Below are 57,449 nucleotides of genomic sequence, written 5' to 3'. Positions count from 1 at the left end.
GGGTGGGCAGCACCCCATCGCCCGGATCAGCCGGCCTGCCGCCAGCGGCGGGCACCCTCCGCCGCCTCCAGCGCGCGGGCGCGGCCGTTCATCGCGCCGGTGATGCCGGCGATCGCGCTGTTGAGCGCGCGGGCGGCATAGCGGCGCGCATGTTGCGCCAGCGCCTGTTCGCGGGTGGCGGCGGCGTCCATCGCGCGGGGATAGATCTCGCCCAGCAGGCAATCGAACGTCGCTTTCCAGCTGAACCGGTCGACCACGTGTGCCCGCGCCGCGGCGCGCATCGCGGCGTAATCGCCCTGCCAGACCTCCATCACCAGCCGCGCCATCGCGTCCACGTCATCCACCGGCGCCAGCCGCCCCAGTGCGGGCGTGACTCTTTCCAGCATCGCGCCCGAGGCGACGCCGACCACCGGCAGGCCGCTCGCCTGCGCTTCCAGCACCGAGATGCCGAAGGTCTCGTCCGCCATGGCGGAGACATAGATGTCGGCCGATGCCAGCAGCCGCGCCAGTTCGGCGCGATCGCCGACGAAGCCCTGGAACGCCACGGGAAGCCCGCGCGCTTCCTCCACCATCCGGTCGCGCAGCTTGCCATCGCCGATCAGCAGCAGCGCGGCCCCGCAATCGGCCGGCAGCGCGCGGAACATCGCCAGCAGCCGGTCGGCGCGCTTTTCGTTGTCCAGCCGCCCGGCATAGACCAGCAGCGGCCCCTGCCCTTCCAGACCCAGCCGCGCGCGCAATCCGGGATCGCGGCGATCGGGGTGGAACACCGCCGGATCGACTCCAAGCGCCAGTTCGTCCACATGCTCGACGCCATAGGACGTCAGCATCGCGCGCATGTCCTGCCCCAGCGTATAGACCCGGTCGAATTCGCGATAGGTCGCTTCGGCATAGCCGGCGCTGACCTTGCGCAGTCCGCGCGCGACGAAATCGCCGAACAGTTCCGAACCGACGCGATAGACGTGGGCATTGGGAAAATCGGTGTGATAGCCGGCGACCAGTGTGGTGCGCGGGAACGCGCGGCGGTGATCGATCGCGGTCCAGGGCAGCACCCAGGGGCACAGCGATTCGATCACATCGGGCTGGTAGCGCGCCAGCACCGCGCGCACCGCCGCCGTGCGCAGGATGAAGCGGTAATTGGGGCTGCCCCGCACCGGATCGGCGCCGATCTCCACCCAGATATGGCGGCCGTTCTCCACCACCCGGTCCTCGGCGCCCGGCACGATCTGCAACAGCCGGTGCCCGGTATGCTCCAGCACATGCGCACGCTTTTCGCGCAGATACGTGCCGATGCCGCCGCCGCCCTGGGGGGCATAGCTTTGCGTGAGGTCACAGATCAGGAGTTCGTTGCCGGCGATGGTCACGGATCCCTTCAATCGATCCGTTATGACTCTTTCGCGACCGCAGGCAAAATTCCTTGAACGGCGTCAATAATCCTTGCTGACGCGCAAGTTCAGACTCTCGTCCCCGATCGTTGCCACGGAGGCGAGCAGCGCCAGCCAGCGGGTGATGCGGAATTCAACGGACGTGGCGTTGTAGCCACGCCCGTCGGTGACCAGTTCGACGAAGAACTTGCGGCCGAGGTACTTGCCGGCGGCGACGCTGGTGCCGCGCGGAATCGAGGCATCGGCGTTGAGGATGCGCAAGCGGTCGAGCCCGATGGCGCTGCGCAGCTTGTTGATCGGATCCAGCCCGCCGCCGCCGCGCAGCGATGCCAGCGCGGCGGCAAGCTGCACCGCTTCCGGCGCCGAAATCTGCGTGATCGAGCTGCCGAACAGCAGGCGGCTGAGCAGTTCCTCTTCGGGCAGCGAAGGCGTGGAGGAGAAGGCGATCACCGGCTTCATCCCCGATCCGGTGATCGTGATCGTAGCGCTGACGCCGTTGGCATCGCCGCTGGCCGCGATATCCAGCCGGGGATCGATCGGCACTTCGCCGGCGAAGCGGATGCGGCCGCGCGTGAGGTCGAAGCGCTTGCCGGCGAATTCGTAGCCGCCGCGCACCAGATCGGCGCTGCCGAATATCTGCGGGTTGGCGGTGGTCCCGCGCAGGCGGATGTCCGCGCCCCATTCGCTGTCCAGCCCCAGCCCGCGCACGTCGATGCGGTTGGCGCCGGAGGCGTCGATCAGGAACGTCCATGGCGTGGACGGCGTGCGCGCCGGCGCGACGTCGGCACGCGGGTTGATCTCGCGTGTGGGGATCGAGGGCAGCTCCGCCACCGCGCTGGCGCTGCCGAGCGCCCAGCGCGCCTGTTCGATGCGCACACGCCCGGCGATGGTGCCGCCGATGCCATCGCTGACGATGCGCAGCGGGCCGGTCACCGTGGCCGCCATGTCATCCCGGTTGACGATGCGCGCGTTCTGCGCGGCCATGCGCAGATCGAGCGCGACGCCGCGCGAGACGATGTTGGACAGATCGATGGTGCCGCTGCCGGTAACCTTGCCGCCATTGGCGGTGGTGCCGGCGAAACGGTTCAGCGACAGGCGCGAATCGTTGAACGTGCCGCTCGCCTGGATGTTCTGGATGTCGGTGCCGATCACGCTGCTCTGCACGCGCAGGTCCTTGCTCGCGATGGCGCCGACGAACGTGGGATCGTCGAGCGTGCCGGTGATGTCGGCGCGCGCGCCGATGGTGCCGGTCAGGTCCATGAAGTCCACCGCCGCGAGGCGCCAGAGCGTTTCGGCCGGTCCGCCATAGCGGACCTGCGCCTGCAGGCGGCCGCCGCGCAGGCGCTCCAGCACGGTGCCGCCACGCGGCAGGCCGGAGAGAAGCGCCTGCACCCCGCCGCGCACGGTGCCGCCGTCCCGCCCGCCATCCTTGAACACCGCGCGCGCCTGCAGCGCCGACGGATCGAGATCGGCAACCAGCGAAAGGTTCATCGGCCGCGAGGTGAGCACGAGGCCCGAGCGCGTCAGCCCGCGCACCTGCACCGCCGCATGGCCGGACGGCGCCCCGGTATGATCGTTGCGATAGTCGATCACGCCTGAAAGCGCCCCGCCCAGGCCCAGGTCCGCCACCACGATATCCGCCAGCGACAGCGGCATCCGCGCGATCTGGAGCTTCAGTTCGGTCGGCCCGCCCAGCACGTGCCCTTCGGCGATGACAGCGCCGCGCCCGAAATTGACCTGCGTCGGTTGCAGTCGCCAGCCTTCGCCCTCGCGCTCCAGCACCGCGCGGCGCGGCATCTGGATCGCGCGGCCGGAGTAATCTCCCGAAGCGAGCGCGACGATCTTGTCCGGCGCAATCGAGGCCGTGCCCTGCATGGCGAAGCGCGTGCCGCGCCGCCCGGCGATGGAGGCCGTGACGCTGCCCGCGCCGTTGACGAGCTTCGCGTTCACGGCCAGCCGCCCGATGAACAGCTGCCCCGCGCCGATGCCCTCGATATGCGCGGTGGCGTCGATCGTGCTCTTGCCCTCGGCCAGGAAGCCGTTCACCTCGACCTTGCCGTTGCCAATGGAAATCGGCCGCGCGCCGCCGAAGCGGGCGTTGCGCGCCGTGACCAGTGCGGTGATCGCCTGCCCGCCTTCCTTTGGATCGAGCCGGACGGTGCCATCGATCCCGCCGCCCGTGATCGCCAGATCGCCGCTGACGCCGGCCGTGGCAAGATCGAGCCCGCCGGTGATTTCCGTCTGCCAGACCTTGAAGTGCTCGATCGCGATCCGCGTCAGCCCCTTGGGCGGCGATTGCAGGCCCAGCACGCCATCGAACGGCCCCAGCGTGGAATCGCCCTTCGTTTCGATCCGGAACCCGTCGGCCACGGGGGACAGCGCCACGCGCACGTCCTTGAGGCCGGCGGCGGGCAAGGGATTGGCAAAGACCAGCACGGCGGACGGACCATCCTTGGCCACGGCCGCGTCGATGGTGAAATCGCCATAGTCGAGATGGCGCCCCTTGCCGACCACGGTGGTCCGGCCATCGGGGTGGACCTGCCCGTTCAGGGCAATGGCCAGCTTGCGCGAGGACAGGCGCGCATCACTGAACCGCAGCGGGATCAGCGCGCCGGTGACGACGCCACCGGAAAAGCGGATGTTGCCGCCGGTCAGGTTGGCCAGCGTGCCGTTGTCGATCCGCGCCATGCGCCCCGCCGCGTTGGCGCGCAGCGACCAGGGCACGCCGTTGCCCATGCCGAACACGATCTTGGCATCGGCATCGACCAGCCCCAGATTGGGCAGCGCGAAGCCGCGCGCGGTGACCGGCCCGGCCAGCGCGTACATGCCCTTGGCCATGTCGCTGCGCAGCACCAGCCGCGCCGCCAGCCCCTTGAGATCGATCGCGAGCTGTTCCGAGGAAAGCTGGCTGCCCTGCACGACCAGATCGCCCTTTACGCTGGCGCCGACGAAGCGCGGGTCGATCATGCCGTTGCCGGTCACCACCTTCTTCGCGGTGACGGCCAGCGGCAGCAGCAGGCGCTTGCCGTTCCAGTTGGCGATACCGGCGGTGTGCAGCCCTTCGGCCTGCGTGGTGCCGCTCTTCAGCCGGTCGATGGTGAAATCGTGGCGGATGGCGAGATCGCGGAGCGGCCCATCGAGCGTGGCGGCAAGGCGCACGCCGGCGAGTTCGGGCGAGGCCATCACCAGATCGGGCCGGCGCAGATCGGCCTTGAGCGCCAGCTGATCGACCCGGTTGTCGGTAAGATCAACCGCGCCCTGCCCCGTGGCGCGGAACGCCGCGCCGCCCACGTAATAGCGCCCGTCCAGCGTCGAATCCGCGAAGGTGCCCTGGTAGAACAGCGAAAGCTTGTTCCCCACGATGCGGCGTGCGGCGCCGGCCAACAGCGCTTCGGGGAAGACCTGCCCGGCCACAGTGTACGTGCCGGCGCGGTTGTCGATCAGGAAGCCGGCCAGCCGTTCGCCGTCCCGCCGGGCCACGGCCCAGCCGTGCCACGCGCGGAACCGGCCCTTGCCCGCCACTTTCGCCACGATATCGCTTTTTACGCCGGTCAGTGCCGACAGCAGACCGCCGCGCGGCGCGGCATAATCGAGCGCGAGATCGAACTTGTCGCGATCCGGCTCGCTATCAAGGTGCAGCGCCAACCGGTCCTTGCCGCCCAGCCGGCCGTTGGCGTCGATCAGGGTGCGGCCCGAGCGGACATCGGCGCGCGCGGTCAGATCGACGCGGCGTCTTTCCCCCATCACGCCCGGCGCGATGGTAAGGGCATCGATCTCCAGCCGATCGACGCGGATATTGAACGACGGCAGGATCGGCGCGTTGGGATCACCCGGCTTCAGCTGCGGCCGGCGCAGCAGGGTACCCCGGTGCAGCGCGAGCGTGCGGATGTCGAGCGTGTTGACCGTCCAGGCGTAGGGCCGCCAGTCCAGATCGACATCGGGAACGGTCAGGAACGGGCCGTTGGGATCGCTGAGCACCAGATCCTTGAGTCCGGCCTTGCCGAACAGCGAACCGTCGATCCGGCCCACGGTGATGCGCAGGCCCGAGGCGGGGGCCAGCGTGGCGATCCGATCGGCGACGAAGCGGTGGCCGATCGGCGAATCGAGTACGAGCAAGGCGCCCAGCAGCGCCATTGCCAGCACGGCCAGAACCGCACCGATCCGCCGCGTCCAGCGCCAAAAGAAGCCGGATGCCGGCAGGGGCGGCGGCGGAGGCGGTGGCGGCGGGGGACCGGCATCGGGGCCTTCCGGCGGCAACGCGGCGGGCACGGTGTCGTCCGCCATCAGAACGCCTGCCCCAGCGCGACATAGACGCCGATGCGGCTATCGCCCTTCGACGGATTGAGCGGCGTGCCGAGATCGATGCGGATCGGGCCGAAGTTGGTCTGGTAGCGGATGCCCACCCCGACGCCGACCTTGATATCGCGGAAGCGCGGTGTCGTGGTTTCGTCCACCGCGCCGGCATCGACGAACGGCACGACGCTGACCGCACCGCCCATCAGCCCGGTCTTGACGCGCGCTTCGAGCGAGAATTCGGTCAGCGAACGACCGCCGCTGGGCGCGCCGGTCGTGTCACGCGGGCCGATCTGCTGATAGCCATAGCCGCGCACCGACGATCCGCCGCCGGCATAGAACCGGCGCGACGGCGCGATGCTGGCGATGTCCGCACCCTGGATCGCGCCGAACCGCACGCGGCCGGCCATGACCACGCTGTCGCTGACCGGGCGATAGAGGCTCGCGTCGAGCTGGACCTTCACATACGTCGAGTTCGCACCGGCCTGGCGCGAGATTTCGGGCGAGACACGCAGCGCCACGCGGAAACCGCGCGTGGGATCGAGCAGGCTGTCGCTGCCGTCATAAGCCCCGCGCAAGGGCAGCGCGCCGATGAAATAGGTCTTGCGCGGCTGGGTGCTGTCCTCGCGCTCGCTGGTGGCCACCACTTCGAGGCCCGCCGAATAGACCCACGGCTTCTGGAACAGCAGCGTCGTCTGCCGCTCGATGCTGCTGACCAGCGACAGGGTGCGCGCCTGATAGGCATCGCTCACCTTGGTCTGGGCATAGAGATCGGCGGTCAGCACCTGATCGCGCGTCAGGAAGTTGTTGCGGCGATAGATCACGCCCAGCAGCTGTTCGCGGGTGCCGGCCACGCCGCGCACGCGCACCATGCCTTCGGGCGGAATCAGGTTGCGGTGCTCCCAGCTCGCCTCGACCCGGAAGCCTTCGCCGCTGGAATAGCCGATCAGCGCCGCCACGGTGCGCTGCGGGGCCTTGGCCATATCGACATCGACATCGACCACGCCGGGCTTGCCGGCGGCGGGCGGCGTCACTTCGCGCGTCTTGACCGTGACCGAGGAGACGAGGCTGGTCGCCAGGATCGCCTGCCGCAGATCGTCGAGCATGGCGGTCTGATAGACATCGCCCGGCCGGAACCGCGCGATATGCTGGATATGGCGCGACCCCATGAAGCGCGGCATGCCGCTGACGACCTGCCCGAACACGTAGCGGCCGCCGCTCGTTACCGGCACCGTCAGATCGCCGGTGCGCGGCTCGTGATCGATCACCAGCGCCGGTTCGCCCACCTTGGCGAAGGCATAGCCGGTGTCGCCCAGCGTGGCGGCAAGATCGGCGCGCCCCTTGAGGATCTTCTCGGTGTTGACCGGATCGCCGACGCGGACACCAAAGGCCGCGCGCAGGGTCTCGTAGTCCGCACCCGTTCCGGCAATATCGCCGAGATCGATCTTCGCCAGGCGATACTGCGGCCCCGGCACCACATCGAACCGCACGACCACCTTGGACAGATCGATGGCATTGCGGCGCGGACCGCGCCGTGCCCCGTTGCCACCCTCCGCGCTGGCAGACGCCGCCGAAGCCGCCGCCTCGCTCTGCGGCGTGACGATCGACTGGTAAACCTCGGCGTCGTAATAGCCATAAGTGCGCAGGATTTCGACGATCAGGTCGCGATCGCTGCGCGCGCGGCGGGTCAGCTGGGCAAGGTTGTCCTCGTCATCGTCCAGCGAATGCAGGCTGGAGAGGCCGGAGAACCGCGAAACCAGTTCATCGCGTTCGGGGAAGGCATCGGTGGGCGAGAACGCCAGATCGACCTGCCCGCCGACGTGCGAGAGCGAGGCATCGGGGATCAGCGCGTTGCGCGCGCTTTCGACCTGCTGCTGTTCGCCATCCAGCGCATCGACCGCGCCATCCACCTGCTGCTGCGCCAGCGCGATGTCCGGATCGGGATCGAGCGGCTTGAACGGCGGAAGATCGGCGGTCTGCGGCCAATCGATGGTGATGCCGGGAATGTCGGTCAGCGCCTGCAACGGTTCGGTCGCGCCCAGCAGGGCGGCGACATCGGGCGCGGGCTGGCGCGCGGCATCGGTATCGAGCGCCCAGCTTTCGGGATTGTCGATCGCGGAATCGGGAATCAGGTCCTTGAGCGCCTGGTCGGTATCGCGCGATTGCGCCAGCGCCATCGGCGCGGGCACCAGCGCGAAAACGAGCGCCGCCGCGATGATCCGCGTCAGCGATCCAGACATCCGCAACGAAGCATGATCAGGCCGGACGGTAGATTTCCTGTCCGGCGTGCAGACCATCCTTGCCCCCGCGCTCGAAAGCGTCCTGCCGCGGGGTGGCCGCGCGATCAATGGCACTGGCCTGCTCATCAGTCGAGAAACGCTCCCAGCCATCGCGGCCAAGGCGTTCGAGCGGACGGAAGCGCACCTTGTACTGCATGCGCGAAGATCCTTCGACCCAATACCCCAGGTAGACGTAGGGCAGGCCGATTCTCGCCGCGTGCAGAATGTGATCGAGGATGATGTAGGTTCCAAGCCCGGTGCGCGTCTCGTGATGTGGATCGTAGAAACTGTAGATCATCGAAAGACCATCGCCCTGATGGTCGGTAAGGCAGGCTCCCACCAGTTTGCCCGGCGCGCCACCCACGCCCGGTTCCCTGTATTCAATCACATAGCTTCTGACTGGCGTATGTTCCACCATGTCAGCAAAATCCATCTCGTCCATCGCCGCCATGCCCCCATCGGGGTGGCGCGCCGACAGGTAACGCCGCAGGAGGTCAAACTGTTCCTGCGTCGACCACGGCTTGCATGCAGTAACAATCAGGTCCGAATTGGCCTTGATCGCCCGGCGCTGCGCCGAAGAGGGCTGAAATTCGTCCGACACGACGCGCACAGACACGCAGGCGGTGCAATCGATGCAGCTGGGGCGGTAGGCGACGGTCTGGCTGCGGCGGAAACCGATACGGCCCAGCGCGTCGTTCAGGTCGTCGGCATGCGGCCCCTTCAGCTCGGTGAACACCTTCCGTTCGCTCTTGCCCTCAAGATAGGGGCACGGCGCGGGGCTCGTCACGAAAAAGCGGGGAAAACGGACGGGCGCGGTCACGGCCTGCTGGGCTTCCTCTGGGCGTCCGGACCATCCGGCGCCGTTCAAAAACGACAATGCCTCAGCATCGAACTTGGTGAAAGACCCTTAACCACGAAATTATGCGCCTCAGTCCGTCTCGAGGCCGGCGCAGGCCCGGTTTGCGCCGCCCTGTCCCGCTTCCGGACGACAGGGCGGCGCATCCTTTACGAGACGGACACTTCCAGAACGGTCAGGCGAAGCGCGATTTCAGCCCAATTCGATCTGAACCACGTCATATCCCTTGGCGCGCAGCGCCGCGACCAGCAGGTCGATCTGCTCGCGATCGCGCGCCTCGCATTCGATCTCGGCCGTCAGTCCCTTTGCCGGGAGCGAGGTGAAGATGCGCTGGTGCCAGACTTCGAGAATGTTCACCTGGTAGCGGTTGAACTCCTCGACCACGTGGAACAGCGCGCCCGGGCGATCCTGCAGCACGATGCGCAGGCGGCCAAGACGGCCCGACCGCGCCAGATCGCGCAGCAGTACGTTGGCGAGCAGGCGGGTATCGATGTTGCCGCCGGTCAGCACGATGCCCACGTTGCGCCCTTCGAACAGGGCGCGGTTGCGCATCACCGCGGCGAGCCCGGCCGCGCCCGCGCCTTCGACCACAATCTTCTCGATCTGGAGCAGCAACGCCACCGCGGTTTCGAGCGCGGCTTCATCGACCAGCACGATATCGTCGACAAGCTGGGCCAGCACGGCCGAGGTGAAGGCGCCCGGCTCCTTGACCGCGATGCCTTCGGCCAGGGTATCGCCGCCGCATGGCAGATCGGCGTGCTTCAGCTTGTCGTACATCGACGGATAAAGCTGCGCCTGCACCCCGATCAGGCCGATATCGGGCTTCAGTGCCCGCGCCGCCGTGCCCATGCCCGTCAGCAACCCGCCCCCGCCGATCGGCACCGCCAGCATGTCGATCTCGGGCGCGTCCTCCAGCATTTCCAGCGCCACCGTGCCCTGCCCGGCGGCAACCTGCGGATCGTCGAACGGGTGCACGAAGGTCAGCCCGAGCTGCTTTTCCATCGACCGGGCATAGGCATAGGCCTCGTCGAACGTCTCGCCCTCGAGCACGACCTTGCCGCCGTTGCTCTCGGTCTGCATGATCTTCACCGTCGGCGTCGTCTTGGGCATGACGATGGTGACGGGCACGCCCAGCCGCGTGCCGTGGTACGACAGGCCTTGCGCATGGTTGCCGGCCGAAGCCGCGATCACGCCGCGCGAACGGCGTTCCTCATCGAGTTGCAGAAGGGCATTGAGCGCGCCGCGTTCCTTGTAGGCGGCCGTGAACTGGAGGTTTTCGAACTTGAGCCAGATGTTGGCGCCGGTGATGGCGCTCAGCGTCCTGCTGTAAAGCGTGGGGGTGCGCACCACCTGTCCGCTAATTCGCTCCGCCGCCGCGCGTACCTCGGCGATGTCGAGCAGGGCACCGGGATTGTCGGTGGGCTGCTGAGCGGATGAACGAACCAGATTTTCCATGCAGGCGCCCTAATGCAAAGGGCGCGCCAAGGAAACCGTTAACCGGTGGCCCGCGCGCGGCGGACAGCCGCCACGATCCCCAGCACCACAAGGATCGCCAGCGTATCGGCGATCCAGTCGCGGATGTCGCAATCGCGGTGCAGCTCCGGGATCGACTGCGCCAGTTCGATCAGCGCGCCCAGGAACGACAGCCGTTCGGCAATGCGCCGCTTCGGGAACGCCGGCCAGCCCAGCGCGGCCAGCAGGGTCAGCACCGAAAAGGCCAGCATGTGTTCGAACTTGTCGCCCAGCCGGTCTACCGGCAGCTGCGGCGGATGCGGCAGCACAGCCATGACCACCGCGAAGGCACAGCAGAACCAAAAAGATGCGCGCAGGACGGGTGGCGGAAACAGACCGGATCGGCGACGATGCATCATGCAGCCGCGTTAGCCTGACGGCAGCCGGCGAGGCAAGCAAGCGCGCGGCCATGATTGAGCGAAAGGCGGCAGGACGAAAGCGAACGCGGTGGGTTGCGGCCCGCGCGCGGCTGGCTACAGAAGGGGCATGCTGAAGGTCCGAACCCGATGAACGGCGGCGCGCCGCATTCCATGATGCACGACGGCTTCCTGTTGCTCGGCTTCGCGCTGGGCTTCGTGCTGCTGTTCCGGCGCCTGCGGCTGGGCGCCACGCTGGGCTACCTCGTCGCCGGCGCGGTGGTGGGGCCGCAAGTGCTGGGGCTGGTCGGCGATGCCGAACAGAAGCTGGGCATCGCCGAACTGGGTATCACGCTGCTGCTGTTCCTGGTCGGGCTGGAACTGAACCCTTCGCGCCTGTGGAAGATGAAGCGTGACATCCTGGGGCTGGGCCTGCTGCAGGTGACCGCCTGCGGCATGGCCATCGCGGCGATGATCGCGCTGGGCACGGAATTCTCGTCCGCCGCCGCGCTGGCGCTGGGTCTGCCGCTGGCGCTCTCCTCCACCGCGCAGGTGCTGCCGATGCTGCAATCGTCGGGCCGGTTGCGCACGCCGTTTGGCGAACGGGCTTTCGCCATCCTGCTGTTCCAGGACCTGTCGATCATTCCGATGATCACGATCATCGCCGCGATGAGCCGCAACCCGGCCGACGTGGGTGGCCCGCCGGGATGGCTGCTGTCGCTGTACACCATCGGCGCGATCGTCGGCCTTGTCGCCGCAGGGCGCTTCCTGATCCGCCCGCTGTTCCGCCTGATCGGCAAGCTGGGCGAGCGCGAGATGTTCGTGGTGGCGGCGCTGTTCACGGTGATCGCGGCGGCCGCGATCATGGAAGCGCTGGGCCTGTCCACCGCACTGGGCGCCTTCATCGCCGGGGTGATGCTGGCGGATTCGCCCTATCGCCACGAACTGGAAGCCGATGTCGAACCATTTCGTTCGATCCTGCTGGGCCTGTTCTTCCTGGCAGTGGGCATGATGCTCGATCTCAATGCCATCGCGCAGCGGCCGCTGTTCGTGCTGGGCATGGCGACGGCGCTGGTGGTGGCGAAGGCGGCGGTGATCTTCCTGATCGGCCTGGCCTTCCGCATGACCTGGCGCGGTGCGATGGCGCTGGGTCTGCTGCTGAGCCAGGGCGGCGAATTCGGCTTCGTGCTGTTCACGCAGGCACAGAACGCGCTGCTCGTGGCGCCGGAAGCCGCCAGCCTGTTCGGCGCGATCGTCACCGTATCGATGGCGAGCACGCCGTTCCTGATGATGGCCACCCGCCGCTTTCGCGACGAACCAGCGGCCGACCAGGGCGAGCGCGAAGGCCCGAGCGCCGACGGCGCGAGCGCGATCGTCGTGGGCTATGGCCGCTTCGGTCAGACGGTGGCGCAGATGCTGAACGCCAGCGACATCGAAGTGACGCTGATCGACACCGACATCGAGATGATCGACGTGGCGGCGAGCTTCGGCGCAAAGGTCTATTTCGGCGACGGCTGCCGGCTGGACGTGTTGCGCCAGGCCGGCGCGGCCGAGGCCGAACTGATCCTGTTCTGCACCGATGGCGACCAGCTGGACGCCGAGATGATCGAGGCGGTGCACGAGGCGTTTCCACAGGCCTTGATCTATGTGCGGGCCTATGACCGCCGCGCGGTGATCCGCCTGAAGCGCACGCCCGTCAGCGGGATCGTGCGCGAGGTGATGGAATCGGCCGTCAAGATGGCGCGGCTGGCGCTGGAGGATGCGGGCGTCAACCTGGAAGCGATCAACCGGGCCGAAGACATCTATCGCAACAACGATCGCGAACGGCTGAAAATCCAGATCGAGGCTGGCGACATCCGCGCCGCACGGGACCGCATCATCACCGCGCCAACGCCACAGGCGACGTGAGGGGCGCGTAAGGTATCGATTACCCGCCCCTGCCCCTCCCGCAAGCGGGAGCGGAGAAGTGTCGAAAGCCCCTCCTTTGACTCCCCTCCCGCCTGCGGGAGGGGTTGGGGGTGGGCCAGTGCCGGCGCCCCTCTCCTACGCCTTCAGAACGCGGCGATGCCCGTGATCGCGCGGCCCAGGATCAGCGCGTGGACATCGTGCGTACCTTCGTAGGTGTTCACGGTTTCAAGGTTCACCATGTGGCGGATCACCTGGTATTCGCCGGAGATGCCGTTGCCGCCGTGCATGTCGCGCGCGGTCCGCGCGATGTCGAGCGCCTTGCCCACGTTGTTGCGCTTGACGATCGAAATCATCTCGGGCGCGAAGGCGCCCTCGTCCATCAGGCGGCCGACGCGCAGCGAGGCCTGAAAGCCCAGGCTGATCTCGGTCAGCATGTCGGCCAGCTTCTTCTGGTACAGCTGCGTCGCGGCGAGCGGGCGGCCGAACTGCTTGCGATCGAGGCCGTACTGGCGCGCGGCGTGGTAGCAGAACTCGGCGGCGCCCAGCGCGCCCCACGAAATGCCGTAGCGCGCGCGGTTGAGGCAGCCGAACGGCCCCTTCAGCCCTTCGACGTTGGGCAGAAGCGCGTCTTCGGGCACGAACACATCGTCCATCATCACCATGCCGGTGATCGAGGCGCGCAGCGAGATCTTGTTGTCGATCTTGGGCGCGGACAGGCCCTTCATGCCCTTTTCGAGGACGAAGCCACGGATCGCGCCACCATGCGCTTCGGACTTGGCCCAGATCACGAAGACATCGGCGATCGGCGCGTTGGAAATCCAGGTTTTTGAACCGGAGAGGCGATAACCACCATCAACCTTCACCGCATGGGTACGCATCCCGCCGGGATCGGAGCCGGCATCGGGTTCGGTCAGGCCGAAGCAGCCGATAAATTCGCCGGTGGCGAGCTTGGGCAGGTACTTCATCCGCTGCTCTTCCGATCCGTATTCGTAGATCGGGAACATCACCAGGCTGGACTGCACGCTCATCATCGAGCGGTAGCCTGAATCGACGCGCTCCACCTCGCGCGCGACGAGGCCGTAGGAGACGTAGGACGCGCCGGCGCAGCCATACTTTTCCGGCAGCGTGATGCCGAGCAGGCCCTGTTCGCCCATTTCGCGGAAGATCGCGGGGTCGGTATGTTCCTGCGCAAAGGCATCGATCACGCGCGGCTGCAGGCGATCCTGCGCGAAGCTGCGCGCGGACCCGGCGATAAGCCGCTCATCCTCGGTCAGTTGCCCATCGAGCGCGAAGGCGTCTTCCCAATCGAACCGAACCATTCCTGCCATGTGGCGTCCTCCTTGCGCGTGATCCTGCAACCTGCCATCGATCGCATCAAGAACCGAATTTGCCATGTTCAATCGCGATATGGAATGAATGATGCTCGACGGCGACCAGTTGGAGGTGTTCCTGGCCATTGCCGAAACGCGCCACTTCGTGCGCGCGGCCGACCGGCTGGGCATCGCGCAATCGGTGGTCAGCAAGCGCCTGCAGCGGCTGGAAGACCGGCTGGGCGCGCGGCTGGTCACGCGGGGCAGCCGCAAGGACGTGGCGCTGACGCGCGCCGGCCAGCTCTTTCTGGACGAGGCGCGCGCGGCGCTGGCCTCGCTGCGGCAGGCCGAACGGATCGGGCGCAACATCGCGCGCGGCGCCGCCGGGCCGCTGCGCATCGGCTATGTGTTCTCCGCGGCGATGAGCGGAACGCTGGCGCGCGCGCTGCGCGCGCTGCGCGATGCCCTGCCCGATCTGGACGTGCGCCTTTCACTGATGGAAACGCCGGTGCAGTTCGACCGCATCGTTTCGGGCGAGATCGACATCGGGCTGACCCGCCCCAGGCCGTCCTACCCCCCGGCGATCACCGCGCGCACCGTCCACCGCGAACCGCTGGTGCTGGCGCTGGCCGACGACCATCCGCTGACCCGCCACGCCGCCGTCCGGCTGGCGGACCTGGCCGGCGAGCCGTTCATCATGCCGCAGTTCCATGAGGAAGTGGGCCTTGCCGAAGCGGTGCGCGACCTCGCGCGCGCCGGCGGCTTCGCCATGCCCGCGCTGCACCGCACCGACGATTTCATCTCCGCCGCCGTGCTCGCCGCCGCCGGGCGCGGCGTGGTCCTCGCCCCCGCCTCGCTCCAGCACCTCGCGCTCGACGGCCTCACCTTCCGCCCGCTGGCCGATCATGCGGCCACCGTCGAACTGGCGCTGCTCTGCCGCGACGACACCCCCGCGGCCGCGCGCGGCGTGATCGAGAAGGCGCTGGCGTTGTAGGGGTGGGCCAGTTCGACAACCCATTGTAATGGCGGTGGCCAGAGAGATTTGAGAGAAAGAGCCCCAGTCTGTATCAACACCATAACAGACAGGGCGCGATGATAGCGAGGCTGAAGCATGTTAACACTTCTGGCTATGCTGCTGGCATCGTCACCGGCAAGTATAGGTGCCCCGGATGAGTGTCAGTATGATTTGCCCAGCTACGTTGGAATGAACCCGATCGAATTTGATCAAGGGGAAGACGGCTGGAGACATCTTGCAAGCAACGAAGGATGCGAGCGCGAAGCCGCCGAACTTATTCAAAAATATGTTCAGTATAATGAAAATCAGCTGGATGAAGATATACGCCCTCTTCTCCGGTGGCATCGAGGGCAGCTTCTGGCCCTTTCGGGAAATTATGCCCAAGCCATTCCGGAGATGACTGCAAGCAAGAAACGCGCTTCAGCTGACATCGATGGGTGGAACTTATACGTTGAAGGAACGATTGCTTTTCTGGAAAATGATCGGGCGGCTTTGGATAGAGCCGCTTTTGATCTGAAAGCATTGAAACGACCTCCTGGTTATCCCGGAGGTGATGTAGATTGGCCTCCAAACCTTTCTATTCTTGGAATGTTGGGAAAATGCTTTGGCTCCCCCTACAAGAAAGCCTATGGAGGTGGATGTTGATTTTTTGATCAGGCATTGCACGTGATAAGCTCGGAACGAACGGGTGTGGGCGACTTGAGGACGGTCCACCAACCCCATCTTCTCCGCCATTGAACCCGTTCCGAGAGCCGCGCGCTACCAAAATCACGCCCCAGCGCGCGCCACACCCCCATCGTCCAGCGCCATAGCCAGCGCCTCTTCCGCCGTTACCGTTTTCAGCAGCGCGATGAACGATTTGAGCGCGATGCTTTCCAGCTTGGCCATGTGCGGCTCGAACGGCTTGTCGTAGCCGGCGAAGACAGTCATCCCCTCCATCGAGGCGGAGATGAACAGCGCGAGCATCTCGCAGGCCTCGCACGGCAGGTCGGGGCGCATTTCGCGGATGATCTCAATCGCCGGCGCGCGGGCGCGGACATAGAGTTCGTGGACGCGGTCGAACACGAATTCGTCGTGGTTGGACAGCGCCCACAGTTCCGGGAACAAGCGTGTGGTCTTCTTGCTGCGGATGTCTTCCAGCACCAGCAAGCACAGGCGGCGCAACCGCTCCTCCGGCGGCGCGCCGGGCATCCGCACGATGGTGTCGAATTCCTGCTCGTAGCTGCGGATCACGGCGTCGAGCAGTTCGCGCACCAGATCCTCACGGCTGCGGAAATGATAGGTCAGGTTGCCGAACTTCATGTCGCAGGCGGCGGCGACTCGCCGCATCGACATCGCGCGATAGCCTTCCTCGATCAGGATGTGCAGCGCGGTGCGCAGGATCAGTTCGCGCGTCTCGTGGCCCTTGGCATAGCCGCCCTCGCGTTCCGGAAATACCAGGTCCGTGACGAACGATGGCGCGCCATCATACTGATTCATAATAAATTTCAGCTCCGCTTTCGCCCTTGATAACTTCTCTCAAAAAATATGTCACGCGACAAAATTAGGTCACTTGACAGAATTATGCCTGTTTCGCCATTCTCCCGGCAACAAAGGCGCAACAATTCGCCGAGACTCTGGGAGTACCGCATGAGGTTTCTTGCTCTGGCGCTTGCCCTCTCCGTTTCGGCGAGCGCGGTTTCCGCCGCACCCGCCGCCTATCCCACGCCGCTGCCCGAAGAGCCGATCCCCACGGTCAAGGCGCTGCCGAAGGCGTGGCCGAAAAGCTGGGTCGTCATCCACGATTTCTACTTCGCCTCGATCCTCGACGGACGGCTTGCGGTGGTGGACACGACATCGGCCAACCAGCCGCTGAAAGGGCTCGTCCGCGCGGCGCAGTTCGCCAATTCGCTGGTTTCGCGCCAGCGCGGCGAAATCTACACGGCCGAAACCTTCTTCTCGCGCCTGACGCGGGGCGAGCGCACCGACGCGATCACCATCTGGGACATGGAAACGCTCCAGCCCAAGGGCGAGATCGTGCTCCCCGGCGGCAAGCGCCAGCAATCGGTGACCTATCCGCACCTGTTCCAGTTCACCAACGGCGAACACTGGGCGCTGGTGGCGAACTTCACGCCCGCGCAATCGGTAACGGTGGTCGACCTCGACGCGCGCAAGATCCTGGGCGAGATCGACCTGCCCGGCTGCGCGCAGATCTATCCCACCGGCGAACGCGGTTTCAGCAGCTTCTGCGCCGATGGTTCGATGTTCAGCGTGACGCTGGACGACAAGGGCCAGGTCGCCTCGTCGAAGACCATCGCCAAGGTGCAGGACATCGACAAGCAGCCGCTGTTCAGCACGCCCGCGATGATGGGCAGGACGGGCTGGTTCGTCAGCTACTACGGGCAGGTTCAGGGCTTCGATTTCTCCGGCCCGGTTCCCCGCCCGCTGCCCGGTGCGTTCAACGTGGGCACAGCCGAAGGCGGCGCGCCCGAATGGCGCCCCGGCGGCTGGCAAGTGATCGCGGCGGACGCGAAGGGTCTTCTTTACGTGCTGATGAGCCCCAACGGTCGCGAGGGCAGCCACAAGGATGGCGGCACCGAAGTATGGGTGATCGACCCGGCGAAGAAGGCGCGAGTCGCCCGCTTCCCGCTGCGGTCAGTGGGCGTGGCCGTGGGCGTGACGCCCGAGGACACCCCGCACCTGATCGTGGCGCGCGCCGATGGCGTGATCGACGTGCACGACGCCGCGACCGGGGGCTTCGTCCGTTCGCTGGGCGCGACGGTTGCCGCCAACCCGATCCTCATCACGCCGGTGCCCTGAGATGGCGCCCGCAACCGGCTCGATCACCCTGTTCCTTGCGCTGCTGCTGGCCGGATCGGCGCTGCACAAGGGGCTGGCCCATGAACGGCTCGCCATCGCCGCCGCGCGGCTGGCAGGCACGCGCCCGAGTTCCGGCCCGCTGCTCCTGCTGACGGCGGGCAGCGTGGAAGCGGTGGCGGCGGCCTGCCTGCTGATCGCTCCCCTGCAAAGGACCGGCGCGCTGATCGCCGCCGCGCTGTGGCTGGGCTATGCTATCGCCCTGTTCCGCCGCCGGGGCGAAGTGCTCGATTGCGGCTGCGATCTGGTCGCCCGCGAAAAGCCGGTGACCCTGGCGCAAACCGCCCGCCCGGCGCTGCTCGCACTGGCAGCCGGCCTCGTTTCCACCCTCCCGGCGGCGGCGTTCGGCGTCGAAACGCCCTTCGCCGCCGCCGGGCTTTGTGCGCTCTACCTCGGAGTTTCCGAGCTGCTCGCCATTCCCCAACCCGCGTGGAGGAAGCCGTGATGCTGACATCCCAGATCCTGCTGTGGACCGCCGTGATCGTTCAGGCGCTGCTGATCGCAGCGCTTGCCCGCCAGGTCGGCATTCTCCACGAACGCATCGCGCCGGCCGGCGCGCTGACCCTGCACCAGAAGGTGGAGGTCGGTGAAACCGCCTCGCCCATGACGGTGACCACCATCGACGGCGCGCCGCTCGAGATCGGCGGCAAGCGCGAAGGCCGCAGCCAGTTGCTGTTCTTCGCCTCGCCCGATTGCCCGGTGTGCAAATCGCTGCTGCCGGTGGTGCGCTCCGCCGCGCGCGCCGAGGCCGACTGGATCGACATCGTGATCGCGGGCGACGGCACCAAGGGGCAATACCGCCAGCTCGCCAAGGACCACGGCCTCGACGGCATTCCGCTGGTCCTGTCCGAAGCGCTCGGCCGTGCCTTCGGCGTATCGAAGCTGCCCTATGCGGTGCTGCTCGACGAAGCCGGCAAGGTCGCCTCGCTCGGCCTCGTCAACAGCCGTGAACACCTCGAAAGTCTGTTCGAAGCCAAGGAACGCGGCGTGGCGTCGATCCAGGACTATCTCGCCCGCCGCAACAGGGAGGCCTGAGCCATGGCCGGCTTTGACAAGCTTACCGAGAAATTCGCCCGGCGCATCGCCCGCGGCACGTCGCGCCGGTCGATGCTGGCGTGGCTAGGCGCCGGCATGACCGGCGCGGCCACCTTCCCCGTCCTGCCGGTGGCGCGCGCCGCCACGCACGGCGGCGGGCCGACCCATAGCCCGGTAACCGCCGGCATCGATCAGGACCCCGGCGACCGCACGAACTGCGATTACTGGCGCTACTGCGCGATCGACGGTTTCCTCTGCACCTGCTGCGGCGGGTCGGTCAGCAGCTGCCCGCCGGGCACGGAAATGTCGCCGATCACCTGGATCGGCACCTGCACCAACCCGGCCGACAACCGCGCCTATATCATCAGCTACAACGATTGCTGCGGCACGTCCTCGTGCGGGCAGTGCCTGTGCAACCGCAACGAGGGCGATCGCCCGCAGGTGCGCCCGCAATCGAACAACGATTACAACTGGTGCCTGGGTTCGCAGAGCAGCGTGTACAACTGTTCCACGGCGGTGATCGTGGGCGTGGCGCTGGACCAGCCGAAATGAAGGGCGCGTTGAAAGTCGCTGCGCTGGGTGCGGTGGCGCTGACCGCGGCGCTGGTCGCGCGCAGCCCGGCGCAGGCCGGCGGCGCGGAACCGAATGGCGCGGCGCTCTATGGCCGCTGCGCCGCGTGCCACACCGCGACCGGTGCGGGCGTGCCCGGCGCCTATCCCCCGCTGGGCGTGGATTTCCGCACGTTGGCAGCGCGCAACGAGGGCCGGCGCTATATCGCGCTGGCCGTGATCAAGGGGCTGTCCGGCCCGATCACGGTCGAAGGCAAGGCCTTTCGTGGCGTGATGCCGGCGCAAGCGGGCCTCGACGATGCCGCCATCGCCGCCGTGCTCAACCATGTCGGCACCACGATCACCAAGGCCGGGCCGGCGTTCCGCCGCTTCACCCCGGCCGAGATCGGCACGATCCGCGCCGGTGGCGCATCGCTTTCCTCGGCCGACGTCGCCCGCCTCCATGCCGGGGCCGGCGGTAAATGAAACCGGCCCTGCTCGCCTTTCCGCTCCTTGCCGCCCTGCTGGCCGGCGCTGGCGTGAAGGCGGGCGACGCCGCGCCGCCGGGCGTGACGGACGTGCGGCAGGCCAGGGTCGACTACATGCTGAAATGCCAGGGCTGCCACCGGCCCGACGGCAGCGGGGATGACCATTCCAATCCGCCGATGAAGCACATCGTCGCCCGGTTCCTGTCAGTGCCGGGCGGGCGCGAATTCATCGGCCGCGTGCCCGGCGTTTCGACCGTCAATCTCGACGACGCGCGGCTCGCCAATCTGGTCAACTGGACCCTCTACACGTTCGACGCGGCGCACATGCCGGCCGACTTCCGCCCCTACACGGCGGAGGAAATCGGGCGTCTGCGCCAACACCCCCTTCGGCTCGAGCGCGCCGCGATGAGAGCGCGCCTGGTCGAGGGGTTTTCACAACCAGGGCAGGAACAAGCGCGCCCCTAAACGGGGCACCATCACAATGGGAGGTAGCAATACCATGAGGGAACGTCTTCTCCGCAACACCGCACTGAGCGCGATCGCGATCTTCACCGCCACGGCCACCCCGGCCTTCGCGCAGGCGCAAAGCAACAGCACCAGCAGCGAAAGCGCACCGGGCGAAATCGTGGTCACCGCCGCGAAGCGATCGGAAAACCTCCAGTCGGTGCCGATCTCGGTTTCGGCGATCGGCGGCGACGCGCTGGAAAAATCGCGCGTCACCAGCGTGGACAGCCTGGTGACCAAGGTCGCCAACCTGCAGCTGACCTCGATCGTGGGCGACAACACGCCGATCTTCGCGCTGCGCGGCGTGTCGATGTCGGACTACAGCCTCAACCAGTCCAGCCCGGTCGCGACTTATTACGACGAAGTGTACAAGGGCAACTTCGCCTTCCTGGGCGTCGCCATGTATGACCCGGAGCGCGTGGAAGTGCTGCGCGGGCCGCAGGGCACGCTTTATGGCAAGAACACCACCGGCGGCGCGGTCAACATCATCAGCCGCGACGCCAAGCTGGGCGAGACCAGCGGCTATCTCAACGCGGGATACGGCAACTACAACCGCGTGGACGTGAACGGCGCGGTCAACGTGCCGCTGGGCGACAAGGCCGCGCTGCGCGTGGCCGGCACGTTCTCGCGCGCGGACGGCTGGTTCAAGAACGTGGTGCCCGGCCTGCCGGACCTTGCCAGCACACGCGAATACGCGCTGCGCGGCACGCTGAAGTTCGAACCGACCGACAGCGTGCGCTTCACCCTGCGTGCCTCCACCAGCTTTCAGAACCCGCAGAACTACGGCATCTATGCCCAGCCCGAAGCGGTCCAGCGGCCCGGCCTGTCGAAGTGGGAAATCGCCTCCGACGTCAGCCAGCGCCGCCGCGCGCGCACCACGTCGGTCGCGCTGACCACCAACATCGACGTCTCCGACACACTGGCGATCACCAGCATCACCTCCTACGACAAGGGCACGCTGTTCTTCCGCGAGGATACCGACGGCACCGCCACGAAGTTGCTGGAAATCCCCTATTACGACCGCGCCAGCCAGTTCGCGCAGGACCTGCGCCTGACCAGCGACACCGGCGGTCCGTTCGATTTCATCCTGGGCGCCTATTTCAACCGTGAGAAGGTCTATAACGAGACCACGTTCGAGATCGCGACCGACGTGGACGTCAACGGCGATGGCTTCATCAACGCGCAGGATTGCGCCGACGGGCTGCCGCTGGCCTGCAAGGTCAAGAACCAGTTCACCCAGATCAAGAAGAGTTTCGCGCTCTACAGCGACCTGAAATACAAGCTGACCGATGCGCTGACCGTGCGCGGCGGGTTGCGCTATACTCACGATACGGGCGTCCAGAGCGGCTTCCGGTCCGACGCGCTGGGCGTGGACAACAGCCTTGTCGCCACGCTGATCCCGCCGTCGGCGCTGCGCTACAAGAACAACAACGTCTCGGGCAAGATCGGCTTCGATTACAAGCTGGCGAGCGGCGATCTGCTCTACGCCAGCTTCAGCAAGGGCTATCGCGCGCCGAGCTTCAACGCGCAGGCGTTCTTCGATCCGTCGGAACTCAGCGTCGCCAAGGCCGAAAAGGTCACCTCGTACGAAGTCGGCGCCAAGACGCAGTTCTGGGACCGCCGCGTCACGCTGAACATGGCGGCGTTCTATTACGACTACCGCAACCAGCAGTTCATCAACGTCGATCCCACCACCGCCGCGCAGACGCTGCTCAACATTCCCAAGTCGCGCATCTATGGCGCGGAAGCGGAACTGACGGTGCGCCCGACCGACACCTTCACCTTCCACGGTGGCCTGGGCCTGCTGTCCACCAAGATCATCCGGGGCGACGTGAGCGGCACCGACGTTTCGGGCCGCCGCCTGTCGAACGCGCCTTCGCTGACCTTCAACGCCGGGGTGGATTTCACCGTGTTCAAGAACGACGCCCTGACGTTCTCGATCCATCCGGACCTCTCGTACCAGTCGAACCAGTTCTTCGAGGTGATCAACGTCCCCCGCCTGCGCCAGTCGTCCTATGCGCTGGTGGGCGGGCATGTGGATCTGGAGACGGCGGACGGGCGTTATTCGCTGTCGGTCTGGGCGAAGAATCTGGGCAACAAGTTCTACTTCACGTCGCGGGTGGACCCGCTGGCGGGCTTCGGCTTCGACTACAACCACATCGGCAACCCGCGCACGTTCGGCGTGACGCTGGGCGCCAAGTTCTAGGGACAACAATCCGCGCCACGAGCGCGGGGGAGAGGAAAATGACCGATACCAAGCTGCTGATCGGCGGCGAACTCGTCCCTGGCGACATGACCATGGACGTCGTCAATCCGGCGACCGGGGAGCCCTTCACCACGGTTCCCCGCGCCTCGGCGGCGCAGGCGGACCAGGCCATCGCCGCCGCCAAGGCCGCCGTGCCGGGCTGGGCAGCGGTGCCGTTCGCAGAACGCAGCAAGAAGCTGATCCAACTGGCGGACGCCATCGCCGCGCGGAAGGATGCATTCGCCCGCACGCTGACGCTGGAACAGGGCAAGCCGCTGGCCGAGGCGCAGGGCGAACTCGCCTGGACCGAAGGATACCTGCGGCACTACGCCACGCTGGAACTGCCCGACCGCGTGATCCAGGACGATGCCGAGGGCTATATCGCGGTGAAGCACAAGCCGCTGGGTGTGGTGGTAGGGATCATCGCGTGGAACTTCCCACTGCTGGTCGCCTGCTGGAAGATCGGCCCCGCCGTGCTGGCCGGCAACGCGATCGTGCTGAAGCCCGCGCCGACAACGCCGGTCGCGGCGCTGATGCTGGGCGAGCTGTGCCGCGACATCTTCCCGGCGGGCGTGGTCAACGTGATCACCGACGCCAACGACCTGGGGCCGCACCTGACCTCGCACCCCGATGTCGCCAAGATCGGCTTCACCGGATCGACCGCCACCGGCAAGCGCATCGCCGCGACGGGCGCGGACACGCTCAAGCGCGTGACGCTGGAACTGGGCGGCAACGACCCGGCGATCGTGCTGGAGGACGTGGACGTGCGCGAAACCGCGCAGGCGATCTTCGGCAACGCCTTCCTCAACTGCGGGCAGGTGTGCCTGGCGGTGAAGCGCGCTTATGTCCACGCCGATATCTATGACGCGATGTGCGAGGAACTGGCCAACCTGGCGCAGGCCGCCGTGGTGGACGACGGCTTGCAGCAGGGCACGCAGATCGGCCCGATCCAGAACGCGATGCAGTTCGACAAGGTCAAGGGTTTCCTCGACGCGGCCAAGGCGGAAGGCAAGGTGATCGCCGGCGGCGAGGTGATGGAACGCGCCGGTTATTTCATCCGCCCGACGATCGTGCGCGACGTGACCGACGGCGATCGCATCGTGGACGAGGAACAGTTCGGCCCGATCCTGCCGGTGATCCGCTTCGATGACGTGGAGGACGTGATCGCCCGCGCCAACGCTTCGGGATACGGGCTGGGCGGATCGGTGTGGTCGAAGGACGTGGCCCGCGCGGCGGACATTGCCTCGCGCATCGAAAGCGGGCAGGTCTGGGTGAACCAGCATGTCGGCATCGGGCCGCACATTCCGATGGCGGGCTTCAAGAATTCGGGGCTGGGCGTGGAACAGTCGGTGGAAGGGCTGGCCGAATACACCCAGCTTCAGGTCATCAATATCAAGAAGTAAACAAGAGCGGAGGATGATGCAGGGCTTGTCGATCACGCGGGGGGCGACCGATGTCCCCCTTCTGGAAACGACGATCGGCGGCGCGCTGCGCGAAGCGGGCCGGCGGTGGGGCGACCGGCTGGCGCTGGCTTCGCGCCACCAGGGCATCCGCTGGACCTGGGCGGAGCTGGACGCCGAGGCCGACCGCATCGCCACCGGCCTGCTCGATCTGGGCGTGCGCAAGGGCGATCGTGTGGGTATCTGGGCGCCCAACTGCGCGGAATGGACGGTCATCCAGTTCGCCTCCGCCCGCATCGGCGCGGTGCTGGTCACGATCAATCCGGCCTATCGCGTGTCCGAAGTGGAATACGCGCTGAACAAGGTGGGCTGCACGGTGCTGGTCACCGCGGCGCGGTTCAAGACCAGCGACTACGTGGGTATGCTGCGCGAACTGGGCGCGGAAAAGCTGCCGCTGCTGCAGCAGATCGTGGTGCTGGGCGAGGAACGGCACGAGGGCTTCATGCCCTGGGCCGACCTGCGCGCCGAACCCGATCCCGCGCGGCTGGCGGGCGTGGATGCCACGCTCGACCCGAACGACGCGATCAACATCCAGTTCACCAGCGGCACCACCGGCTTTCCCAAGGGCGCGACGCTCACCCACCGCAACATACTGAACAACGGCTACTTCACCGGGCGCACGATCCGGCTGACGCCGGACGATCGCATCTGCATCCCGGTGCCGCTGTACCACTGCTTCGGCATGGTGCTGGGCAATCTGACGGCACTGACCAGCGGCGCGGCGATGGTCTATCCGGGCGAGGCCTATGACCCGCGCCTGGCGCTGGAAGCGGTACAGGCCGAAGGCTGCACCGCACTCTACGGCGTGCCGACCATGTTCATCACGATCCTGAACCAGCCCGATCTCGACGCCTACGACGTATCGACGCTGCGCACCGGGATCATGGCCGGCTCCCCCTGCCCCGTCACCACCATGCGGCAGGTGATGGAACGGCTGAACATGCGCGAAGTGACCATCGGCTATGGCATGACCGAAACCAGCCCGCTGACCACGCAGACCGCCACCGACGATCCGATCGAGGAACGCGTGGCCACGGTGGGCCGCGTCCATCCGCATGCCGAGGCGAAGATCGTGGGGCTTGAGGGCGAGACGCTGCCCATCGGCCAGCAGGGCGAATACTGTTCGCGCGGCTATGCCGTGATGCTGGGCTACTGGGACGATCCGGAAAAGACCGCCGAGGCGATCGATGCGGACGGCTGGATGCATTCGGGCGATCTCGCCACGATGGACGCGCAGGGCTATGTCCGCATCACCGGCCGGATCAAGGACATGATCATCCGGGGTGGCGAAAACATCTACCCGCGCGAGATCGAGGAGTTCCTGCTTTCGCACCCGGCCATCGCCGATGCGCAAGTATTCGGCGTGGCCGACGCCAAGTTCGGCGAGGAAGTCTGCGCGTGGATCATCGCCAAGCCGGGCGAAACGCTGGGCGAAAAGGACGTGATCGCACACTGCAAGGGCCGCATCGCGCACTACAAGGTGCCGCGCTACGTCCGCGTCGTCAGCGCCTTCGCGATGACCGTTACCGGCAAGGCGCAGAAGTTCGAGATGCGCAAGGTGATGGAAGCGGAATTGTCGCTTCCCGCCTGAACGCGCATCGTCGCAACGCCAACCGCCTGAACGCTTGCCCTTCGCCCGCCAATCGTAATACCCGATAACTTCGGGGACCGGGTGTTACGACTGGACCGGTGGAGGGGGAAACGGATGACAAGACGCATTTCGGGCGCAGTGCTGGGCCTGACGGGCATGACCGCGGTGTTGTGTGCCGGCGTGCACGCGCTGGCGGCACGTCCTGCCGCCGCTCCGTCCGCTGCCCCTGTCGCGGTGGCGCCGCCGCCCGTCACCGATCGCTGCACCGCGCTGGCCGGCCAGACCCTGCCCGGCGACGTCAAGATTCTGACCGCGCGGACGGTGGGCGTCACGCCGGCCGGCACCCGTCTGGAACCCGATGCCGCGCCGCTCGCCAGTTCCATTCCGCCGCATTGCCGCATCGAAGGCGTGATCGGCGAACGCACCGGCGCGGGAGGCAAGCCGTTCGGCATCGGCTTCGCGCTGGCCCTGCCCGACGACTGGAACGGCCGCTTCCTGCTGCAAGGCGGCGGCGGGTTGAACGGCACGGTCCACCCGCCGATCGGCGCGGCGGCGGCCGGCGACATCCCGGCGCTGGCGCGCGGCTTCGCTGTGGCCAGCCACGACAGCGGCCACAAGGGCGCGGTGTTCGACGACAGTTTCATGGCCGACCAGCGCGCCGCGCTGGACTTCGCGGAAAACGCCGTCCCCACCGTGGCGCGCACCGCCAAGGCGATCATCGCCAGCTATTATGGCCGCGCGATCGGGCACAGCTACATGGCGGGATGTTCCACCGGCGGGCGCGAATCGATGCTGGCGGCGCAGCGTTTTCCCGAACTGTTCGACGGCATCGTGGTGGGCGCGCCGGCGATGCGCACCGGCAATTCCAACCTGGCACTGAGCTGGGCCGCCGTGCAGTTCAACCAGGCCGCCCCGCGCGATAGCGGGGGCAAGCCGCTGGTCGAACGCATCTTCTCCGACGCGGACCGCGCGGTGCTGAAGAAGGGGCTGCTCGCCCAGTGCGACGGGCTGGATGGCCTGGACGACGGCATGATCATGAACGTGGCGCAATGCCGCTTCGACGCAAGCCGGCTGGCCTGCCACAAGGGACAGAAGGCGGATTGCCTCAAGCCCGCGCAAGTCACCGCGATCCAGCGCGCGTTCACCGCCCCGCGCGACAAGGCGGGCGCCTCGCTCTACGCGCCCTATCCCTATGACACCGGGATTACCAATACCGAGGGCCGCCTTCCCGGCTTCCTGCCCACCGGCAAGCCGGGCGTGTTCGGCCCGGCCAATCGCGATCTGGCCATCGACGTAGACGCGCGCATCCAGGCGATCCGGGCCAATGCCAGCCAGCGCCTGACCGATACCGATAGCTGGACCAACCTCAACACCTTCCTCGGGCGCGGCGGCAAGATCCTGTTCTACCACGGTGTCAGCGATCCGTGGTTTTCCGCGTTCGATACGCTGAACTACTGGCAGCGCGCCTCCGCCGCGAACGGCGCGGCCTGGCGCGATGCCAGCCGGTTCTACATGGTGCCGGGCATGGGGCATTGCCGGGGTGGCGATTCCTTCGACGATTTCGACCTGCTCGGCGCGGTGGTCGCCTGGGTGGAACAGGGCCGGACGCCCGAAGCGGTGCTAAGCTGGCGCTCCAGCCAGCCTTCGCGCCAGCGTCCGATGTGCCCGTGGCCGTCCTATGCCCACTATACCGGCGGCGATGCGGAACTGGCCGGCAGCTACGAATGCCGGATGCCCTATGGTGCGCCCAAGGGCTGATTGGACGGGCTGAGCCGGCGCGCCCGACGCGGACCCTGCCGTAATGGAGCAGGTTCGCGCCGATGCTCGGCACTTCGGTCCAGTCCCCAAATTGACGCCGGCAGGGATCGGGACTTTGTGCGCAGTCCCGATCCGTCATGCAGCCGAGGCTCTATGCGCACAGCGTCGTTTCTTCTCGCCGGCACGGCCCTGCTGGCCGCCGGCACCGCCCATGCCGAACTCGCGCCCCAGCTGCGCTCCATGCTGGACGCCGCGATCGCCAGCGGCAACGACGCCGATATCGACACGATCGCGAAATACCTGAAGCAGGCGAGTCCGGCCGACGCGGCGGAGATCGACCGGACGATCGGCGACCACCGCGCGCAGATCGCCGCCGCCAAGGAAGAGAAGCTGCGCCATCTGGGCCTGCTGGAGGGCTGGAAGGGCGAAGGCCAGATCGGCGCGACGCAATCATCGGGCAATGCCACCACCGTCGGCCTCACCGCCGGGCTGGGGCTGACCCGGGAAAGCCTGCGCTGGCGCTTCAGCCTGCGCGCGCTGGCCGATTACCAGCGCAACAATGGGCAGACCAGCCGCAACCAGATGCTGTTCGCGTTCGAACCGAACTACCGCTTCAACGAACGCCTGTTCGCCTATGGCCTGGCGCAGTACGAGCGCGACCGCTTCGCCGGCTTCACCTCGCGCACCACGCTTTCCGGCGGCCTCGGCTATCGCGTGATCGCGCAGCCGAATTTCACCGTGGACGTGAAGGCCGGCCCGGCCTGGCGCAAGACCAGCTACATCGGCGAACCGGCCGCCAGCGACCTGACGGGCCTCGCCGCGCTCAACGCGCGCTGGGCGATTTCGCGCACGCTGACGCTGACCGAAGACGCCAACGCGCTTTACAGCCGCGACAACACCAATCTCAACTCGCTGACCTCGCTGTCCGCCAAACTCAGCAACGCCCTGTCGGCGCGGGTATCCTACCAGATCACCAACAACAGCAATCCGCCGGCCGGCTTCAAGAAAACCGATACTGTGACCCGCTTCACCATGGTGTACGGGTTCTGAGCGAGGGACGTCAGGAACCCTCCGCCGCGTGCAGCAGCCATGCGCGGAACTGGTCGAGCATCCGGCTGACCGGCCGGTCGATTGGCCAGACGAGGTAGTAGGCTTCCTCGGCCGTCAGCACGAGGTCGAACGGCGCCACCAGCGCGCCGCTTTCCAGCTCGGGCACGATCAGAAAGCGCGGCACCAGCGCCACGCCCAGCCCGGCGGCGGCGGCGTGCGACAGCATCAGGAAGTGTTCGTAAAATGGCCCCGCCGGCGGCCCCTTGGCCGGGACACCGGCCGCCGCGAACCAGCGCGACCAGGAATCGCGCCGGGAATCGAGGCTGAGCAACGTCTTGCCGACCAGATCGGCGGGCTGCTCCAGCGGATGCGCCGCCAGCCATGCGGGGGAGCAGACGGCCACCACGTCTTCCCGGAACAGCAGCGCGTGTTCCGCGCCGGGCCAGTCCGGCAGGCCGAAGTGGATCGCGGCATCAAAGCCTTCGTCGGCGAAATCGAACGGGCTGGACCGCGCGGCAAGGTTGACCAGCATGTCCGGATAGTGCGCGCTGAGATCGGGCAGGCGCGGCGCCAGCCAGCGCATCCCGAAGCTGGGCAGCGTCGCGATCGACAGTGCCGCGTCCTGCGGCGGCTGCAGCGCGCGGCGCGTGGCGGAGCGGATACGGTCGACCGCCGGGCCGATCGCTTCGGCATAGGCCAGCGCGGCGGCGGTCGGCACCACGCGCCGGCCTTTCCGTTCGAACAGCTTCACCTGCAGCCAGTCTTCCAGCAAGGCGATCTGGCGGCTGACCGCGCTTTGGGTGAGCGCAAGGCGCTGCCCCGTCTGCGAAAAATTGCTGGTTTCGATCGCGGCGAGGAAACTGGCCAGCGCGGGCAGTGGCGGCAGTTCCTTGCGCCGGGCCTCCTGATGATGATCCGTCATGAGAAGATGATGAAATGTCTTTTCCGATCCTTTTGTGAAGCTGGCATTTAAGGGCATTCGGCGCAAGGAAAGATGATCGATATGCATGATACGGCGATTGCCCGGCTGGTCGAAGGCCTGGTCGGGCCAGCGGCGGCGCAGGAAACGCTGGCGCGCATCGCCCATCTTCCCGAATCCACCGGCGCGCCCGCCGGAATGGCATCGCGGCTGGACTTCACCTGGGCCATGAACGCCGCGCTGTTCGCCGATCTGCTGGAGCGCGTGCCTTCCGGCCGGGCCTACGTGGCCGACCGCATCGCGGCGGGCGACCGCATCCGCTTCGATCACGGCGCGCTGCGCACCGTCCGCTTCCCGTCGAGCGCGACCGGCGCGCTGCCGGGCGGGATCGACGCCTTCCGCCGCATTCTGGAACCACTGGGCTATCGCGTGGCGGCGGTCTATCCCCTTCCCCGCCTGCGCATGACCGGCTTCGCCTTCCGCCATCTGGGCGATCCCGAGAACGTGCCGCAGTTCTTCGTCAGCGAGCTGGACGTGGGCCAGTTCGACGGCGCGTTCGGCGCCGCCGCGCACCGCGTGTTCGACAGCAGCCACGATCCGCTGGACGATCAGGCGAAGGCGGTACTCGCCCGTTTCGCCAGCGAAGGCGTGGTGCCGCTGACCGATGCCCTGCCCGCCTTGCGCACGATCCTGGCGGCGTTCGATCGTCAGCACGCCATGCCGGCGCTGGCCGACTACGAAGCCCTGCTGAGCCAATCCGCCGAGGCGGCATGGATCGCGACCGAGGGTAACGCCTTCAACCACGTGACCGACCGGGTCGACGATGTCGAGCAAGTGGCGGGGCAGCAGCGTGCCCTTGGCCGCCCGATCAAGGACCGCGTGGAGGTTTCCGCCAACGGCCGCGTGCGCCAGACCGCGTTCCGCGCCGATCCGGTGCTGCGCTTCTTCCGCGATGCCCAAGGGCGCGGCGTGGAACGCGAAGTGCCCGGATCGTTCTACGAATTCATCACGCGCGATCGCGAACCGCTGTCGCGCAAACTCGATCTCAGCTTCGACAGCGCCAACGCGACCGGCATCTTCACGATGACGCGCGCGGCCTGAGCATACGTGACCCAGCAACCGGAGGAACAGGCATGAGCGACCACCTGATGACGGTTTACAACCGCGCCCCGATCGAAGTCGAACGCGGCGAAGGCGTGCGCCTGCACGCGCGCGACGGCCGCGTGTTCCTCGATTGCGTGGCCGGCATCGCCACCAATGGCCTGGGCCACTGCCATCCGGCGCTGGTCGCCGCGCTGAAGGCGCAGGCCGACAAGCTGTGGCACGTCTCCAACATCTTTCGCATTCCGGGGCAGGAAGAACTGGCCGACCGCCTGACCGGCGCGACCTTTGCCGATGTGGTGTTCTTCGGCAATTCCGGCTCCGAAGCGATCGAGTGCGCGATCAAGACGGCGCGGCGCTATCACCACGTCAACGGCCAAAGCGAACGCATCGACGTGATCGGGTTCGCCGGTTCGTTCCACGGCCGCACCTATGCCGCCGTCAACGCTTCGGGCAACGCCGCCTATCTCGACGGCTTCGGCCCGCGCCTGCCCGGCTTCATCCAGTTGCATGTCGACGACATGGCCGCGATCGAGAAGGCCATCGCCTCTCCCACCACGGCCGCGCTGATCGTGGAGCCGGTGCAGGGTGAAGGCGGTGCGCGCGCGCTCAGCGGCGAATGGCTGACCAACGTGCGCAAGCGCTGCACCGAAGCCGGCGTGCTGCTGATCTACGACGAAGTGCAGAGCGGCATGGGCCGTACCGGCAAGCTGTTCGCGCACCAGTGGTTCGACGGCTGCGAGCCGGACATCATGGCCGTGGCCAAGGCGCTGGGCGGCGGCTTCCCGGTGGGCGCGTGCCTGGCCAGCGCGGAAGCCGCCAAGGGCATGGTCTTCGGCACGCACGGTTCCACCTTCGGCGGCAATCCGCTGGCCATGGCGGTGGCGGCCAAGGCGTTCGACCTGATCGCCGATGAAGCGCTGCTCGCCCATGTGCGCGCGGTGGGCGATCGGCTGTCCAGCGGCCTGCGCGCGATGATCGAACGCTATCCGGACATCGTCGAGGAAGTGCGCGGCAAGGGCTTGCTGGTGGGCGTGAAGCTGAAGCCCAACAACCGCGAGATGATGGCCGCCGCGCGCGAACAGGGCCTGCTGGTGGCCGGCGGCGGCGAAAACTGCATCCGCCTGCTGCCGCCGCTGATCATCAGCGAGGACGAAGCCGACGAGGCGCTCGCCAAGCTCGACGCCACCTTCGCGGCCTGGAACGCGCGCGTTCCGGAAGTGGCCTGACCGCCATGGGCCGCATCGTTCGCCCCGGCACCGAAGCCGATCTCGACGCCCTGCTCGAACTGGCCCGTCTGAGCGGTCCGGGGCTGACCAGTCTGCCCCAATGCGCTGACACGCTCGGCAACCGGCTGGCGCTGTCGGCCGCCAGCTTCGCCGGCGCCGTGCCGGCGGCGGAAGCGTGGTACACGCTGATGCTGGAGGAAAGCGACACCGGGCAGGTGATCGGCGTCGCCTCGGTGCGCGGGGCGATCGGCGTGGCGCGCCCGCACTTCTCGTTCCGCGTGGTCAAGCTGGCGCAGCATTCGAACGCCGCCGGCGTGAACTTCGAGCACGAGGCGCTGGTGCTGGTCAACGAATGCGCCGGAGCCAGCGAGGTCGGCTCGCTGTTCGTCCACCCCGAGCATCGCGGCGGCGGCAACGGCACACTGCTGGCGGCATCGCGCTACATGCTGATCGCGGCGGCGCGCGACCGCTTTGCCGACAAGATCGTTTCCGAGCTGCGCGGCTGGTTCGACTGGGAAGGCGAAAGCCCGTTCTGGGAAGGCGTTTCCGCCAAGTTCTTCCGCCTGCCCTTCGAGGAAGCGGACCGCATGATCACCGCCAGCAACGGGCAGTTTCTGGTCGATCTGGCCCCGCGTCACCCGATCTACCTGGAACTGATCGAACCGTTCGCGCGCGACGTGATCGGAGAAGTCCATCCCGACGGCCGCGCCGCGCGCAAGATGCTGGAAAGCGAAGGCTTCAGCTGGACCGGCCTGGTCGACGTGTTCGACGGCGGACCAACGGTGACCTGCGCGCGCGACAAGATCGACACGATCCGCCGAACCACGCCCTGCACCGTAGCCGTCAACGACAACGTCGCCGCCGCACCGTCACGGCTTGTCGCCAACGACGCCATCGAGCGCTTCCGCGTGACTCACGCCCCCGTCGACATTTGCGACGGGAATGCCCACATTCCGGCTTCCACCGCCCGGATGCTCGGCCTCGATGCCGGCAGCCAGATCCTGGTCCGGGCCTGAAGGACGCGAACATGGCCGAAATGCTCCAGTCGATCGATCCCGCAACCGGCGAAACCGTGTGGGAAGGCGCCGTCACCGCGCCGGCGGAAGCCGCCGCAATGGTCGAGCGCGCCCGCGCCGCGCTGCCCGGCTGGTCGCGCACGCCGCTGGACGAACGCATCGCCGTGGCCCGGCGCTATGCCGATTACCTGAAGGCGAACGCTGGCACGATCGCCGAGACGATCTCGCGCGAGACCGGCAAGCTGCTGTGGGAAAGCAAGACCGAAGCCGCATCGATGGCCGGCAAGGTCGAGGTATCGATCGCGGCGCAGGCCGAACGCGCCGGCACGCGCGAAAGCGCCACCGCGTTCGGCCGTGCGGTGCTGCGCCACCGCCCGCACGGCGTGATGGCGGTGCTCGGCCCCTACAACTTCCCCGGCCATCTGCCCAACGGACACATCGTGCCGGCGCTGCTGGCGGGCAACACGGTGGTGTTCAAGCCGTCCGAAATCGCGCCGTGGACCGGCGAGGTCATGGCCCGCGCCTGGGCCGAGGCGGGCCTGCCCGATGGCGTGCTGCAACTGGCGCAAGGCGCGCGCGAAACCGGCGCGGCGCTGATCGGGGGCGATATCGACGGGCTGCTGTTCACCGGCTCCTCCGCCGCCGGCCGCGCCTTCCGCCGCGCCTTCATCGACCGGCCGCACGTGATGCTGGCGCTGGAACTGGGCGGCAACAACCCGCTGATCGCGTGGGATGGCGATCCCGAAGCCGTGGCGCGCGTGATCGCGATGTCCACCTTCATCACCACCGGCCAGCGCTGTTCCTGCGCGCGCCGGCTGATCGTGCCCGAAGGCGCGACGGGCGATGCCTTCATCGAGGCGCTGGCCGCGCTGATCGACCGCTTGCCGGTGGCTGCGTGGTCCGACGCGGGCGATGCTTTCATGGGGCCGCTGGTTTCGGTTCAGGCCGCCGAACGCGCGCTCGACATGGTCGGCGCGATCGAGCGGATGGGGGCGCGGCCGCTGCGGCGCTTCACCGGGATCGCCGGCCGGCCGGGCAGCTTCGTCAAGCCCGCGCTCTATGACGTGACCGGCGTGGACGTGCCCGACGAGGAAATCTTCGCGCCCGTGCTGTTCGTGCGCCGCGTGGGCGATTTCGAGCAGGCGATCACCGCCGCCAACGCCACCGCCTATGGCCTCTCCGCCGGGCTGATCACCGGCGATGACGCGAAGTGGGAACACTATCTCGACTTCGCGCGCGCCGGCGTGATCAACCGCAACCGCCCGACCACCGGCGCGGCGGCGAACATGCCGTTCGGCGGGCTGGGCGAATCGGGCAACCACCGCCCCGGCGCGTGGTACGCGGCGGACTACTGCGCCTATCCGGTCGCCAGCTTCGAAAGCGATGCCGCCGTGCCGGAGGCTGTGCCCGGGATAGGCTGACCCGCCGGCTGCGGCATCGATCACACCAGCGGCCGCGACAATTGTCTAAGGGCGTTGCCTGAGTATACATCTCGGCAGCCTTTGGCCCTGTGTCTGCAAGCCTGTCCGCTGGAGTGATCGATGACTGCCCCGCCGGAGGCCAGTTCCGCAAACGAGCAGCCGCGCTATCGCGCCTTCCTGAGCTATAGCCATGCCGATACGCTGGCGGCCGCGCGGCTGCACCGCTGGCTGGAAACGTACCGCATCCCCCCCCGGCTGGTGGGGCTGGAAACGCCGCGTGGCAAGGTGCCGCGCCGGCTGACGCCGATCTTCCGCGATCGCAACGAACTGCCCGCGTCCAGCGATCTGAACGAGGAAGTCCGCAACGCGCTGGCGGCTTCGGCCTGCCTGATCGTGCTCTGTTCGCCGGAAGCGCGGCGTTCACGCTGGGTCGATCAGGAAATCCGCTATTTCCGCGAAAAGCATCCGGATCGCCCGATTCTGGCAGGGCTGCTTCACGGTGATCCGGACGACGCGTTTCCGCCCAGTCTGACCGACCCGGCTGCCGACCGGGAAAGTGGAGAAGCGGTCCGCGAACCGGCGGCCGCCGACTTCCGTCGGATCGGCGATGGCAAGCTGGCCCGGCTGCGCCTTGTTGCCGGATTGACCGGCATCGGCCTGGACGAACTGGTGCAGCGCGACGCGCAGCGGCAGCTGCGCCGCGTGACGGCCATCACGCTTGTTTCCGCCCTGACCGTTGTAGTGCTGTCCACGCTCCTGTTCGTGGCGATCAACGCGCGCAACGAGGCAGACCGGCAAAGGCAACAGGCCGAAGGGCTGATCGAGTTCATGCTGACAGACCTGCGGACAAGGCTGGAAGGAGTGGGGCGGCTCGACGTGCTGGAATCCGTCAACACGCGCGCGCTGGATTACTATGCCGCACAGGGCGATCTTGATGGATTGCCCGCCGGATCGCTCGACCGGCGCGCCCGCGTCCTGCAGGCGATGGGCGAGGATGACCAGAAACGCGGACGGATGGACGCCGCGCTGATGGAGTTCAGCGAGGCGCACCGCGCCACTGGCGCACTGCTGGCGGAAATGCCGAACGATCCCCAGCGCGTGTTCGCGCACGCGCAAAGCGAGTTCTGGATCGGCTATACCGACTACCAGCGCAACCGCTATGCCGCCGCGCGCCCGCATTTCACCGCCTATCGCGCGCTGGCCGAAAAGCTGGTGAAGCTGCAGCCTGGGGATGCCGGTGCGCTGCGCGAGCTGGGTTACGCGCAGGGCAATATCTGTTCGCTGGAACTGGCGGAGCAGGCGCGCCCGCAGGCCGGGCTCGACGCCTGCCGCAGCGCGCTCGCCGCGATGGAGCAGGCCGCGCGCTCCCACCCGCGCGATGCTGGCATCAAGGCCGATCTCGCCAACCGCCATGCCTGGCTGGCCGATGCGCTCAACGCCGCCGGAAACAAGCGCGACGCGCTGGCGGAACGCCAGCAGCAGGCCGTGATCATGGACGATCTGCTGCGCATCGATCCGGCCAATGCCGCCTATCGGCAGGACTGGATGCTTTCGCGCTATTCGATGGCGACGCTGCTTCGGGATCTTGGCGACAAGGCCGGCGCGCGTAGCCCCGCAGAACAGGCCATGCAGGCCGCGAACCGGCTGATCGCGACCGATCCCGACAACCGCGACTGGCTGACCTGGCGGCTGCGCATCCTGCAAAGTTTTCCCGATCTGAAAACGGAGAAGTAACATGTCGCAATGTTCCCCCGCGCAATACGCGCTTCCCCACGATCCCGCGCTGCGCACGGCGGCGGGCAAGGCGCTGACCTTCACGATCAGCCTCTATGCCCGCAACGGCGCAATCGTGCTCAAGATGGACCAGGATGGCCAGGAAGCGCAGGACTACATCGCGATCACCGAGGACACGATGGTCGAGATCGTGCTGAAGGGCGACCAGCTGTTCTTCTCGAAGGCATTCGACGCCATCACCATGAAGGATGCCAATCTCGGCGCATTCTATGGCAATCTCGAATACGACGGCTACGACGAGAAGCTGGATCGCTACAAGATCGTCCGCTTCGTGGCGCGCTTCAACAAGGGCGGCAAGTTCGGCACCACGCACGCCTTCAACGTGAACATCGATCTGCTGCAGAAAAGCCGCAGGGGACCGCGCTGGATCGGGATGAGCATCGATCCCGACATCAAGAACCCGCCGCCGAAGCTGAACTGAAACCCCGCAAGGAAAGCTGGGCAAGCCGTGCACAATTCAAAAATCCCGATCATCAGACGGCTTGCCCGCAGCGGCGATACGATGCGGGCGTGGCAGATGTTCACCGATGCCGCGCTGGAAGGCGATCGGCATCCCGATACGCTGACGCTGAAAGGCCGCCTGCTGAAGGACCGGGGCCTTTCCGCGCCGTCGACGGCGGAACGCGCGCGGCTGCTGGGTGCGGCGCGGCAGGCCTATCTCTCGGCCGCGGCGATGATGCCGGCGACGTATCCGCTGATCAATGCCGCGACGATCGCGTTGCTCGAAGGCAACCGCAAGGACGCGGCGATCCTGGCAACCCGCGTCCTGACCATGCTCGATGCGGGCGATCACGAACCCGAAACCGCCTATTGGCTGCACGCCACGCGCGCGGAAGCCTTCTTGCTGCTGGGCGAGATCGACAAGGGCCAGGCGGTGCTGGCGCAGGCCGTCCGGCAGGCCCCGCGCGCGTGGGAGGATCACGCCTCCACCCTGCGGCATTTCCGGCTGATCATGACCGTGCTGGAACAGCCGGCGGACTGGCTGGACGCCTATCGCCCGCCCGCCAGCCTGCATTTCAGCGGGATCATCCACGTCGCGCCCGACCAGACGCAATCGCCCGAACGGATCGCAGAGGCGGTGGACCGCATCCGGCCCGGCTTCGCCTTCGGTGCGCTGGCCGCGGGAGCGGACATCATGGTGGCCGAAGCGCTGCTCGAACGCGACGTGGAACTCCACGTGATGCTGCCCGCCACGATCGAGGGCTTCCGGCACGATTCGGTCTCCAGCTTCGGCACGCATTGGGAAGCGCGTTTCGACGCCATTCTCGATGCTGCCGCCTCGGTGGAAACCATCGAGACGCTGGACGCGGTTTCGCAATCGGGCATCTATGTCGGCGACGAGATGGCGATGGGCTGCGCGATCCGCCATGCTCGCCAGCTCGAAAGCCATGCCGTGGCCCTGCGGCTGGGCGATGGCACCCGCGCGCAAGGTTCGCTGCTGGACGCCGCCTGGCGCGATCGGGGTCTGCCCATCGAACGAGTCTCGCTCGAGCGCAGCGGCACCACGGCCAGCCCCCCGCCCACTTTCGCCCGTGAGGCGCTTGTCGCCGTGCCCGACGGCGAACAGGCGGACCATTTTGCCCACGCCGGCGCGGCGCTGGTCCGACACGGCGCGTTCACCATCGCGCGGTTCGACGATCCGGTCGCGGCGGCGCGCATCGCGCTGGCGGACGTGACGCTGCACGGCCGCACGCTGGGCGCGACCTATGGCGCCTACGATCCGGCCGGGAACGCCACGCAGCGGTTGGAAACGGCGGTGCGCGTGGCTGGCGCGGGGCTGCCGGGACAGGTTCCGGTGTCCCGTTCGCTGGCGCTGGCGCTCACCCTGCACGCGCCGGACCTGCACTGCGAAAACTTCGGCCAGATCGCTTCGGCGCAGGGGGATCTGGCGTTGGGGCTGCTGGCGGTCCGCTAAGGCCGCGCGACCGGCCCCCGGTCAGTAGATCATATCGCGCAACATGCGCGGGGCCAGAATGGTCAGGCCTCGCTCGGACCTTTCCACGATTCCCCGCCGTTCCAGCGCGCTGACCGCGCGCGATGCGGTTTCGCGCGCGGTATTGGCGTTGAGCGCCAGCGCGGTGATCTGGGGCGCCGGCACGATGCGATAGTCCGCATCCGCCAGCCGCAGCAATTCCGCATGGATGCGCCCTGGCGCCGAAAGCGTGGTCTGCGCGGCCATCCGGTCCAGCGACAGATCGAGCTGGCGCGCCAACCGTCTGGCCAGGCCCGCCGCCAGCGCTGGCTGGCTGTGAGCCAGCGCCGCCAGTTCGGTGCAGCGAATGCGCAGCAAATCGACCGCGCCATGCGCCACCATGTCCGCGCGGTGGGTGGCCGGTTCGGGATAGGCCCCGAAGAATTCGCCTGGCCCGTGGTAGGCCAGTTGCACGCGCTGTCCGTCGATGCCGTTGACCTGGATATGCACGGTGCCGCCGATCACCAGCCAGCAATGTTCGGAGCTATCGCCCTGATGGGCAAGCACCGCCTTGTGAGCGAACGATACCGCCTGCATCGATGGCTCTACTTGCGCAGCCAGCGCGGGCGCGCAATCGAACATCGCGGCGATCGCCGTTATGCGTTCGTCCCTGTGCATTCCCTTCGACCTGCCAGACATGCCCGGTACTTCGCGTTTCCAGCTTCAGGGAAGCGTTGCAAGGGCCAAATGGTAGAACCATGGCATCGCCAGCGTCCGTGAGTTTCATCACACTTCGTCCTGCCCGCGCCAAGCCGGTCTAAGATCCGGACCCGATTCGCGCGAAGTGCTTTTGCGGCTCTTCCCCGCACATCCGAGCTGCCGCCGCAGACCGCCCTAATCGGCTGCTTCGGCACCTTGCCGCGTTTCTTTCCGTTACGTCATCCGGCCTCGTCCGGCGCTGCCGCGCTCTTGCGCCGCAGCCTGCATCACCCGCTTAAAACCGGGGAATTTTCCTGCTATTCAATCGCGCGATTGAACTGTTCCGGCAGCCTTCGCATTCGCCGGTCAGCGCTTGACGGTCTATAAAAGGGAGAGACGTCGTGAACCTTGATTTCAGCCCGGAAGAGCTTGCCTTCCGCGACGAAGTGCGCGCGTTCATCGCCGAAAACTACCCCGCCCAGCTGCGCGGCAAGCAGGACGAGGGCGGCGACCTGAGCAAGGAGGATTTCCTCTCCTGGCACAAGGTGCTGGCGAAGAAGGGCTGGATCGCGCCCGCGTGGCCGGTCGAATACGGCGGCCCCGGCTGGACCGCCACGCAGCGCTACATCTGGTCCGAGGAAACCGCGCGGGCCGATTGCATCCGCATCATGCCGTTCGGCATCACCATGGTCGGCCCGGTGATCTACACCTTCGGCACGCCCGAACAGAAGGCCCGCTTCCTGCCGCGCATCCTTTCGGGCGAGGACTGGTGGTGCCAGGGCTATTCCGAGCCCGGTTCCGGCTCCGACCTTGCCTCGCTGCGTACCCGCGCGGTGCTGAGCGAGGACGGCTCGCACTATGTCGTCAACGGCCAGAAGACCTGGACGACGATGGCGCAGCATGCCGACTGGGGCTTCTTCCTGGTGCGCACCAATCCCGATGCCAAGCAGCAGGAAGGCATCAGCTTCCTGCTGATCGACATGAAGACGCCGGGCATCACCGTGCGCCCGATCATCACGCTGGGCGGCGAACACGAAGTCAACGAGGTGTTCCTCGAAGACGTGAAGGTGCCGGTCGAAAACCGCGTGTACGAGGAGAACAAGGGCTGGACCTGCGCCAAGTTCCTGCTGGCGCACGAACGCACCGGCATTGCCGGCGTCGCGGCCTCGAAGCGCGGGATCGAGCGGGTGCGCTCGATCGCCTCGTCGGAAATGGACGGCGACCGTCCGCTGCTGGCCAATCCGTTCTTCCGGCGCAAGGTGGCCGAACTGGAAATGGACCTGACCGCGCTGGAATTCACCGAACTGCGCACGCTGGCCGGCGAAGCCGCCGGGCGCGGGCCGGGGCCGGAATCGAGCGTGCTCAAGATCAAGGGTTCGGAAATCCAGCAGCGCATCACCGAACTCGCGCTGGAAGCGGCGGGGCATTATGGCGCGCCCTATTTCCGCGGCTTCGGCGAAGGCGACAACGAGCACCCGATCGGGCCGGACTGGGCGCACCACACCGCGCCGAGCTATTTCAACATGCGCAAGACCACCATCTATGGCGGGTCCAACGAAATCCAGCGCAACATCATCGCCAAGATGGTTCTCGGCCTCTGAGCCAGCCAACAGGCTGGCCATCCGGCGGGCCGACCGAGAGGATAGATACGAATGGACCTGAGCTTCACCGAAACGCAGGACATGCTGCGCGACACGCTTTCGCGCTTCCTGGCGGACACCTACGACTTTGAAACGCGCAAGAAGATGCTGGAGCGCCCGGAAGGCCGCGATCCGGGCATCTGGCGCGCGCTGGCGACCGAACTGGGCATCCTGTCCGCCCCCTTCACCGAGGAACAGGGCGGACTTGGCGGCGGGCCGCTGGAAAACCTGATCGTGATGGAGGAACTGGGCAAGGTCATCGCGATCGAGCCCTATCTCCAGACCGCCGTGATCGGCGGCGGCGCGCTGAAGGCGGCGGGCGGCGCGATGGCCGATGCGCTGATCCCCGGCATCATCGGCGGCGACGTGATCTTCGCCTTCGCCTATGCCGAGCCGAAGGGCCGCTATGACCTGGCGCGGATCGAAACCACCGCGCGCAAGGATGGCGCCGGCTATGTGCTGAACGGTCACAAGGCGGTGGTCTATGCCGCACCGTGGGCCACGCACCTGCTGGTCACCGCGCGCACCGGCGGATCGGGCAACGAACGCGGCGGCGTGGAGCTGTTCGTGGTGGACGCGAAGAGCGCGGGCGTCACCCGCCGCGATTACCCGACGGTCGACGGGTTCCAAGCGTCGGAAGTCTATTTCGAGAACGTCGCTGTGCCCGGCGAAGCGCTGCTGCCGGGCGGCATGGACCTGATCGAGCACGTGGTGGACGAGGCCACGATGGCAGTCTGCGCCGAAGGCCAGGGCGCCGGGCGCCAGTTGCACGAACTGACGCTGGCCTACACCAAGGAGCGCAAGCAGTTCGGCCAGCCGATCGGCCGGTTCCAGGCGCTGCAGTTCCGCCTCGCCGATATGATGATCGAGGCCGAGCAGGTCGCCTCGATGACGCTGATGGGCACGCTCAAGCTCGATCTTCCGGCCGAACAGCGCAAGGCGGCGGTCAGCCTGGCCAAGGCGAAAGTCTCGAAGTCGCTGCGCTTCATCGGTCAGAACGCGGTGCAGACCCACGGCGGCATCGGCATCACCGTGGAACTGGCCGCCGGCCATTACTTCAAGCGCCTGACGATGATCGAAAGCCAGTTCGGCCCCGCCGACTGGCATCTCGAACGCTACGAGGCGCTGACGCTGCCGGCCTGATCGCCCGCCGATACGCAAACGAACAAAAGGGCATGGACCGGTTCCATGCCCTTTTTCGCATCCGGTCCGGACGAAATCGTCGGCGGCACGAACCCCTGCGGATTTGGCGGCCGGGGGCAAGGCCGCTATCCTCCCCCCATGGTATTCCGCTTTCCCGATCCCGCATCGCTGTCCTCCCGCCTCGCTCCGGTCCGGCATCGCCTGCTGCGCTGGCGGATCCGGTTCGCCCGGCTCATCCTGCTTCCGGAACTCTCGCCCGATGACGCGCGTGAACTGCGGCATCAGGTGCAGGACGATGGCGCGCTGACGCGCGGTTACATGCTGATGTGCGGCCTTGCCGCCGGCATCGCGGCACTGGGCCTGCTGCAGTCCTCGACCGCCGTGGTGATCGGCGCGATGCTGGTTTCTCCGCTGATGAGCCCGATCGCCGCGCTGGGCTTCGGCTTCGCCTCCATTGACGGTCAGCGCATCCGCGATGCCGCGCGCGTGGTGCTGGTGGGCGCGGCGATCGGCATTGCCGCCGGGATGCTGATCACCTGGATCAGCCCGATCCGCAACGCCACGCCCGAACTTCTCGCCCGCACGCAACCCACCCTGCTCGACCTTGCCGTCGCGCTGCTTTCGGGCATCGCCGGCGGGTACGCCACGGTGATGGGCAAGGGCGGAACCGCGATCGGCGTGGCCATCGCCACCGCGCTGATGCCACCGTTGACCACTGTCGGCTATGGCATCGCCACGCTGCAACCCACCTTCGCGCTGGGCGCGCTGCTGCTGTTCCTGACCAACCTTTCGGCCATCGCCTTTGCCTTCGCGCTGGTCGCCCGGCTCTCCGGCGCGGCGCGGCCATTGCAGAACGTGCAGTGGACCACCGCGCATACTGTCGCCGGGATTGCCGCGTTCCTCGCGCTGGCCACCCCGCTGGCCATGACGCTGGTGCAGGTGAAGCGCGAGGGCACGCTGCGTTCGTCGGCGAGGAATGCGATCGAGCAGGTTTCAGGCCAGCGGGGCACCAGCATCGCGCAAATGGACGCGCACTGGCCCCTGTTCGGCGATCCCTCGATAAATGCGGTCGTCATCGCCCCGCAATATGCGGCGAACGGCGAACAGCGCGTCCACGATCTCCTTGCCGCCAAAGTCGGGCCTGCGGTCTCGGTCAATCTCCAGCAGGTGCTGGCCGCCGACCTGCCCTCGCAAACCCGCGCCATGATCGACGCGGCGATGGAACGCACCGCCGCCGGGATCGCCGCCGACGTACCGCCCTATGCCCGCATCCGCGCCAGCATTGGCCTGCCCACCACCGCGCTGTGGATCAACCGGACCGAACGCGCGGTGAACATACAGCCGGTTGCCGCGCCCGGCTGGAAGCTGGCCGACTATCTCCGGGCCGAACGCATCGCCACCGATGCCGCCGAAGGCTGGAGCGTGCGCGTGATCCCGCCCGCCACACCGGAACTGCGTATCGCACTGACCACCGAGGGAGCCCCCGCCGACACGATTCCCGCCGGTGTCGCGATCTGGGCGTTGCAGCGCTGGGGCGTTGCCCACGTGCGCATCGCCATGCCCGAGGACGCGCACGACGAGGCCCTGCCGAACGCGCTGGCCGGTGCCGGGATCACGGCGCAGACCATGTCCGGCAAGACTGCGCCCGCCGGCACCGCGATTGTGGAAATCTTCGCGCCGCCCCCGTTCAGCGGCGACCAGTAGAAGGGCCTGGCACGGTCAGGACGGCGAGAAGGCCAGCGCCCTGCGGCCCGGCTCGCCCAGCCAATGGCCATCAAGGCCCCACACTTCCCCGATCATCGCGGGGGTAAGCGTCGTTTCGGGCGGCCCATCGGCCACGAGGCGCCCGTGATCGAGGATCAGGACGCGATCGGCTTGGTTCATCGCCTGCGCAAGATCGTGGAGTACGAGGACCACTCCCGTTCCGCCCGCCGCCAGGATGCGGAAGCGGGCCAGCAAGGCAAGCTGGTGCGCGAGATCGAGACTGGCGAGCGGTTCGTCGGCGAGTATCCAGCGCGGTTCACCCGCCAGCACGCGCGCCAGCAGGGCACGGGCGCGCTCCCCGCCGGACAGGGCGGAAACGGGCCGCGCGGCGAAGCCCTCCAGATCGAGCGCGGCCATGGCAGCCCGCGCCGCGGCGGCGTCCGCTTCGGGTCCGGCGCGGTGCTGCAGGCGGCCGAGCCGGACGAGCGTTTCCACAGTGACATCCCAGGCGACCGCGCCGTCCTGCGGCAGAAAGCCGATGGCGCGCGCGCGGGTGAGCGGCGGCAGCGTGGCGACGGGATGGCCATCGAGCAGCGCGACGCCTTCCGTCGGCGCGTGCAGCCCGGCGAGGCAGGCGAGCAGCGTGGACTTGCCCGCGCCGTTGGGGCCGCAGATCGCGGTGATCTGGCCGGGGCGCAGCGCGGTGGTGATCGCCTCCAGCCGGCCGGGAACGGATACCTGCTTGGCGGCGAGCATCACGCAATCTCCCGCCGCATCGCCAGCAGCAGGCGCAGGAAGAACGGCGCGCCGATCAGGCTTAGCGCGATGCCAAGGCGCAGTTCGCCGCCCGCCAGCGGCAGCACGCGGCACAGGCAATCGGCCACCAGCAGCAGCAGCGCGCCCGCCAGCGCGCTCGGCAGGAGCAGCGCGGAGGGGCGGCGGTCGGTAAAGGGACGGACGAGGTGCGGCACGACCAGGCCGACGAAGCCGATGATCCCGGCGACCGCCACGCCCGCGCCGACGACGAGGCCCACGCCCGCGACCATCCGCCACAGCAGCCGCGCCGGATCAACGCCGAGCGAGCGCGCCGCGCTTTCGCCCAGCATGAGCGCATCGAGCGCCGGCCCGGTGCGCCGCAGCACCAGCAGGCCAAGCAACGTGGGCGGCAGCGCGATCAGCACATCGGGCCAGCCGCGATCGGCCAGCGCGCCCATCAACCAGGTGACGATCTCGCTGAGCGCGAAGGGATTGGGGGCAAGGCTGATGGCCAGGCTGGTAAGCGCGCCGGCCAGGCTGGCGATCATCATTCCCGCGAGCGTAAACAGCGCCACCCCGCCGGTCCGCCCCGCGATCAACGCCAGCAGCGCCATCCCCAGCGCCGCGCCCGCCAGCGCGAACAGCGGCAGCAGCCAGCCTTGCGCGGCATAGCCGGTCCAGAACGATAGCACCGCGCCCAGCGCCGCCATCGGCGCGATGCCGAACAGCCCCGGATCGGCCAGCGGATTGCGCAAGTAGCCCTGCATCGCCGCGCCCGCCGCGCCCAGCCCGCCGCCGACGAGCAGCGCCAGCACCGCGCGCGGCAGGCGCAGTTCGATCAGGATCGGCAGGGCGTTGCGCGCGGCCGGCGCCAGCGGATCGATCCAAACCTGCCCCGCGAGCAACGAGAGCGGCACGGCGAGCGCCAGTGCGGCAAGCAGGAGGGGAACCGGACGCACGGTCATAGCGAAGCCCGCACCTGCCGGAGCCGCGCCGCCGCGCGGATGATCGTGGGGCCGCCGCAATAGAGGAGGCCGGGCGCGAGCGTTTCGCGCCGCGTGCCGTCCAGCGCGGCAAGAACCGGATGGTGCAGCCGGCGATCGCCATCGCCGTGCGCGTCGGACGCGATCAGGATCAGGCGTGGCGGATCGGCCAGCATCCGTTCCAGCGGCAGCACGTCCGCCTGGCGCATCCCGCGCGCGGCGCTGAAACTGGCGAAGCCGGTGCGGCGGAGCAGATCGGCGATCAGCGTGCCTTCGCCGGGCACGATTCCGCCCGATTGCCAGACGACCGTGGGCACGGGGGCCGTGCCCGGCGGCGGCGCGGCGGCGGCCAACGCGGCGTCGATCCGCGCGACGAGCCGCTCGCCGCGCTCCGGATGCCCCGCCAGCGCGGCAATGCGGCGGACCTGCGCGCGGCTGTCGGCCACGGTCATGGCAATGGGAAGCTGCGTGACGGGAATGCCAAGGCGATCATAGGCCGCGCGCGCGGCCGGACCGAGGAACGTATCGCCCAGCACGAGATCGGGATGGAGCGCCAGCACTTCCTCCACCGTGCCGCGCGTGGCGGGAAAGCGCCGGGCCAGCGCCACGTCCATCGAACTCGATCGGGGATCGCGGCTGTAGTGTGACAGCGCCAGCACCTGCCCCGGATCGGCCACTTCGGCCAGGATCGCATCGCTGCACGGGTTCAGCGAAACGATCGCGGGGTGCGCGCGCGTGGCCGAAGGCGGAGGCGTGGCCGGCGCGCAGGCGGAAAGGGCCGCCAGCAACGCCAGCCCCCGGCCCCGCCGCCACATGGCCGGCGGGGTGGAGGAAGGCAAGGCGTTGCCCGCCTTAATAGCGCACCCGCGCGCCGATGAAGGCGGAGCGGCCCCAGGTGCCATACCCAGCCGAGGTCTGGTACTTTTCATCGAACAGGTTTTCGACCCGACCGAACAGTTCGAAGAAATCCCCGAACGGCAGGCTGGCGCGCAGCGTGGTCAGCTCGTAGCCATCCAGCCGGGTGCGGTTGCCCGCATCGTCGAAGCTGTCGCTGACAAGGCGGACGTCCGCGCCGAAAGTCAGGCCAGCGAGCGGCGAGGTCCAGTCGGCCGAAAGCGTCAGCGCGTTGCGCGGGCGGCGGGCGAGCGCCTTGCCGTAGTTCGCGTCCGCCACGGTCAGGTTGCGGGCGCGGTCATAGGTATAAACCGCCTGCGCGCGGAACGTGGGGCTGACATCGGCGCGCAGTTCCAGTTCCACACCTTCGGCACGGGTCTTGCCGACGTTGTCGTAGAAGCCGAAGCGCCCGTCCGCGCACAACGGGCTGGTGACCGAGAAGCACGAGACATAGGCGATGAGGTTGCGCGTATCGCGCCGGAACCAGGTGGCCGAGGCATGGAACACGCCATCGGCCGTGGTGTATTCGACCCCGGCGTCATAGCTGCGGCTGCGTTCGGGGCTGAGCCCCTGATTCCCGTAATCCGAATAGAGCTGGTAGAGCGTGGGCGCCTTGAACCCTTCGCCATAGCTGGCGCGCAGGCGCAGCCCCTGCGCCACGCGGACGCTGCCGTTGGCGCCGAACGTCGCCTGCGTGCCGAAGCGGCTGTGATCGTCCACGCGCACGCCGGCGGCAAGGCTGGCCCGGTCGGTGTACCAGCCGAGCAGCGCGTGGCCGCTGGACAGGCGCGCGCTGCGCTGGGCATCGAACGTGGAAGAGAAGCGCGTCCATTCGCTGTCCCCGCCGAAATCGAGCGCGAAATGCGCGGGCAGCGCGATGCGGCCGGTCAGGTCGACGCGCTGACTGCGGCCCTTGTAGCCGTACTGCGGATCGGCGCCGTAGGTGGGGTCGTAATAGTTCCGGCGCGTATCGGCGAGCGCGTAGCCGCCGTCGAGCGTAAGCGCGCTGCCGGCATAGTGGAACCCGGCGCGGCCGGAGAACTGGCGGGTCTTCTGGTATTCTGGCGTGTCGCCGAACACGGTGTAAGTCGGCGGCGGATAACCGTCGATGTCGAGCCGACTGTCGGCATAGCGCGCGACGGCGTTGAGCGAGAGATCGGGGGTGAGGTTCACGCGCCCGCGCCCGCCGATGCGCCACTGGCGGTAGCCGTCCGGCTCGGTGCCGACCGCGGCGGCGGAAACGCCATCGGTGCGCGCGTAGCCGCCGTTGAGCGAGAAGGCATAGCGATCGTTGGCCACGCCAGCCACGGCATCGGCGGAGACCGTTTCCTTCGCGCCATATTCGACGCTGGCTTCCGCGCCGTTCACTTCCTTGGTCGTCACCGCGATGACGCCGCCGATCGCGGCGCTGCCCCAGACCACGGAGTTCGAGCCGCGCAGCACGTCGATGCGGTCGATTCCGCCGGTCAACAGGTTGCCGAAATCATAGCCGCCCGAGGGCGAGGACACATCCTCCACGCGCACGCCATCGATCAGCACCAGCACCTGTTCGGCTTCGGAGCCGCGCAGGCGCACGCCGGTAAAGGTGCCGAGACCGCCGTTGCGCGAGAAGGTGAGACCGGGCACGCGCTCCAGCACGCGCGTCAGGTCCGCGCCCTGCACCTGCGCGATCTGCTCGGCGGTGATGACGGTGACGGCCTGCCCGGTCTGGTCGAGCCGGAGCTTGCTGCCCGTGGCGAGCACGGTGATCTGCGCATCGGCGGAGACGGCCGGCGCGGCAGGTTGCGCCATATCGTCCTGCGCCAACGCCGGCGCGGCGGCCAACAGGGATGCGGTAAGGAAAAACAGATATTTGCCCGGCATTCTTCAGACTCCCAGCCCATGAACGAACTGCCGTTCATGGCGGGAGGACCGCCGGGCCAACGGGCGGAACTCGCGACGCGTGCGCCCGGTACACCCCGCCCGGCCGCGGAACGACCACACACCGGCAGGTCTCCTGGCTCTCCGGGTCATCGCCCCCTGCCCGCCTTCCCGGCCGTGCGGCCAGTGGCATCGTGGACAGGGCGCTCGCCGGATACAGTTGCGGGGGCAGCTCCGGTTAGGGACCGTGCTGGTCCTTCGCGGATTCCCTCTGGGCCCGTTGCGGGCACCGGTGGCGTCGCTGCGGCGCGTAGCCCCGAACGGGGGCACGGGCAAGAGTCTTAACCGATTCACCCTATGACGCGGGTCTGTGCCGCCTTGGGACGGCGCGAACGCCGTGCGTGCGGGGTCTGCCCACGCGCGCTAGCGCAGGAGAGCAAAGGAACGCGTCCAAGACCCGATGCCGCTGGAGATCGCCTACCGTCCGTTCACCCTGCCGACCGGGGCCTTGCCCCCGGCTGCGGAGGAGAACGTGCGCGCGGGCGATGTCAGCCGCCACCGCGACGATAACCCTGCCGACGGCCTTGCGGACATGGCCGATGCCGCCCCCCTTGTGCCGCGCCCGCGCGATTTCGCCGCGCGCATCCGCCGGCGCGACATGGTCTCGGTGCGACGCCGGCTGCGGACCCCGTCGATGCTGCGCCAGCGGCTGGCCGGCGTGGCCACGATCGGCCTTTTCGCGATGGTGCTCGGCCCGGTGGGATGGGGCAGCCCCGGCGGGATCGACCGCGCCTCTGCGCAGGCCGAAGCGGGTGCGCTGCAACCGTTCGAGCAGGCGGGCAAAAGCTTTCCCGGATCGGCCTTCTACTATGTCTCGCCCGACGATACCGGGCTGATCGCGCCCAACGCCGCCGAACAGGCCTGGGCCGCGCACCGCGATGACGAGGAGGTCGCGTCCGCCGTCGAACCCGCCGGCCCCGCCGCGCGGCCGATCTTCGCGCGCGGCAGCGGCGAGGACCAGTGGCGCGCGCTGCAATGCCTGACGGCGGCGATCTATTACGAAGCCGCTTCGGAACCCGACAGCGGCCAGCGCGCGGTGGCGCAAGTGGTGCTGAACCGCGTGGCGCATCCCGCCTTCCCCAATACCGTGTGCGGCGTGGTCTATCAGGGATCGGAGCGGCCCGGCTGCCAGTTCAGCTTCGCCTGCGACGGATCGCTGGCGCGCCGGCCGATGGTGGCGTTCTGGGAGCGCGCGCGGCGCGTCGCCCGCGATGCGCTGGCGGGCTACGTCTATGCCCCGGTGGGCCTTGCCACGCATTACCACACCAGCGCGATCCACCCCTACTGGGCCGACAGCCTGGCCTTCATCGGCACGATCGGCGCGCATCGCTTCTACCGCTGGAGCGGCGGCGCGGGACGCCCGGCGGCGTTCAACGCGGTCTATGCCGGAGGCGAGCCGATCGCCGCGCCGCATCCGCGCACCTGGACGCCCGCGCCCACCGACATCGCCGACCCGGTCGCGCTCGCCCGCGCCTACGAGGACGGCCGCCTCGCCGCGCTTCAGCAGCAGGCCGCGCCGGTGCCGGCCGCGACGTCCGCCGCGTTCGGGCAAGTGCCGCTGCCCCACGCCACCGCGCCCGTCTATGCCCCGGCGATCGAGCAGCGCGGCGGCGATACGGTGTTCCGCGCGGGCAACCGGCTGCCGGGATCGCCCCCCGCCGGTTCACACCCCGCCGGCTCCAATCCGCCGGGAACGAACCTGCCCGGCTCCAACGCGATCCGGCCCGAATACCAGAACAGCGGCAAGTGGATCGCGCAGCCGCAGGGGTAGGCAGCGTGGAGGGGGTCCGCGACGGATGGTGGGGGACGAAGATTCCGGTATTCCGCCTAAACCGCGTCATTTCGGACTCGATGCGGTTGCGGACCGGAGCAGAGCGCGGCAACATCGTGTTGTTGGAGGCGGCTCATGTTCTCGTATTTTTTGTCGCGCAGGCGGCTCTCGCGTTCGTTCGAGCCGTGTGATGGGGGATTCTTATACCGCCGTAGACCTACTGCACAGGCGGTGCCCGTCACGGCGGAGGAAAGAGAGCAGATTCTACGAACCTTCAAGTCGACCTACTGGAAGTACCACGCCATCCTATGGGTATTGTTCTTTATTTTGATATTTGCAGCGGCTGGATTAGCCGTGATTTCCAGTGTTCCCGATGAGGCAGGGACTTTCATTGGATATCTCTGTGCCGTAATTTTGTTCGCTGGAATTATCTTTGTGGACCGGCGCATCCTAAGCATTGCAACCGCATCAATAAGCGCCCGCCCTCCTGTCCAACCTCGGCGTAATTGGCTGCAGCTGATTGATGCCCGTTTAGCAACAGTCCCGTGGTGGCGCCTCGCGGCAGGAGGAGCATTTTTAGTGCTGCTTGCGTGGGTTACGCGCTCAATTGCGACCGCGTCCCTTTGGGGCAGCATCGGATGGGTTTGCTACTTCGCTTTTTGCTTCGGCATGTGGATCAGAAACGTTTGGCGAAAGTGGCAATTGGCGGCGCGTGTCTAACGTCCGCTTCCCCGCCCTTCCCACCGATCAGCCGATTTTCGCGGCTACCTGATGGCGGAATTTCATTCAGGCCTTTGCGACAGACCCTAGGCTCCCGCCACCACCGCCGCCTCGCGGGCGATCACGCGGCGCAGGGCGTTGGCATAGACGTCCGGTTCCTGCGCGCCGGGGATCAGGTATTTGCCGTTGACGACCATCGCCGGCACGCCGGAGATATTCCAGTCCCACGCCTGCTGCTCGCCCGCCACGACGATCGCGGCCAGTTCCGGATCGTCGAGCGCGGCTTGCGCGCGGGCGCGGTCCAGCCCCGCGCTTTCCGCCACATCGAGCAGGACGGCATGGTCCGAAACGTTGCGGCGGTGCTGGAAATGCGCCGCGAACAGCGCCAGCTTCAGCCGCACTTCGGTTTCCGCATCGTAATCGCGCAAGGCATGGACCAGCAGCGTGTGCGCGGCGCGGGTGTTCCACATCATCGCGGGCGGCGGCGTGCCCTCGCCCGACCAGGACAGGCTGGCGCCCGCGCGTTCGGCAATGGCCAGCAATTGCGAGCGGCCTTCCGCCGCCTGCTCCTTGCTGCGCCCGTACTTGCGCATGATGTGCGCGCTCTGTTCCTCGCCTTCGGGCGGCATGTCGGGGTTCAGCTCGAAGGGATGGAAGCGGATCGTCGCCGTCACCTCGTCGCCCAGGATGGCCAGCCCCTTCTGCAGCTGGTGGTAGCCGATCACGCACCACGGGCACATCACGTCCGACCAGATGTCGATCGTCACCGGCTTCGGCGCAGCGGGCGCGGTCATCGGGCGATCCACCATTCCAGCAGGTGCCGCGCCACCGCGTGCGGCGGGGGCGCGATGAAAGGCCCTTCCTCATCCCCGTCCAGCGCCGCCCGCACTTCGGCGCGGGTGAACCAGCGCGCCTCTTCCAGTTCGGTGGTGTCGACGGTGAGCGCCGGATCGTCGGTCAGGCTGTGGCAACCGATCATCAGCGACGAGGGGAACGGCCACGGCTGGCTGGCAACATACGTCACATCGCGCACGATCACGCCCGCTTCCTCCTGCACTTCGCGCGCCACCGCACCCTCGATCGATTCGCCCGGTTCCACGAACCCGGCCAGCGCCGAGAAGCGACGCGGGGGAAAGCGCGGCTGGCGGCCCAGCAGCAGGTTGCCCTGATGCTCCACCAGCATGATCGTGACCGGATCGACGCGCGGGAAGTGCTCCGCCTTGCACGCCGCGTTCGTGCAGGAACGCTGCCAGCCGCCCTTGGCCAGCACGGTGGCATGGCCGCACCGGGCGCAGAAGCGGTGCCGGGCGTGCCAGTCCACCAGGCTGCGCGCGCCGCCATAGATCGCCAGATCCTGCGATCCCAGCATCGTCATCGCCTGCCACAGGCGCGGGTTGGGCGGCGCCACGCTGCCCACCAGCCGCGGCGCGACTTCGGCGAAGCAGCCGCGCCCGTCCTCGGTCAGGCCCAGAAACACCAGTTCGGCCTGCGGATCGGCATCGGCCAGCGTGCCCCAGTCGAGCCCGCCTTCGGGCGCGAGCAGCGGGTCCAGCCCGTCCAGCCGCAGCAGGCGCGCACGCCAGTTCATCAGGCCGGCGAGCTTTTCCGGATCGGAGCGGACATGGTCCGCCCGGTCGAGCGCGCTGCCGGCAAAGGCGATGGTGGTTCCGTTCATGCGGCTTTCTTTCCACGAAACAGGTCTGCGATCACAGCCTTGGGGAAGTCCCTTTGCACCGGATAGGCTTCGGAGGGCATGTATTGCGTATAGAGGCCCGCCCGGTTGCCCACGCGATGGTTGATGAAGGCGATCGTCCCGGCGGCGCCGGCCCAGCCATAGGTGCCGGCATCCACACCGATGCCGACGCGCCCGCCGGCGCCGAAGCCCGCACCCGCGATCATCGTGCCGTCGGTGGCGGTGCCGGCGGGAAGCAGGTTGCTGGTGCCCAGCCGCACCGCCGCCTCGCTCATCACGCGCCGCCCGCCGATCACGCCATGGCCGAGCAGCATGGTAAGGAAGCGGTCGTAATCGCGCGGCGAACTCACCAGCCCGGCACCGCCGAACGGAAACGCTGGCGGATCGAGATAGATCGAGGACGGCGCCGGATCGAGCGGCACCACGAACCCGCCGAGCACGCCGTAGTTCGAGGTCAACCGGCCGACTTCGCTTTTCGGCACCTGGAACCACGAACTGTCCATGCCCGTGGGGCCGAAGATGCGATCGTGCAGGAAGCGGTCGAACGGCTGGCCCGATACCACCTCGATCACGCGGCCCAGCAGATCGAGCGCGACCGAATAGCTCCATTGCGTGCCGGGTTCATAGACGAGCGGCAGATCGGCCAGACGGTCCGCGAACTCGGCAAGACTGCGGGGCATGTCGGCGGGCTGCTGCATGCCCGGCAACGGTAGCCGCGTGATCTGGCCGGGCACGATGCCGGCCTGTTCGTAGGCGGCCTTGATCGGTCCCTTCTGGATGATCGAATAGCCCAGCCCTGCCGTGTGGGTCAGCAGATGGCGGATCGTGATCGGCGTTTTCGCGGGCCGCAGATCGGTGATCGAGCCGTCCGGCGTCACCTGCACTTGCATCTTCGCGAACTTCGGCAGCACGTCCGACACGGGCTGGTCAAGCCGCAGCCGGCCTTCGTCGATCAGGATCATCGCGGCCATGCCGGTGACCGGCTTGGTCATCGAATAGACGCGGAACAGGCTGTCCAGGGTGACGGGGGCGGCTTCGCCCTTCGTTTCGACGCCACGCGCGATGCTTTCCGGCGCGGCGCTGCCCCAGCCGAGCGCCGCGATCATGCCGGGCAGCTTGCCGCCGGACACGTAGCCATCGAGCAGTTGCGTCACCGCCGGCCATTGCGCCTCGGCCGCCGCGCTGGCGAAGGCCAGGCGGGGGAACAGAGTGGCCCCCGCTCCCACGAACAGGCCACCTCGCATGATTTCGCGTCGGGAAAGGCCCTGGAACGCGGGCAGAACTTCGCTTCGCATGGGGTCTTCTACCGCCTCTCGCTCATCCTACGCCCCGGCCAGCGCCAGTTGCGCCGCCTTGGCGAATACCGTGGGCAAGCCGGCCTCTTCGATCCCTGCGAGCGGCCACCATTCTCCCTCGGCCAGACTAGCACCGCCAGCGGCATCGCAAAGCATCAATTGCAATTCGAGATCGAAATGGCTGAAGGTGTGCCGGACCAGCCCGCCCGAGCGCCAGCCACCGGCCAGCGGCGGTTCACCGTGGCCATCGGCGCGCGCGTTCCAGCCATCGTCGGGCAAGGCGCGCATCCCGCCCAGCATCCCCTTCCCCGGCCGCCGCACCAGCCAGACCGCGCCATCGCGCACGATCCAGAACGCGCGCCCGCGCCGCGTGGGCCGGGCCTTCTTCGCCGCCTTCACCGGCAGGCGCTCCGGATCGCCCTCGGCATAGGCCCGGCACTCGTCACGTATCGGGCACAACAGGCAGCGCGGCGCCTTCACGGTGCAGACCGTCGCGCCAAGGTCCATCATCGCCTGCGCGAAATCGCCCGCGCGCACTTCGGGCGTGATCGCGTCCGTTGCCTCGCGAATCGCCGGGCGCGCACCGGGCAGCGGTTCCGTGATGGCGAACAGCCGCGCCACCACGCGCTCGACATTGGCATCCACCACCACCGCGCGCCGCCCGAACGCGATCGCGGCGACGGCGGCGGCGGTATAGGCGCCCAGCCCCGGCAAGGCGCGCAGGGCTTCCTCGGTATCGGGGAACGCCCCGCCCATCGCCGCCACGGCGCGCGCGCAGGCGAGCAGGTTACGGGCGCGAGCGTAGTAGCCCAGCCCCGCCCAGGCGGCCATGACATCGGCATCGTCCGCCGCCGCCAGATCGGTCACCGCCGGCCAGCGCTGGGTGAACTTCGCGAAATAGGGGCCGACGGCGGCCACGGTCGTCTGCTGGAGCATCACTTCCGACAGCCACACGCGGTACGGTTCCTGCGGCGCCTCCCCCGGCAGCCGCCGCCACGGCAACCGGCGCGCGTGGACATCGTACCAGGCGAGCAGATCGCCGGCGATCGTACCCGCACCCGAATTCGTCTCGCCACTGGTCTGCATCGCGCCGCTATGGCATGGCAGCACGCAATATGGAACGCGAAGCAGGAAAGCCCCGGAACGCCCCGCAAAAGACCGGCCACAAGGCGGGTCAAAACGCCGGCAAGCCGTTCGAGCGCGCGCGTGGCGGAGAGGCGCGGCAGATCGCCGACCTGATGCCCGCGATCGGCCGCACCGCCTTTCGCCGCTTCGGCTTCGTGCAGAGTTCGGTGGTCACGCGCTGGCCCGAGATCGTGGGGCAGCACCACGCCCGGCACTGCGCGCCCGAATCGATCCGCTTCCCGCCCGGCGAAAAGGCCGATGGCATTCTCCAGCTGGTCGTCACGCCCGCGCACGCGCCGCTGATCCAGCACGTGATTCCCGAGATCATCGAGCGGGTGAACCGCTTCTTCGGCTATCGCGCGGTGGCGCGCGTCAAGATCCGGCAAGGCCAGGTTCAGGCGCCGCGCGGGAATGACGGCGCGCGGGCCGCGCCGCCTTCGCTCAAGCCCATTCCCATGGAACTGGGAGAATCGCTGCGCGACATCGGCGATCCGGAACTGCGGGCCGTGCTGGAATCGCTGGCGCGCAACCTGGGCGGGAACACTTCGGACGGCAATCAGGACGGGGAAAAGACACAGTGATGCGATCGATCGTGCGGGCCCTGAGCATGCTGGCGCTGGCCTTGGCCGGAATGATGACGTTAACCGCAGCGGGCCGCCTGCCCGCCACCACGCGCCCGCCGACCACGATCGTCACCCGCACGGCCACCGAAAGCCACATCCTGGGCAACCCTGCCGCACCGGTGAAGCTGGTGGAATACATCAGCTACACCTGCCCGCACTGCGCCGAATTCCACCATGAATCGCTGGCGCAGCTCCAGATCGGGTTCATCGGCAACGGCAAGGGTTCGGTCGAGATCCGCAGCTTCGTGCGCGATCCGGTGGACATGACCGTAGCCCTGCTGACGCATTGCGGGCCGCCGTCGAAATTCGTCACCCTGCACAACGCCTTTCTGGGCAGGCAGGCCGACTGGATCGGCCCGATGGTTTCCGCCAACGCGGCCCAGCGGCAGCGCTGGACCGCCGGCGATTTCGCCAGCCGCACCCGCGCTATCGCCAGCGATTTCCATTTCTACGAGATCATGGCGACGCACGGCTTCGACCGCCCCGCCACCGACCGCTGCCTGGCCAACAAGGCCCTGGCCGACAAGCTGGCCAAGGGCACGCAGGACGCGGTGGACAAGGACTTCGTCACCGGTACGCCCAGCTTCGTGCTCAACGGCGTTCCGCTTTCGGGCACCTATACCTGGGAAGCGCTGAAGCCGCAGATCGAAGCCCGCCTGCACTGATCGGCCACGCACGTTCTTCAATCCGGCTTCAATCCGGCGCGCGGATCGGCTAGCCCTTGTCCCAAGCGCCACTTCCAATTCCGGGAACAGCATCCATGAAACTTACCCGTAGCCGCCTTCTCCTGCTTGCCCTGCCGCTGGCGCTGGGCCTTTCCGCATGCGGCAAGAAGGATGAGGTGGGCGCCGGAGCCGAAACCGCCGCGCCGATCGCGAAGATCGCGCCGCCGACCGGCAAGGCGTGGACCGACGTGATCAGCGCCACGCCCGATGGCGGCTACCTGATGGGCAACCCGCAGGCACCGCTCAAGCTGATCGAGTTCGGCGCGCTGAGCTGTTCGCACTGCGCCGCCTTCTCCAAGGAAGGCTTTCCCAAGCTGAAGGACGAATACATCGCCAGCGGTCGGGTCAGCTATGAACTGCGCCTGTTCATGCTCAACGCGCTCGACGTGCCGGCCGCGCTGCTGGCCACTTGCGGTTCGCCCGAGGCGGTGATCCCGCTGAGCGAACAGTTCTGGGACTGGCAGCCCAACATGTTCACCAACCTGCAGAAGGATGAAGCCCGCTTCAAGGCGCTGGCCGAACAGCCGCCGGCGCAGCGCTTCACCGGCATCGCCCAGCTGGGCGGCATGACCGACTTCTTCGCCGCGCGCGGCATCGCCGCCGATCAGGGCGCCAAGTGCCTGTCCGATACCGCGAAAGCCACCGAACTCGCCAATCGCACCGACAAGGCGACCAAGGACTTCAACGTCACCGGCACGCCCACATTCATCCTGAATGGCAAGAATCTGGAAGTTGCAAGCTGGCAGGAACTGGAACCGCTGCTACAAAAAGCTGGCGCGCGCTAAAGGGGAGCACGCGCGGAAGGGGGGCTAATGGAATTCAGGCGCTTGAAGCTGACCGGCTTCAAGAGCTTTGTGGAACCCGCCGAACTCCGGATCGAACCGGGGTTGACGGGCATTGTCGGCCCCAACGGTTGCGGAAAATCGAACCTGCTGGAAGCGATCCGCTGGGTCATGGGCGAAAGCTCGGCCCGGTCGATGCGCGGCGGCGGCATGGAAGACGTGATCTTCGCGGGCACCACCCAGCGCCCCGCGCGCGCCTTTGCCGAAGTGATGCTGACGGCGACGACCGATCCTTCCGGTCCGTTCGGCGGCGAACTGGAAGTGGTGCGCCGCATCGAACGCGGCGCGGGCAGCGCCTATCGCGTCAACGGCAAGGACGTGCGCGCCAAGGACGTGGCGCTGGTCTTCGCCGATGCCGCCACCGGCGCGCACAGCCCGGCGCTGGTCAGCCAGGGCCGCATCGCGGCGGTGATCGCCGCGCGCCCCGCCGAACGGCGCATGATGCTGGAGGAAGCGGCGGGGATCGCCGGCCTGCACGTCCGCCGGCGCGATGCGGAACAGAAGCTGCGCGCCACCGAAACCAATCTCGAACGGCTGGTGGACCTGCTGGCGGGGCTGGAAGGCCAGATCGCCACGCTGCGCCGGCAGGCACGCGCCGCCGAACGCTACAAGGCGGTAAGCGAACGCATCCGCGTGGCCGAGGCGCGCATGGTCTTTGCCCGCTGGCGCGACGCGGCGGACGCGGCCGACGCGGCGCGGCGGGAAGCGAAGGCCAGCGAGGAGGCCGTCGTCAGCGCGCAGGCCGCCGCGCGCGCGGCCCAGCTGGCGCAACATGCCGCCGCCACCGCGCTGGCCGAAGCGCGCGACGAACTGTTCGATCGCCGGCAGGATGCTTCGGCACACGGCCAGCGCATGGCCGCACTGACCACCCAGCTGGAGGCGGCCGAACAACGGCTGGCCGACCTTGACCGGCAATTGCAGCGGCTGGACGATGATCGCACCCACGCCGATCGCATGACCGAGGACGCGGCCGCGGCGCTGGCCCGGCTCGATGACGACATCGCCGCCGCCGAAGCCGCGCTGGCGGCCGACGAGGAGCGGCGCCCGCGCCTGGCCGCCGCGCTGGACGACGCCGATC

At 67.8% G+C, this 57,449-nt stretch carries 48 protein-coding genes and 1 riboswitch; of the genes, 30 read left to right on the top strand and 18 right to left on the bottom strand.

Going from position 1 to position 57,449, the window contains the following annotated elements:
• Positions 1 to 26: 26 nt before the first annotated feature.
• The 6 genes from EH199_RS09405 to EH199_RS09380 form a co-directional block, all read right to left on the bottom strand.
• Positions 27 to 1,361: a glycosyltransferase gene (locus tag EH199_RS09405; protein ID WP_124808999.1), complete on the bottom strand. Its 1,335-nt coding sequence runs from the start codon at positions 1,359 to 1,361 to the stop codon at positions 27 to 29.
• A gap of 63 nt (positions 1,362 to 1,424) precedes the next feature.
• Positions 1,425 to 5,666 (bottom strand): translocation/assembly module TamB domain-containing protein, encoded by a 4,242-nt coding sequence (locus EH199_RS09400; RefSeq protein ID WP_124808998.1) that lies wholly within the window; start codon positions 5,664 to 5,666, stop codon positions 1,425 to 1,427.
• A complete protein-coding gene (locus EH199_RS09395; protein ID WP_223806581.1) occupies positions 5,666 to 7,915 on the bottom strand; it encodes an autotransporter assembly complex family protein in 2,250 nt (749 codons plus the stop codon). The genes EH199_RS09400 and EH199_RS09395 overlap by 1 nt, the downstream gene beginning before the upstream one ends.
• A gap of 16 nt (positions 7,916 to 7,931) precedes the next feature.
• A complete protein-coding gene (locus tag EH199_RS09390; RefSeq protein ID WP_124808997.1) occupies positions 7,932 to 8,774 on the bottom strand; it encodes an arginyltransferase in 843 nt (280 codons plus the stop codon).
• A 228-nt stretch (positions 8,775 to 9,002) separates the two neighbouring features.
• Positions 9,003 to 10,265 carry a threonine ammonia-lyase gene (locus EH199_RS09385; RefSeq protein ID WP_124808996.1) on the bottom strand — a complete coding sequence of 421 codons (1,263 nt, stop codon included), beginning with the start codon at positions 10,263 to 10,265 and terminating at the stop codon, positions 9,003 to 9,005.
• Positions 10,266 to 10,303: 38 nt separating this feature from the next.
• Positions 10,304 to 10,597 (bottom strand): hypothetical protein, encoded by a 294-nt coding sequence (locus EH199_RS09380; protein WP_190287200.1) that lies wholly within the window; start codon positions 10,595 to 10,597, stop codon positions 10,304 to 10,306.
• Positions 10,598 to 10,828: 231 nt separating this feature from the next.
• Here EH199_RS09380 and EH199_RS09375 point away from each other — a divergent pair, with 231 nt between their 5' ends.
• The gene (locus EH199_RS09375; RefSeq protein ID WP_124809068.1) at positions 10,829 to 12,586 is read left to right on the top strand and encodes a cation:proton antiporter; all 1,758 of its coding nucleotides are present in this window, start codon (positions 10,829 to 10,831) and stop codon (positions 12,584 to 12,586) included.
• A 143-nt stretch (positions 12,587 to 12,729) separates the two neighbouring features.
• On the opposite strand, the gene EH199_RS09370 is transcribed toward EH199_RS09375, so the two are convergent.
• Positions 12,730 to 13,914 (bottom strand): acyl-CoA dehydrogenase, encoded by a 1,185-nt coding sequence (locus tag EH199_RS09370; RefSeq protein WP_124808995.1) that lies wholly within the window; start codon positions 13,912 to 13,914, stop codon positions 12,730 to 12,732.
• 88 nt (positions 13,915 to 14,002) lie between these two features.
• Here EH199_RS09370 and EH199_RS09365 point away from each other — a divergent pair, with 88 nt between their 5' ends.
• Entirely contained in the window at positions 14,003 to 14,890 is an 888-nt protein-coding gene (locus tag EH199_RS09365) for a LysR family transcriptional regulator (RefSeq protein WP_124808994.1), read from the top strand.
• 117 nt (positions 14,891 to 15,007) lie between these two features.
• Positions 15,008 to 15,556, top strand: coding sequence for a hypothetical protein (locus EH199_RS09360; RefSeq protein ID WP_124808993.1), 549 nt, complete (start codon positions 15,008 to 15,010; stop codon positions 15,554 to 15,556).
• Positions 15,557 to 15,679: 123 nt separating this feature from the next.
• On the opposite strand, the gene EH199_RS09355 is transcribed toward EH199_RS09360, so the two are convergent.
• Positions 15,680 to 16,390 carry a TetR/AcrR family transcriptional regulator gene (locus tag EH199_RS09355; RefSeq protein ID WP_124808992.1) on the bottom strand — a complete coding sequence of 237 codons (711 nt, stop codon included), beginning with the start codon at positions 16,388 to 16,390 and terminating at the stop codon, positions 15,680 to 15,682.
• Positions 16,391 to 16,540: 150 nt separating this feature from the next.
• Between EH199_RS09355 and EH199_RS09350 the strand changes: the two genes are divergently transcribed.
• The 11 genes from EH199_RS09350 (at position 16,541) to EH199_RS09300 (ending at position 28,446) form a co-directional block, all read left to right on the top strand.
• Positions 16,541 to 17,710: an amine dehydrogenase large subunit gene (locus EH199_RS09350; protein WP_124808991.1), complete on the top strand. Its 1,170-nt coding sequence runs from the start codon at positions 16,541 to 16,543 to the stop codon at positions 17,708 to 17,710.
• A gap of 1 nt (position 17,711) precedes the next feature.
• Positions 17,712 to 18,212, top strand: coding sequence for a MauE/DoxX family redox-associated membrane protein (locus EH199_RS09345; protein ID WP_124808990.1), 501 nt, complete (start codon positions 17,712 to 17,714; stop codon positions 18,210 to 18,212).
• On the top strand, positions 18,212 to 18,802 hold the full coding sequence (locus EH199_RS09340) for a thioredoxin fold domain-containing protein (protein WP_190287199.1): 591 nt from the start codon (positions 18,212 to 18,214) through the stop codon (positions 18,800 to 18,802). The genes EH199_RS09345 and EH199_RS09340 overlap by 1 nt, the downstream gene beginning before the upstream one ends.
• 3 nt (positions 18,803 to 18,805) lie before the next feature.
• Positions 18,806 to 19,354: a methylamine dehydrogenase light chain gene (locus EH199_RS09335; protein ID WP_124808988.1), complete on the top strand. Its 549-nt coding sequence runs from the start codon at positions 18,806 to 18,808 to the stop codon at positions 19,352 to 19,354.
• On the top strand, positions 19,351 to 19,836 hold the full coding sequence (locus EH199_RS09330) for a cytochrome c (protein ID WP_124808987.1): 486 nt from the start codon (positions 19,351 to 19,353) through the stop codon (positions 19,834 to 19,836). The genes EH199_RS09335 and EH199_RS09330 overlap by 4 nt, the downstream gene beginning before the upstream one ends.
• Positions 19,833 to 20,303 (top strand): cytochrome C, encoded by a 471-nt coding sequence (locus EH199_RS09325; protein WP_124808986.1) that lies wholly within the window; start codon positions 19,833 to 19,835, stop codon positions 20,301 to 20,303. The genes EH199_RS09330 and EH199_RS09325 overlap by 4 nt, the downstream gene beginning before the upstream one ends.
• A 34-nt stretch (positions 20,304 to 20,337) precedes the next feature.
• Positions 20,338 to 22,548 (top strand): TonB-dependent receptor, encoded by a 2,211-nt coding sequence (locus EH199_RS09320; protein WP_124808985.1) that lies wholly within the window; start codon positions 20,338 to 20,340, stop codon positions 22,546 to 22,548.
• A 38-nt stretch (positions 22,549 to 22,586) separates the two neighbouring features.
• Positions 22,587 to 23,990 (top strand): aldehyde dehydrogenase family protein, encoded by a 1,404-nt coding sequence (locus tag EH199_RS09315; protein WP_124808984.1) that lies wholly within the window; start codon positions 22,587 to 22,589, stop codon positions 23,988 to 23,990.
• A gap of 16 nt (positions 23,991 to 24,006) precedes the next feature.
• Positions 24,007 to 25,638: an AMP-binding protein gene (locus tag EH199_RS09310; RefSeq protein WP_124809067.1), complete on the top strand. Its 1,632-nt coding sequence runs from the start codon at positions 24,007 to 24,009 to the stop codon at positions 25,636 to 25,638.
• A gap of 114 nt (positions 25,639 to 25,752) precedes the next feature.
• Complete coding sequence (locus tag EH199_RS09305; protein WP_124808983.1) at positions 25,753 to 27,396, top strand: tannase/feruloyl esterase family alpha/beta hydrolase; 1,644 nt, start codon at positions 25,753 to 25,755, stop codon at positions 27,394 to 27,396.
• Positions 27,397 to 27,549: 153 nt separating this feature from the next.
• Positions 27,550 to 28,446: a YdiY family protein gene (locus EH199_RS09300; RefSeq protein WP_124808982.1), complete on the top strand. Its 897-nt coding sequence runs from the start codon at positions 27,550 to 27,552 to the stop codon at positions 28,444 to 28,446.
• A 10-nt stretch (positions 28,447 to 28,456) separates the two neighbouring features.
• Here EH199_RS09300 and EH199_RS09295 read toward each other — a convergent pair whose 3' ends face one another.
• Positions 28,457 to 29,368: a LysR substrate-binding domain-containing protein gene (locus EH199_RS09295; protein ID WP_124808981.1), complete on the bottom strand. Its 912-nt coding sequence runs from the start codon at positions 29,366 to 29,368 to the stop codon at positions 28,457 to 28,459.
• Between the two features lie 72 nt (positions 29,369 to 29,440).
• On the opposite strand from EH199_RS09295, the gene EH199_RS09290 reads away from it, so the two are divergent.
• The 7 genes from EH199_RS09290 to EH199_RS09260 all read left to right on the top strand — a co-directional run bounded on the left by EH199_RS09290 (position 29,441) and on the right by EH199_RS09260 (position 37,841).
• Entirely contained in the window at positions 29,441 to 30,466 is a 1,026-nt protein-coding gene (locus tag EH199_RS09290; protein WP_124808980.1) for a 2-oxoadipate dioxygenase/decarboxylase family protein, read from the top strand.
• 32 nt (positions 30,467 to 30,498) lie between these two features.
• On the top strand, positions 30,499 to 31,695 hold the full coding sequence (locus EH199_RS09285; RefSeq protein ID WP_223806580.1) for an aspartate aminotransferase family protein: 1,197 nt from the start codon (positions 30,499 to 30,501) through the stop codon (positions 31,693 to 31,695).
• A gap of 5 nt (positions 31,696 to 31,700) precedes the next feature.
• Positions 31,701 to 32,711, top strand: coding sequence for an arginine N-succinyltransferase (locus tag EH199_RS09280; protein ID WP_124808979.1), 1,011 nt, complete (start codon positions 31,701 to 31,703; stop codon positions 32,709 to 32,711).
• 20 nt (positions 32,712 to 32,731) lie between these two features.
• On the top strand, positions 32,732 to 34,132 hold the full coding sequence (gene astD / locus EH199_RS09275; protein WP_124809065.1) for a succinylglutamate-semialdehyde dehydrogenase: 1,401 nt from the start codon (positions 32,732 to 32,734) through the stop codon (positions 34,130 to 34,132).
• A 120-nt stretch (positions 34,133 to 34,252) separates the two neighbouring features.
• Positions 34,253 to 35,866 carry a TIR domain-containing protein gene (locus EH199_RS09270; protein ID WP_124808978.1) on the top strand — a complete coding sequence of 538 codons (1,614 nt, stop codon included), beginning with the start codon at positions 34,253 to 34,255 and terminating at the stop codon, positions 35,864 to 35,866.
• A 1-nt stretch (position 35,867) separates the two neighbouring features.
• Complete coding sequence (locus EH199_RS09265; RefSeq protein WP_124808977.1) at positions 35,868 to 36,347, top strand: nucleotide synthetase; 480 nt, start codon at positions 35,868 to 35,870, stop codon at positions 36,345 to 36,347.
• 27 nt (positions 36,348 to 36,374) lie between these two features.
• Positions 36,375 to 37,841 carry a TRAFs-binding domain-containing protein gene (locus tag EH199_RS09260; RefSeq protein WP_124808976.1) on the top strand — a complete coding sequence of 489 codons (1,467 nt, stop codon included), beginning with the start codon at positions 36,375 to 36,377 and terminating at the stop codon, positions 37,839 to 37,841.
• A gap of 21 nt (positions 37,842 to 37,862) precedes the next feature.
• Here the strand turns inward: EH199_RS09260 and EH199_RS09255 are convergent, their stop codons facing one another.
• Positions 37,863 to 38,537: a Crp/Fnr family transcriptional regulator gene (locus EH199_RS09255; protein WP_223806579.1), complete on the bottom strand. Its 675-nt coding sequence runs from the start codon at positions 38,535 to 38,537 to the stop codon at positions 37,863 to 37,865.
• A 401-nt stretch (positions 38,538 to 38,938) separates the two neighbouring features.
• On the opposite strand from EH199_RS09255, the gene EH199_RS09250 reads away from it, so the two are divergent.
• From EH199_RS09250 to EH199_RS09240, 3 genes are read left to right on the top strand one after another with little or no spacing between them, the layout of a single operon-like run.
• Complete coding sequence (locus EH199_RS09250; protein WP_124808975.1) at positions 38,939 to 40,138, top strand: acyl-CoA dehydrogenase family protein; 1,200 nt, start codon at positions 38,939 to 38,941, stop codon at positions 40,136 to 40,138.
• A gap of 51 nt (positions 40,139 to 40,189) precedes the next feature.
• On the top strand, positions 40,190 to 41,320 hold the full coding sequence (locus EH199_RS09245) for an acyl-CoA dehydrogenase family protein (protein WP_124808974.1): 1,131 nt from the start codon (positions 40,190 to 40,192) through the stop codon (positions 41,318 to 41,320).
• A gap of 45 nt (positions 41,321 to 41,365) precedes the next feature.
• Positions 41,366 to 43,024 carry a DUF389 domain-containing protein gene (locus EH199_RS09240; RefSeq protein WP_124808973.1) on the top strand — a complete coding sequence of 553 codons (1,659 nt, stop codon included), beginning with the start codon at positions 41,366 to 41,368 and terminating at the stop codon, positions 43,022 to 43,024.
• Positions 43,025 to 43,039: 15 nt separating this feature from the next.
• Here EH199_RS09240 and EH199_RS09235 read toward each other — a convergent pair whose 3' ends face one another.
• Genes EH199_RS09235 through EH199_RS09220 form a run of 4 tightly spaced genes read right to left on the bottom strand, consistent with a single transcriptional unit; the run spans position 43,040 to position 47,520 of the window.
• Positions 43,040 to 43,780: an ABC transporter ATP-binding protein gene (locus EH199_RS09235; RefSeq protein ID WP_124809063.1), complete on the bottom strand. Its 741-nt coding sequence runs from the start codon at positions 43,778 to 43,780 to the stop codon at positions 43,040 to 43,042.
• On the bottom strand, positions 43,780 to 44,745 hold the full coding sequence (locus tag EH199_RS09230) for an iron ABC transporter permease (protein WP_124808972.1): 966 nt from the start codon (positions 44,743 to 44,745) through the stop codon (positions 43,780 to 43,782). Before EH199_RS09230 ends, EH199_RS09235 begins: the two co-directional genes overlap by 1 nt.
• A complete protein-coding gene (locus EH199_RS09225; protein ID WP_223806578.1) occupies positions 44,742 to 45,602 on the bottom strand; it encodes an ABC transporter substrate-binding protein in 861 nt (286 codons plus the stop codon). The genes EH199_RS09230 and EH199_RS09225 overlap by 4 nt, the downstream gene beginning before the upstream one ends.
• A gap of 13 nt (positions 45,603 to 45,615) precedes the next feature.
• Positions 45,616 to 47,520: a TonB-dependent siderophore receptor gene (locus EH199_RS09220; protein ID WP_124808971.1), complete on the bottom strand. Its 1,905-nt coding sequence runs from the start codon at positions 47,518 to 47,520 to the stop codon at positions 45,616 to 45,618.
• Between the two features lie 105 nt (positions 47,521 to 47,625).
• Positions 47,626 to 47,826: riboswitch (cobalamin riboswitch) on the bottom strand.
• Positions 47,827 to 47,977: 151 nt separating this feature from the next.
• Between EH199_RS09220 and EH199_RS09215 the strand changes: the two genes are divergently transcribed.
• Positions 47,978 to 49,348: a cell wall hydrolase gene (locus EH199_RS09215; RefSeq protein ID WP_223806577.1), complete on the top strand. Its 1,371-nt coding sequence runs from the start codon at positions 47,978 to 47,980 to the stop codon at positions 49,346 to 49,348.
• Positions 49,349 to 49,483: 135 nt separating this feature from the next.
• Complete coding sequence (locus EH199_RS09210; RefSeq protein ID WP_124808970.1) at positions 49,484 to 50,068, top strand: hypothetical protein; 585 nt, start codon at positions 49,484 to 49,486, stop codon at positions 50,066 to 50,068.
• 86 nt (positions 50,069 to 50,154) lie between these two features.
• Here EH199_RS09210 and EH199_RS09205 read toward each other — a convergent pair whose 3' ends face one another.
• The 4 genes from EH199_RS09205 to EH199_RS09190 are packed head-to-tail and all read right to left on the bottom strand — an operon-like array spanning position 50,155 to position 54,142.
• Positions 50,155 to 50,862 carry a DsbA family oxidoreductase gene (locus EH199_RS09205; protein WP_190287198.1) on the bottom strand — a complete coding sequence of 236 codons (708 nt, stop codon included), beginning with the start codon at positions 50,860 to 50,862 and terminating at the stop codon, positions 50,155 to 50,157.
• Positions 50,859 to 51,743: an NAD(+) diphosphatase gene (nudC, locus tag EH199_RS09200; protein ID WP_124808968.1), complete on the bottom strand. Its 885-nt coding sequence runs from the start codon at positions 51,741 to 51,743 to the stop codon at positions 50,859 to 50,861. Before nudC ends, EH199_RS09205 begins: the two co-directional genes overlap by 4 nt.
• Positions 51,740 to 53,056 (bottom strand): serine hydrolase, encoded by a 1,317-nt coding sequence (locus EH199_RS09195; RefSeq protein ID WP_124808967.1) that lies wholly within the window; start codon positions 53,054 to 53,056, stop codon positions 51,740 to 51,742. The genes nudC and EH199_RS09195 overlap by 4 nt, the downstream gene beginning before the upstream one ends.
• Before the next feature lie 27 nt (positions 53,057 to 53,083).
• The gene (locus tag EH199_RS09190) at positions 53,084 to 54,142 is read right to left on the bottom strand and encodes an A/G-specific adenine glycosylase (protein WP_124808966.1); all 1,059 of its coding nucleotides are present in this window, start codon (positions 54,140 to 54,142) and stop codon (positions 53,084 to 53,086) included.
• A 29-nt stretch (positions 54,143 to 54,171) separates the two neighbouring features.
• On the opposite strand from EH199_RS09190, the gene EH199_RS09185 reads away from it, so the two are divergent.
• The 4 genes from EH199_RS09185 to EH199_RS09170 all read left to right on the top strand — a co-directional run.
• Positions 54,172 to 54,762 (top strand): DUF721 domain-containing protein, encoded by a 591-nt coding sequence (locus tag EH199_RS09185; protein WP_124808965.1) that lies wholly within the window; start codon positions 54,172 to 54,174, stop codon positions 54,760 to 54,762.
• Positions 54,762 to 55,469 carry a thioredoxin domain-containing protein gene (locus EH199_RS09180; RefSeq protein WP_124808964.1) on the top strand — a complete coding sequence of 236 codons (708 nt, stop codon included), beginning with the start codon at positions 54,762 to 54,764 and terminating at the stop codon, positions 55,467 to 55,469. Before EH199_RS09185 ends, EH199_RS09180 begins: the two co-directional genes overlap by 1 nt.
• A 95-nt stretch (positions 55,470 to 55,564) precedes the next feature.
• On the top strand, positions 55,565 to 56,314 hold the full coding sequence (locus EH199_RS09175) for a thioredoxin domain-containing protein (protein ID WP_124808963.1): 750 nt from the start codon (positions 55,565 to 55,567) through the stop codon (positions 56,312 to 56,314).
• A gap of 27 nt (positions 56,315 to 56,341) precedes the next feature.
• The coding region (locus tag EH199_RS09170; RefSeq protein WP_148092143.1) for an AAA family ATPase at positions 56,342 to 57,449 on the top strand (1,108 nt) is incomplete at its 3' end.

The organism is Novosphingobium sp. LASN5T (genome assembly GCF_003856955.1).
In the GTDB taxonomy this organism is placed as follows: domain Bacteria; phylum Pseudomonadota; class Alphaproteobacteria; order Sphingomonadales; family Sphingomonadaceae; genus Novosphingobium.
This window is presented reverse-complemented; position numbering and strand designations above follow the sequence as displayed.

Coding starts and splice junctions, on each gene's coding strand:
- EH199_RS09265 (WP_124808977.1), top strand. CDS start 35,868: ATGTCGCAATGTTCCCCCGCGCAATACGCGCTTCCCCACGATCCCGCG.
- EH199_RS09400 (WP_124808998.1), bottom strand. CDS start 5,666: ATGGCGGACGACACCGTGCCCGCCGCGTTGCCGCCGGAAGGCCCCGAT.
- EH199_RS09270 (WP_124808978.1), top strand. CDS start 34,253: ATGACTGCCCCGCCGGAGGCCAGTTCCGCAAACGAGCAGCCGCGCTAT.
- EH199_RS09255 (WP_223806579.1), bottom strand. CDS start 38,537: ATGTCTGGCAGGTCGAAGGGAATGCACAGGGACGAACGCATAACGGCG.
- EH199_RS09240 (WP_124808973.1), top strand. CDS start 41,366: ATGCCCTTTTTCGCATCCGGTCCGGACGAAATCGTCGGCGGCACGAAC.
- EH199_RS09355 (WP_124808992.1), bottom strand. CDS start 16,390: ATGAATCAGTATGATGGCGCGCCATCGTTCGTCACGGACCTGGTATTT.
- EH199_RS09175 (WP_124808963.1), top strand. CDS start 55,565: ATGAAACTTACCCGTAGCCGCCTTCTCCTGCTTGCCCTGCCGCTGGCG.
- EH199_RS09375 (WP_124809068.1), top strand. CDS start 10,829: ATGAACGGCGGCGCGCCGCATTCCATGATGCACGACGGCTTCCTGTTG.
- EH199_RS09220 (WP_124808971.1), bottom strand. CDS start 47,520: ATGCCGGGCAAATATCTGTTTTTCCTTACCGCATCCCTGTTGGCCGCC.
- EH199_RS09305 (WP_124808983.1), top strand. CDS start 25,753: ATGACAAGACGCATTTCGGGCGCAGTGCTGGGCCTGACGGGCATGACC.
- EH199_RS09245 (WP_124808974.1), top strand. CDS start 40,190: ATGGACCTGAGCTTCACCGAAACGCAGGACATGCTGCGCGACACGCTT.
- EH199_RS09295 (WP_124808981.1), bottom strand. CDS start 29,368: ATGACGGATCATCATCAGGAGGCCCGGCGCAAGGAACTGCCGCCACTG.
- EH199_RS09330 (WP_124808987.1), top strand. CDS start 19,351: ATGAAGGGCGCGTTGAAAGTCGCTGCGCTGGGTGCGGTGGCGCTGACC.
- EH199_RS09320 (WP_124808985.1), top strand. CDS start 20,338: ATGAGGGAACGTCTTCTCCGCAACACCGCACTGAGCGCGATCGCGATC.
- EH199_RS09230 (WP_124808972.1), bottom strand. CDS start 44,745: ATGACCGTGCGTCCGGTTCCCCTCCTGCTTGCCGCACTGGCGCTCGCC.
- EH199_RS09285 (WP_223806580.1), top strand. CDS start 30,499: ATGAGCGACCACCTGATGACGGTTTACAACCGCGCCCCGATCGAAGTC.
- EH199_RS09395 (WP_223806581.1), bottom strand. CDS start 7,915: ATGTCTGGATCGCTGACGCGGATCATCGCGGCGGCGCTCGTTTTCGCG.
- EH199_RS09210 (WP_124808970.1), top strand. CDS start 49,484: ATGTTCTCGTATTTTTTGTCGCGCAGGCGGCTCTCGCGTTCGTTCGAG.
- EH199_RS09365 (WP_124808994.1), top strand. CDS start 14,003: ATGATGCTCGACGGCGACCAGTTGGAGGTGTTCCTGGCCATTGCCGAA.
- EH199_RS09345 (WP_124808990.1), top strand. CDS start 17,712: ATGGCGCCCGCAACCGGCTCGATCACCCTGTTCCTTGCGCTGCTGCTG.
- EH199_RS09315 (WP_124808984.1), top strand. CDS start 22,587: ATGACCGATACCAAGCTGCTGATCGGCGGCGAACTCGTCCCTGGCGAC.
- EH199_RS09215 (WP_223806577.1), top strand. CDS start 47,978: ATGCCGCTGGAGATCGCCTACCGTCCGTTCACCCTGCCGACCGGGGCC.
- EH199_RS09180 (WP_124808964.1), top strand. CDS start 54,762: ATGCGATCGATCGTGCGGGCCCTGAGCATGCTGGCGCTGGCCTTGGCC.
- EH199_RS09380 (WP_190287200.1), bottom strand. CDS start 10,597: ATGGCTGTGCTGCCGCATCCGCCGCAGCTGCCGGTAGACCGGCTGGGC.
- EH199_RS09310 (WP_124809067.1), top strand. CDS start 24,007: ATGCAGGGCTTGTCGATCACGCGGGGGGCGACCGATGTCCCCCTTCTG.
- nudC (WP_124808968.1), bottom strand. CDS start 51,743: ATGAACGGAACCACCATCGCCTTTGCCGGCAGCGCGCTCGACCGGGCG.
- astD (WP_124809065.1), top strand. CDS start 32,732: ATGCTCCAGTCGATCGATCCCGCAACCGGCGAAACCGTGTGGGAAGGC.
- EH199_RS09340 (WP_190287199.1), top strand. CDS start 18,212: ATGCTGACATCCCAGATCCTGCTGTGGACCGCCGTGATCGTTCAGGCG.
- EH199_RS09325 (WP_124808986.1), top strand. CDS start 19,833: ATGAAACCGGCCCTGCTCGCCTTTCCGCTCCTTGCCGCCCTGCTGGCC.
- EH199_RS09235 (WP_124809063.1), bottom strand. CDS start 43,780: ATGCTCGCCGCCAAGCAGGTATCCGTTCCCGGCCGGCTGGAGGCGATC.
- EH199_RS09360 (WP_124808993.1), top strand. CDS start 15,008: ATGTTAACACTTCTGGCTATGCTGCTGGCATCGTCACCGGCAAGTATA.
- EH199_RS09195 (WP_124808967.1), bottom strand. CDS start 53,056: ATGCGAAGCGAAGTTCTGCCCGCGTTCCAGGGCCTTTCCCGACGCGAA.
- EH199_RS09280 (WP_124808979.1), top strand. CDS start 31,701: ATGGGCCGCATCGTTCGCCCCGGCACCGAAGCCGATCTCGACGCCCTG.
- EH199_RS09385 (WP_124808996.1), bottom strand. CDS start 10,265: ATGGAAAATCTGGTTCGTTCATCCGCTCAGCAGCCCACCGACAATCCC.
- EH199_RS09205 (WP_190287198.1), bottom strand. CDS start 50,862: ATGACCGCGCCCGCTGCGCCGAAGCCGGTGACGATCGACATCTGGTCG.
- EH199_RS09290 (WP_124808980.1), top strand. CDS start 29,441: ATGATCGATATGCATGATACGGCGATTGCCCGGCTGGTCGAAGGCCTG.
- EH199_RS09370 (WP_124808995.1), bottom strand. CDS start 13,914: ATGGCAGGAATGGTTCGGTTCGATTGGGAAGACGCCTTCGCGCTCGAT.
- EH199_RS09185 (WP_124808965.1), top strand. CDS start 54,172: ATGGAACGCGAAGCAGGAAAGCCCCGGAACGCCCCGCAAAAGACCGGC.
- EH199_RS09190 (WP_124808966.1), bottom strand. CDS start 54,142: ATGCAGACCAGTGGCGAGACGAATTCGGGTGCGGGTACGATCGCCGGC.
- EH199_RS09350 (WP_124808991.1), top strand. CDS start 16,541: ATGAGGTTTCTTGCTCTGGCGCTTGCCCTCTCCGTTTCGGCGAGCGCG.
- EH199_RS09300 (WP_124808982.1), top strand. CDS start 27,550: ATGCGCACAGCGTCGTTTCTTCTCGCCGGCACGGCCCTGCTGGCCGCC.
- EH199_RS09335 (WP_124808988.1), top strand. CDS start 18,806: ATGGCCGGCTTTGACAAGCTTACCGAGAAATTCGCCCGGCGCATCGCC.